66 protein-coding genes (1 of these 66 only partly in view) are annotated in these 57,293 nt (G+C 35.2%); 33 read left to right on the top strand and 33 right to left on the bottom strand.

Translation table 11 applies throughout. The features are described from left to right. Positions 1-14 precede the first annotated feature (14 nt). Positions 15-1,451 (bottom strand): asparagine--tRNA ligase, encoded by a 1,437-nt coding sequence (asnS, locus tag NPX36_RS01920; RefSeq protein WP_257499755.1) that lies wholly within the window; start codon positions 1,449-1,451, stop codon positions 15-17. 132 nt (positions 1,452-1,583) lie between these two features. On the opposite strand from asnS, the gene NPX36_RS01915 reads away from it, so the two are divergent. Genes NPX36_RS01915 through NPX36_RS01905 form a run of 3 tightly spaced genes read left to right on the top strand, consistent with a single transcriptional unit; the run spans position 1,584 to position 2,934 of the window. Beyond that, on the top strand, positions 1,584-1,913 hold the full coding sequence (locus NPX36_RS01915; RefSeq protein ID WP_257499754.1) for a DMT family transporter: 330 nt from the start codon (positions 1,584-1,586) through the stop codon (positions 1,911-1,913). A 4-nt stretch (positions 1,914-1,917) separates the two neighbouring features. Then, positions 1,918-2,418, top strand: a complete 501-nt coding sequence (locus NPX36_RS01910; RefSeq protein WP_257499753.1) for a hypothetical protein — start codon at positions 1,918-1,920, stop codon at positions 2,416-2,418. Positions 2,419-2,439: 21 nt separating this feature from the next. Then, a complete protein-coding gene (locus NPX36_RS01905) occupies positions 2,440-2,934 on the top strand; it encodes a DinB family protein (protein ID WP_257499752.1) in 495 nt (164 codons plus the stop codon). Positions 2,935-3,044: 110 nt separating this feature from the next. Here NPX36_RS01905 and NPX36_RS01900 read toward each other — a convergent pair whose 3' ends face one another. From NPX36_RS01900 to NPX36_RS01885, 4 genes are all read right to left on the bottom strand, one after another. Beyond that, positions 3,045-3,587: a YqiA/YcfP family alpha/beta fold hydrolase gene (locus NPX36_RS01900; RefSeq protein ID WP_257499751.1), complete on the bottom strand. Its 543-nt coding sequence runs from the start codon at positions 3,585-3,587 to the stop codon at positions 3,045-3,047. Next, positions 3,587-4,339: a subclass B1 metallo-beta-lactamase gene (gene bla / locus NPX36_RS01895; RefSeq protein WP_257499750.1), complete on the bottom strand. Its 753-nt coding sequence runs from the start codon at positions 4,337-4,339 to the stop codon at positions 3,587-3,589. Before bla ends, NPX36_RS01900 begins: the two co-directional genes overlap by 1 nt. A gap of 71 nt (positions 4,340-4,410) precedes the next feature. Continuing rightward, complete coding sequence (locus NPX36_RS01890; protein WP_257499749.1) at positions 4,411-4,797, bottom strand: DUF3060 domain-containing protein; 387 nt, start codon at positions 4,795-4,797, stop codon at positions 4,411-4,413. Between the two features lie 48 nt (positions 4,798-4,845). Beyond that, positions 4,846-5,412 (bottom strand): DUF6642 family protein, encoded by a 567-nt coding sequence (locus NPX36_RS01885; protein WP_257499748.1) that lies wholly within the window; start codon positions 5,410-5,412, stop codon positions 4,846-4,848. A 145-nt stretch (positions 5,413-5,557) separates the two neighbouring features. On the opposite strand from NPX36_RS01885, the gene NPX36_RS01880 reads away from it, so the two are divergent. Then, positions 5,558-5,722, top strand: coding sequence for a hypothetical protein (locus NPX36_RS01880; protein ID WP_257499747.1), 165 nt, complete (start codon positions 5,558-5,560; stop codon positions 5,720-5,722). Between the two features lie 127 nt (positions 5,723-5,849). On the opposite strand, the gene frr is transcribed toward NPX36_RS01880, so the two are convergent. The 3 genes from frr to NPX36_RS01865 are packed head-to-tail and all read right to left on the bottom strand — an operon-like array spanning position 5,850 to position 7,977. Further along, positions 5,850-6,413, bottom strand: coding sequence for a ribosome recycling factor (gene frr / locus NPX36_RS01875; RefSeq protein WP_257499746.1), 564 nt, complete (start codon positions 6,411-6,413; stop codon positions 5,850-5,852). Positions 6,414-6,429: 16 nt separating this feature from the next. After that, a complete protein-coding gene (pyrH, locus tag NPX36_RS01870) occupies positions 6,430-7,134 on the bottom strand; it encodes a UMP kinase (protein WP_257499745.1) in 705 nt (234 codons plus the stop codon). A 54-nt stretch (positions 7,135-7,188) separates the two neighbouring features. After that, a complete protein-coding gene (locus NPX36_RS01865; RefSeq protein WP_257499744.1) occupies positions 7,189-7,977 on the bottom strand; it encodes a patatin-like phospholipase family protein in 789 nt (262 codons plus the stop codon). Between the two features lie 48 nt (positions 7,978-8,025). Here NPX36_RS01865 and NPX36_RS01860 point away from each other — a divergent pair, with 48 nt between their 5' ends. Then, the gene (locus NPX36_RS01860) at positions 8,026-8,631 is read left to right on the top strand and encodes a thioredoxin family protein (protein ID WP_257499743.1); all 606 of its coding nucleotides are present in this window, start codon (positions 8,026-8,028) and stop codon (positions 8,629-8,631) included. Positions 8,632-8,640: 9 nt separating this feature from the next. Here the strand turns inward: NPX36_RS01860 and NPX36_RS01855 are convergent, their stop codons facing one another. From NPX36_RS01855 to NPX36_RS01835, 5 genes are all read right to left on the bottom strand, one after another. Then, positions 8,641-8,787 carry a hypothetical protein gene (locus tag NPX36_RS01855; protein ID WP_257499742.1) on the bottom strand — a complete coding sequence of 49 codons (147 nt, stop codon included), beginning with the start codon at positions 8,785-8,787 and terminating at the stop codon, positions 8,641-8,643. Continuing rightward, a complete protein-coding gene (locus NPX36_RS01850) occupies positions 8,771-9,358 on the bottom strand; it encodes a zeta toxin family protein (RefSeq protein WP_257499741.1) in 588 nt (195 codons plus the stop codon). Before NPX36_RS01850 ends, NPX36_RS01855 begins: the two co-directional genes overlap by 17 nt. Before the next feature lie 140 nt (positions 9,359-9,498). After that, positions 9,499-10,080: a hypothetical protein gene (locus tag NPX36_RS01845; RefSeq protein ID WP_257499740.1), complete on the bottom strand. Its 582-nt coding sequence runs from the start codon at positions 10,078-10,080 to the stop codon at positions 9,499-9,501. Positions 10,081-10,082: 2 nt separating this feature from the next. Further along, on the bottom strand, positions 10,083-10,661 hold the full coding sequence (locus NPX36_RS01840) for a CFI-box-CTERM domain-containing protein (protein WP_257499739.1): 579 nt from the start codon (positions 10,659-10,661) through the stop codon (positions 10,083-10,085). Positions 10,662-10,676: 15 nt separating this feature from the next. After that, positions 10,677-11,063 carry a hypothetical protein gene (locus tag NPX36_RS01835; RefSeq protein ID WP_257499738.1) on the bottom strand — a complete coding sequence of 129 codons (387 nt, stop codon included), beginning with the start codon at positions 11,061-11,063 and terminating at the stop codon, positions 10,677-10,679. A gap of 102 nt (positions 11,064-11,165) precedes the next feature. Here NPX36_RS01835 and NPX36_RS01830 point away from each other — a divergent pair, with 102 nt between their 5' ends. Then, entirely contained in the window at positions 11,166-11,537 is a 372-nt protein-coding gene (locus tag NPX36_RS01830) for a helix-turn-helix domain-containing protein (RefSeq protein WP_257499737.1), read from the top strand. A 27-nt stretch (positions 11,538-11,564) separates the two neighbouring features. On the opposite strand, the gene NPX36_RS01825 is transcribed toward NPX36_RS01830, so the two are convergent. Both NPX36_RS01825 and NPX36_RS01820 read right to left on the bottom strand, forming a co-directional pair. Next, positions 11,565-12,428, bottom strand: a complete 864-nt coding sequence (locus tag NPX36_RS01825; protein WP_257499736.1) for a cupin-like domain-containing protein — start codon at positions 12,426-12,428, stop codon at positions 11,565-11,567. Between the two features lie 185 nt (positions 12,429-12,613). Next, the gene (locus tag NPX36_RS01820; protein ID WP_257499735.1) at positions 12,614-13,372 is read right to left on the bottom strand and encodes an isocitrate lyase/PEP mutase family protein; all 759 of its coding nucleotides are present in this window, start codon (positions 13,370-13,372) and stop codon (positions 12,614-12,616) included. Between the two features lie 253 nt (positions 13,373-13,625). Between NPX36_RS01820 and NPX36_RS01815 the strand changes: the two genes are divergently transcribed. After that, positions 13,626-14,045 (top strand): CBS domain-containing protein, encoded by a 420-nt coding sequence (locus NPX36_RS01815; RefSeq protein WP_257499734.1) that lies wholly within the window; start codon positions 13,626-13,628, stop codon positions 14,043-14,045. Positions 14,046-14,086: 41 nt separating this feature from the next. Here the strand turns inward: NPX36_RS01815 and NPX36_RS01810 are convergent, their stop codons facing one another. From NPX36_RS01810 to NPX36_RS01785, 6 genes are all read right to left on the bottom strand, one after another. Continuing rightward, positions 14,087-14,707, bottom strand: a complete 621-nt coding sequence (locus NPX36_RS01810) for a YiiX/YebB-like N1pC/P60 family cysteine hydrolase (RefSeq protein ID WP_257499733.1) — start codon at positions 14,705-14,707, stop codon at positions 14,087-14,089. Between the two features lie 16 nt (positions 14,708-14,723). After that, entirely contained in the window at positions 14,724-15,443 is a 720-nt protein-coding gene (truB, locus tag NPX36_RS01805) for a tRNA pseudouridine(55) synthase TruB (protein ID WP_257499732.1), read from the bottom strand. Next, positions 15,443-16,258 (bottom strand): undecaprenyl-diphosphate phosphatase, encoded by an 816-nt coding sequence (locus NPX36_RS01800; protein ID WP_257499731.1) that lies wholly within the window; start codon positions 16,256-16,258, stop codon positions 15,443-15,445. The genes truB and NPX36_RS01800 overlap by 1 nt, the downstream gene beginning before the upstream one ends. Before the next feature lie 11 nt (positions 16,259-16,269). Next, positions 16,270-16,512, bottom strand: coding sequence for a DUF3098 domain-containing protein (locus NPX36_RS01795; RefSeq protein WP_257499730.1), 243 nt, complete (start codon positions 16,510-16,512; stop codon positions 16,270-16,272). A gap of 3 nt (positions 16,513-16,515) precedes the next feature. Continuing rightward, positions 16,516-17,394: a cell division protein FtsX gene (locus tag NPX36_RS01790; protein ID WP_257499729.1), complete on the bottom strand. Its 879-nt coding sequence runs from the start codon at positions 17,392-17,394 to the stop codon at positions 16,516-16,518. A 345-nt stretch (positions 17,395-17,739) separates the two neighbouring features. After that, positions 17,740-18,021: a hypothetical protein gene (locus NPX36_RS01785; RefSeq protein ID WP_257499728.1), complete on the bottom strand. Its 282-nt coding sequence runs from the start codon at positions 18,019-18,021 to the stop codon at positions 17,740-17,742. A 228-nt stretch (positions 18,022-18,249) separates the two neighbouring features. Here NPX36_RS01785 and NPX36_RS01780 point away from each other — a divergent pair, with 228 nt between their 5' ends. The 3 genes from NPX36_RS01780 to NPX36_RS01770 all read left to right on the top strand — a co-directional run bounded on the left by NPX36_RS01780 (position 18,250) and on the right by NPX36_RS01770 (position 22,537). Further along, a complete protein-coding gene (locus tag NPX36_RS01780; protein ID WP_257499727.1) occupies positions 18,250-21,369 on the top strand; it encodes a leucine--tRNA ligase in 3,120 nt (1,039 codons plus the stop codon). Positions 21,370-21,476: 107 nt separating this feature from the next. After that, the gene (locus tag NPX36_RS01775; RefSeq protein ID WP_257499726.1) at positions 21,477-22,121 is read left to right on the top strand and encodes a hypothetical protein; all 645 of its coding nucleotides are present in this window, start codon (positions 21,477-21,479) and stop codon (positions 22,119-22,121) included. Continuing rightward, on the top strand, positions 22,118-22,537 hold the full coding sequence (locus NPX36_RS01770) for a flotillin family protein (RefSeq protein ID WP_257499725.1): 420 nt from the start codon (positions 22,118-22,120) through the stop codon (positions 22,535-22,537). The genes NPX36_RS01775 and NPX36_RS01770 overlap by 4 nt, the downstream gene beginning before the upstream one ends. Before the next feature lie 50 nt (positions 22,538-22,587). Here the strand turns inward: NPX36_RS01770 and NPX36_RS01765 are convergent, their stop codons facing one another. Further along, on the bottom strand, positions 22,588-22,977 hold the full coding sequence (locus NPX36_RS01765) for an SPOR domain-containing protein (protein ID WP_257499724.1): 390 nt from the start codon (positions 22,975-22,977) through the stop codon (positions 22,588-22,590). 220 nt (positions 22,978-23,197) lie between these two features. Between NPX36_RS01765 and NPX36_RS01760 the strand changes: the two genes are divergently transcribed. From NPX36_RS01760 to NPX36_RS01695, 14 genes are all read left to right on the top strand, one after another. Beyond that, complete coding sequence (locus NPX36_RS01760; RefSeq protein WP_257499723.1) at positions 23,198-24,469, top strand: c-type cytochrome; 1,272 nt, start codon at positions 23,198-23,200, stop codon at positions 24,467-24,469. A gap of 29 nt (positions 24,470-24,498) precedes the next feature. After that, complete coding sequence (locus NPX36_RS01755; protein ID WP_257499722.1) at positions 24,499-27,540, top strand: TAT-variant-translocated molybdopterin oxidoreductase; 3,042 nt, start codon at positions 24,499-24,501, stop codon at positions 27,538-27,540. A gap of 35 nt (positions 27,541-27,575) precedes the next feature. Beyond that, complete coding sequence (nrfD, locus tag NPX36_RS01750) at positions 27,576-28,979, top strand: NrfD/PsrC family molybdoenzyme membrane anchor subunit (protein ID WP_257499721.1); 1,404 nt, start codon at positions 27,576-27,578, stop codon at positions 28,977-28,979. A gap of 6 nt (positions 28,980-28,985) precedes the next feature. Further along, positions 28,986-29,510, top strand: a complete 525-nt coding sequence (locus NPX36_RS01745; protein WP_257499720.1) for a DUF3341 domain-containing protein — start codon at positions 28,986-28,988, stop codon at positions 29,508-29,510. Between the two features lie 8 nt (positions 29,511-29,518). Further along, positions 29,519-30,067, top strand: coding sequence for a c-type cytochrome (locus tag NPX36_RS01740; RefSeq protein WP_257499719.1), 549 nt, complete (start codon positions 29,519-29,521; stop codon positions 30,065-30,067). 27 nt (positions 30,068-30,094) lie between these two features. Further along, complete coding sequence (locus NPX36_RS01735) at positions 30,095-31,570, top strand: quinol:cytochrome C oxidoreductase (protein ID WP_257499718.1); 1,476 nt, start codon at positions 30,095-30,097, stop codon at positions 31,568-31,570. 19 nt (positions 31,571-31,589) lie between these two features. Beyond that, entirely contained in the window at positions 31,590-32,783 is a 1,194-nt protein-coding gene (locus NPX36_RS01730; protein WP_257499717.1) for a cytochrome c oxidase subunit II, read from the top strand. Positions 32,784-32,810: 27 nt separating this feature from the next. Then, complete coding sequence (locus NPX36_RS01725) at positions 32,811-34,616, top strand: cytochrome c oxidase subunit I (RefSeq protein ID WP_257499716.1); 1,806 nt, start codon at positions 32,811-32,813, stop codon at positions 34,614-34,616. 164 nt (positions 34,617-34,780) lie between these two features. Next, entirely contained in the window at positions 34,781-35,524 is a 744-nt protein-coding gene (locus NPX36_RS01720) for a hypothetical protein (protein WP_450091406.1), read from the top strand. Continuing rightward, positions 35,509-36,000 (top strand): hypothetical protein, encoded by a 492-nt coding sequence (locus NPX36_RS01715; protein WP_257499715.1) that lies wholly within the window; start codon positions 35,509-35,511, stop codon positions 35,998-36,000. Before NPX36_RS01720 ends, NPX36_RS01715 begins: the two co-directional genes overlap by 16 nt. A gap of 151 nt (positions 36,001-36,151) precedes the next feature. Further along, complete coding sequence (locus NPX36_RS01710) at positions 36,152-36,973, top strand: RHS repeat-associated core domain-containing protein (protein WP_257499714.1); 822 nt, start codon at positions 36,152-36,154, stop codon at positions 36,971-36,973. 4 nt (positions 36,974-36,977) lie between these two features. Next, complete coding sequence (locus NPX36_RS01705) at positions 36,978-37,568, top strand: hypothetical protein (RefSeq protein ID WP_257499713.1); 591 nt, start codon at positions 36,978-36,980, stop codon at positions 37,566-37,568. A 300-nt stretch (positions 37,569-37,868) separates the two neighbouring features. Continuing rightward, on the top strand, positions 37,869-39,350 hold the full coding sequence (locus tag NPX36_RS01700) for an RHS repeat domain-containing protein (protein WP_257499712.1): 1,482 nt from the start codon (positions 37,869-37,871) through the stop codon (positions 39,348-39,350). A 4-nt stretch (positions 39,351-39,354) separates the two neighbouring features. After that, the gene (locus tag NPX36_RS01695; protein WP_257499711.1) at positions 39,355-39,942 is read left to right on the top strand and encodes a hypothetical protein; all 588 of its coding nucleotides are present in this window, start codon (positions 39,355-39,357) and stop codon (positions 39,940-39,942) included. A gap of 263 nt (positions 39,943-40,205) precedes the next feature. Here the strand turns inward: NPX36_RS01695 and NPX36_RS01690 are convergent, their stop codons facing one another. Both NPX36_RS01690 and NPX36_RS01685 read right to left on the bottom strand, forming a co-directional pair. Further along, positions 40,206-40,835: an IS4 family transposase gene (locus NPX36_RS01690; protein ID WP_257499710.1), complete on the bottom strand. Its 630-nt coding sequence runs from the start codon at positions 40,833-40,835 to the stop codon at positions 40,206-40,208. Between the two features lie 20 nt (positions 40,836-40,855). Then, entirely contained in the window at positions 40,856-41,302 is a 447-nt protein-coding gene (locus NPX36_RS01685; RefSeq protein ID WP_257499709.1) for a DUF4372 domain-containing protein, read from the bottom strand. A gap of 204 nt (positions 41,303-41,506) precedes the next feature. On the opposite strand from NPX36_RS01685, the gene NPX36_RS01680 reads away from it, so the two are divergent. The 3 genes from NPX36_RS01680 to NPX36_RS01670 all read left to right on the top strand — a co-directional run bounded on the left by NPX36_RS01680 (position 41,507) and on the right by NPX36_RS01670 (position 44,141). Continuing rightward, on the top strand, positions 41,507-41,866 hold the full coding sequence (locus tag NPX36_RS01680; RefSeq protein ID WP_257499708.1) for a hypothetical protein: 360 nt from the start codon (positions 41,507-41,509) through the stop codon (positions 41,864-41,866). Continuing rightward, on the top strand, positions 41,859-42,326 hold the full coding sequence (locus NPX36_RS01675) for a hypothetical protein (RefSeq protein WP_257499707.1): 468 nt from the start codon (positions 41,859-41,861) through the stop codon (positions 42,324-42,326). Before NPX36_RS01680 ends, NPX36_RS01675 begins: the two co-directional genes overlap by 8 nt. A gap of 306 nt (positions 42,327-42,632) precedes the next feature. Beyond that, positions 42,633-44,141, top strand: coding sequence for an RHS repeat domain-containing protein (locus NPX36_RS01670; protein ID WP_257499706.1), 1,509 nt, complete (start codon positions 42,633-42,635; stop codon positions 44,139-44,141). Between the two features lie 921 nt (positions 44,142-45,062). Here the strand turns inward: NPX36_RS01670 and NPX36_RS01665 are convergent. From NPX36_RS01665 to msrB, 4 genes are all read right to left on the bottom strand, one after another. Next, positions 45,063-45,878, bottom strand: a complete 816-nt coding sequence (locus NPX36_RS01665; protein WP_257499705.1) for a ferritin-like domain-containing protein — start codon at positions 45,876-45,878, stop codon at positions 45,063-45,065. Between the two features lie 17 nt (positions 45,879-45,895). Next, positions 45,896-46,603, bottom strand: coding sequence for a ferritin-like domain-containing protein (locus NPX36_RS01660; protein WP_257499704.1), 708 nt, complete (start codon positions 46,601-46,603; stop codon positions 45,896-45,898). Positions 46,604-46,613: 10 nt separating this feature from the next. Beyond that, positions 46,614-47,183: a fasciclin domain-containing protein gene (locus NPX36_RS01655; RefSeq protein WP_257499703.1), complete on the bottom strand. Its 570-nt coding sequence runs from the start codon at positions 47,181-47,183 to the stop codon at positions 46,614-46,616. Between the two features lie 120 nt (positions 47,184-47,303). Beyond that, positions 47,304-47,789 carry a peptide-methionine (R)-S-oxide reductase MsrB gene (gene msrB, locus NPX36_RS01650; RefSeq protein WP_257500707.1) on the bottom strand — a complete coding sequence of 162 codons (486 nt, stop codon included), beginning with the start codon at positions 47,787-47,789 and terminating at the stop codon, positions 47,304-47,306. Positions 47,790-47,964: 175 nt separating this feature from the next. Here msrB and NPX36_RS01645 point away from each other — a divergent pair, with 175 nt between their 5' ends. Together NPX36_RS01645 and NPX36_RS01640 are read left to right on the top strand one after the other, a co-directional pair. Next, complete coding sequence (locus NPX36_RS01645) at positions 47,965-48,507, top strand: RNA polymerase sigma factor (protein ID WP_317618272.1); 543 nt, start codon at positions 47,965-47,967, stop codon at positions 48,505-48,507. A gap of 1 nt (position 48,508) precedes the next feature. Beyond that, complete coding sequence (locus tag NPX36_RS01640) at positions 48,509-49,321, top strand: anti-sigma factor (RefSeq protein ID WP_257499702.1); 813 nt, start codon at positions 48,509-48,511, stop codon at positions 49,319-49,321. Positions 49,322-49,331: 10 nt separating this feature from the next. Here the strand turns inward: NPX36_RS01640 and NPX36_RS01635 are convergent, their stop codons facing one another. Next, entirely contained in the window at positions 49,332-49,856 is a 525-nt protein-coding gene (locus NPX36_RS01635; protein ID WP_257499701.1) for a DinB family protein, read from the bottom strand. Positions 49,857-50,289: 433 nt separating this feature from the next. On the opposite strand from NPX36_RS01635, the gene NPX36_RS01630 reads away from it, so the two are divergent. Further along, positions 50,290-51,720 (top strand): alanine/glycine:cation symporter family protein, encoded by a 1,431-nt coding sequence (locus NPX36_RS01630; protein WP_257499700.1) that lies wholly within the window; start codon positions 50,290-50,292, stop codon positions 51,718-51,720. A 152-nt stretch (positions 51,721-51,872) separates the two neighbouring features. Further along, positions 51,873-52,430: a hypothetical protein gene (locus NPX36_RS01625; RefSeq protein WP_257499699.1), complete on the top strand. Its 558-nt coding sequence runs from the start codon at positions 51,873-51,875 to the stop codon at positions 52,428-52,430. A gap of 90 nt (positions 52,431-52,520) precedes the next feature. Here NPX36_RS01625 and NPX36_RS01620 read toward each other — a convergent pair whose 3' ends face one another. After that, positions 52,521-52,796 carry a hypothetical protein gene (locus tag NPX36_RS01620; RefSeq protein WP_257499698.1) on the bottom strand — a complete coding sequence of 92 codons (276 nt, stop codon included), beginning with the start codon at positions 52,794-52,796 and terminating at the stop codon, positions 52,521-52,523. A gap of 600 nt (positions 52,797-53,396) precedes the next feature. Here NPX36_RS01620 and NPX36_RS01615 point away from each other — a divergent pair. Further along, entirely contained in the window at positions 53,397-53,705 is a 309-nt protein-coding gene (locus NPX36_RS01615; protein ID WP_257499697.1) for a hypothetical protein, read from the top strand. A 48-nt stretch (positions 53,706-53,753) separates the two neighbouring features. Here NPX36_RS01615 and NPX36_RS01610 read toward each other — a convergent pair whose 3' ends face one another. From NPX36_RS01610 to NPX36_RS01600, 3 genes are read right to left on the bottom strand one after another with little or no spacing between them, the layout of a single operon-like run. Further along, on the bottom strand, positions 53,754-54,239 hold the full coding sequence (locus NPX36_RS01610) for a CinA family protein (protein WP_257499696.1): 486 nt from the start codon (positions 54,237-54,239) through the stop codon (positions 53,754-53,756). A gap of 21 nt (positions 54,240-54,260) precedes the next feature. Beyond that, the gene (locus NPX36_RS01605; protein ID WP_257499695.1) at positions 54,261-55,145 is read right to left on the bottom strand and encodes an SDR family oxidoreductase; all 885 of its coding nucleotides are present in this window, start codon (positions 55,143-55,145) and stop codon (positions 54,261-54,263) included. An 11-nt stretch (positions 55,146-55,156) separates the two neighbouring features. Beyond that, the gene (locus NPX36_RS01600; protein ID WP_257499694.1) at positions 55,157-56,014 is read right to left on the bottom strand and encodes an SDR family oxidoreductase; all 858 of its coding nucleotides are present in this window, start codon (positions 56,012-56,014) and stop codon (positions 55,157-55,159) included. Between the two features lie 647 nt (positions 56,015-56,661). Between NPX36_RS01600 and NPX36_RS01595 the strand changes: the two genes are divergently transcribed. Next, positions 56,662-57,293, top strand: the 5' portion of a protein-coding gene (locus NPX36_RS01595) for a KGG domain-containing protein (RefSeq protein WP_257499693.1). 73 nt of this gene lie beyond the right edge of the window; only the first 632 of its 705 coding nucleotides appear in the window; it begins with the start codon at positions 56,662-56,664; its stop codon lies off the right edge, out of view.

The raw sequence follows: 57,293 nt of genomic DNA, 5'->3' as shown, positions 1-57,293 counted from the left end.
ACGTTTTTTATGATTTAAAACTCTGCGTTTTGCGGTGTTCTTGGGAATGGAATCACGTCGCGAATATTAGTCATACCAGTTACGAACAATACCAAACGTTCAAAACCTAAACCAAACCCAGAGTGCACTGCCGATCCAAATTTGCGGGTATCCAGATACCACCACAATTCTTCTTCGGGAATGTTTAGTGCCTGCATTTTTTCTACCAACACCTCATAGCGTTCTTCACGTTGTGATCCGCCTACAATTTCACCAATGCCAGGGAATAAAATATCCATTGCGCGAACGGTTTTTCCGTCTTCATTCAAACGCATGTAAAAAGCTTTGATTTTAGCTGGATAATCAAACAAAATCACCGGACATTTAAAGTGTTTTTCAACCAAGAAACGTTCGTGTTCGCTTTGTAAATCGGCTCCCCATTCGTCAATAATGTATTGGAATTTTTTGTTTTTATTGGGTTTCGATGCTTTTAAAATATCAATTGCTTCGGTATAAGAAACGCGTTTAAAATTATTCTCTAAAACAAATTGTAGTTTTTCAATTAAACGCATTTCAGAGCGTTCTGCCTGTGGTTTCGATTTTTCTTCTTCAATCAATCGGGTTTCCAACAATTTTAAATCGTCTTCGCACTTTTCCAAAGTGTATTTAATCACAAATTTGATGAAATCTTCCGCCAAATCCATGTTGTCGTCTAAATTGTTAAATGCAACCTCTGGTTCAATCATCCAAAACTCAGCCAAATGGCGCGATGTGTTCGAGTTTTCCGCGCGAAAAGTGGGTCCAAATGTATAAACTTGCCCCAAAGCCATGGCGTATGTTTCTGCTTCGAGCTGTCCAGAAACAGTTAAATTGGTGTGTTTTCCAAAAAAGTCTTCTTTATAATTGATGCTTCCGTCTTCATTTCTTGGAGCAGAACCGTCTAATGGCAACGAGGTTACTTGAAACATTTCACCCGCACCTTCTGCATCTGAACCCGTAACAATCGGAGTGTTCACATAGAAAAAACCATTGTCTTGAAAATATTTGTGCACCGCATAAGAAAGCGTGCTGCGCACTCGCATAATGGCACCAAACATATTGGTACGAATACGCAAATGAGCATTTTCACGTAAAAATTCTAACGAGTGTTTTTTAGGTTGTATAGGATATTTTTCAGCATCTGAATCGCCTAAAATCTCCATTGTATGTGCTTGAATTTCGTATTTCTGACCTTTGCCTTGGCTTTCAACCAACGTACCTTTTACGCTAATGGCCGCACCAGTTGTAATGCGTTTAATGATTTCTTCGGGAAATGCATCTAATTCTAAAACGCACTGAATGTTGTGAATGGTTGAACCGTCGTTCAAAGCAATGAATTGGTTGTTTCTAAAACTGCGAACCCAACCTTTTGCCACCACTTCTTGTAAAAGACTTGAACCTGCTAAAAGATCTTTAATCTTGGTATGTTTCATTATATTTTGCTATAAATAGGTGTCAATTGTTATAGGGTGCAAAAATACAATTTTTTTTCATTGTTTGAACGGATAAATTTTAGCCCTTTTCTTAGCCGAATTCTCTATCTTTGATTGCTAAAGATTTTAAAAATGAACTGGATTTTATTGATTATTGGCGGTTTGTTCGAAGTTGCTTTTACTTATTGTATTGGCAGGGCACATACAGCTGCCGGAACAGAAAAATATGCGTGGTATTTAGGTTTTTTGATAAGTGTTTCTATTAGTATGGCATTGCTTATAAAAGCCAGTAAAACCTTGCCTTTGGGTACAGCTTATGCGGTGTGGAGTGGGATAGGAGCTGTGGGCTCGGTAACCATGGGGATTTTGTTTTTTAAGGAACCAGCCGATTTTTGGCGTATGTTTTTTATTTTTACATTGATTGGATCGATTGTAGGATTAAAAATGGTTTCGGCACATTAAAAAAATGAAAATTATAATAGCTTTCTGTTTTATAATATCTTTTTCTTCTTGTAAAAGAGAAGAAAAGGTAGTGCTGCAAAGCGAATTCGTTTTTGCTTATTCAGGAATGCAAAATTTAAGTGTATTTAAGTTTACAAAGGATACGGTATTTGTTTCACATAATTATCCATCAAGAATTAAAGGTTTTTTTTATTTGATGAATAATGATGAAAAAACTAAAATCAATGGTTTTATAAATACTGTTAAGCATATTGATTACAAAAAAGAATATATAAATGAATATGTTATAGATGGTTTAGATTATCAATTTGAATTTTTAGAGCATAAAAAACGAATTTACGTTCAGAATTTCGAATCTGATGAGACAAAAACGCTTAGCGATTTTGCAAACTATTTGATTAAACTAAGTAATAGAAAAAAACAAATCGAACATTCTAACTTAAAAATTGATTTTGGAAATACAGCAATATTTTTTAGAGATTCGGAACCTTGTTTATTTGAGTGAGCAATTAAAACAAAAAATATAATGAGCATTAAAAAAGCAATACTGATTGAACTAGAACGCGAAAAAGAAAACACCAAGCGCATCATCAGTAGATTAAAAAACGAACATTTTAGTTATAAACCACATGAAAAATCTAATACTTTAGGTGTATTGGCAAATCATATTGTGGAGTTGCACAATTGGGTAGATTTTGTGCTTACTAAAGATACATTTGATTTTCATACTGATTATCAACAACCCAAACTATCATCCGTAGAGGAATTGTTGCAAACATTAGAAGCAGATTTTCTGAAAAACAAGGCAATTATTGAACAAATGGATGAAACCGTTGTTTTTGAAAATTGGACGTTGAAAGCAGGTGATCATGTAATTGTTTCGTTGCCCAAAACAGGTGCGTTGCGTTTCTTGGTTACCAATCATTTGGTGCATCATCGCGGACAGTTAACGGTTTATATGCGTTTGTTAGACATCCCGGTTCCTGGGGTTTATGGACCATCGGCAGATGATAAAGCCTAAAGGTTTTGCTACATAAAAGCCTATTAAAATTTTACCAGATAGAAGCATAGAAAATTTTTAAATTCATCTGTATTCTATACATAAAAAACTATGTTTCTATGTGGTTTCCATTAAATCACTTCATTAACAGAATCAATCAAGCGTAATAGTTCTGCAGTATCTAAATCACTCAAAGTGTGATTCCATTCGCCTACAATAATTTTGTTTAATTCAAATAAACGTTCGTAGGTATAATGATAATCTAAAATTTCGTCGTTTTTTCCTAAAAGAATCAATCCGTTGGCTAAATCTGCCGGTGGATTTTTCAATTGATTTGCCAGCAACATAGGAAAAAGATAATTGTCTGTTTTTCGTTGTTCTACGTTCAACAAAGGATTTATCAATACAAATGATAGTTCTTTATCTGCAAATTGTTCTAAAAGTTGATAGGTGAAATTTCCCCCTGTTGACGATCCAATCAAACAAACCGGTTCGTTCCAATTAATTTGGTTAACAAGTTGCCATGTAAGTTGTTCCAAAATATCCGACTGCTGTTCATTCCATTCCAATGCAATTGCTGTTGCATTATTTGCCCATGCATGTGCCTGAATTTTTTTGAACTTGATGCTGTTTGCGCCTGTGGTACCAAAACCGTGAATGTAAACGTACTGCATTATTTCTGTGTGAATAATTTTATGGTGTAATCAATTAAGTTGCTGTTTCCAACGGCACCATGCCCCGGAATTACTATTTCGGCATCGGTAATCGTGCTTTTTAATTTGGTTGCTGTTGTTGCCCAAGCAGCTTCATTGGCATCGGCTAAATTTCCTTTTGTAGCGTTTAATTCTTTAATCAAGCAGCCGCCAAACAGCGCTTTTTCATGTGGATAATAAGCTACAATATTGTCTTTTGTATGCCCTTCACCAAAAAAATAAAGTGTTACAAGGTGCTTTCCTACTGCTATTTGTTCTTGATTTGTAAACGATTTTAAAGGAAAAGGAAGTTGTTTTTCTTTTGCAATTTCGATTGTTTTTTCGTTTCCGATTGATGAAATTCGGTATTTATGAAATGCATGTAATCCACCCAAACAATCATCGTGAAAATGCGTGGGAACAATTGCATTGATTTTACTTTTTAAGTTTTTTTGAATCCATTGAATCAATTCTTCTGAAATTTCATCGTTTACGGGTGTATCAATAACCACCGTTTCGTTATTGTTGTAAACAATCATTCCGTTGCAGGGAACATTGCCAAAACTTTCGGTTTGCAAAAACGAAGTGTGCTGATACACATTCGGAGAAACTTGTGTAATGACTAATGTTTCGGACTGATAAACTTTTTTGCTTTCTAATTTTTTCTTTTGTGTAGAACAACTTAAAGTTATTATCGAAATCACAGAAAGCAAAAATAATTGAATGATTTTCATGGAATGTAGATTTCATTCAAAAGTACAAAATAAAAAATCCGTTTTTTAATCTTAAAACGGATTTTGATACTTTATATTTTCGTTATTTTGTTGTTTACGCCTGCGACCGAAGTTTTGGCTTTGCCATCTGCTGCCGATGACTTTTTGTAGTTTACTTTATTACCCGTACCTTCAATTTGTATGGTTTTCACATCGTCAACCGTTACTACGTTATCCACACCTTCAATTTTAATCAAATCACATGCGCCAATAATGGTGATTTTGTTATTGGTTCCTTCAATACGAATGGTTTCATCGCCAGTTACTTCAACCGTTTTGGTTACGCCCACACCTTCAATAATAATTTCTTTTTGGTGTTTTTCAGTTTTTATAGAAAGAGTGTTTGGTATCATAGCAGATGTAGTCAAGGAAGCAATTCCTAAGCCAATAACCGCAATTATTTTTAAATGCTTTTTCATAAAAAATTATTTTTATTAAAGGTACAATTTTAATGCCAATTTTTCAAATTAATAATACAAGTGAAACCCTAAATTGGTGCACAAAGCGTAATGTTTCTGAAAAAGTTCTTCTACGAGTTCGGTTACATCGGTAAAATGAATGTGCAGCGCCAAGAAGTGATAATCGAGCAAAATACTGCTTGTGAAGTTTTGATGTTGATAACCCGAGATGGCTTTTGCACCCGTGACATCTAAAAAATATTGAGCCGTTTCGCTGTCTAAATTTAAGGTTTTAGAGTTGGCAAAATGCAGAATTTTACCTTTTAATTTCCCTTCAAAAAGTTCGGCAATTTCTTCTAAAGTATAAAGATAATCGTTTACGATGATTTCATTTTCTGTACCACCGCAAATAAAATACAATAAATCATAATCTTTAAAATTGCGGTCTTCATAAAGCAATACGTTTAGGCTGTTCTCAAAATCATCTATACTGTCAACAGCCTTATACACATTTACTATATGATGATTTTGAACCAATTGCTCCAACAGTGGAAAAACGGCACTTTCAGCAGTGTCATTTACAGCAGAAACACATTCTAGACAAAAAACTTTCGATTGCTCGTTGGGTAAATACATTACTATTTTTTATCAAAGATATTGTTTCGGTTGCTTATAAAAAAGCAGCATTATAAGGCTTTTGTTTTTTTTAGGAATATTTAATATACTATTTAAACATCTTTAACGTTTTAACGATTAGGTTTGCAATAATCAAATTTCATTTATGAAAGAACTGTTACTTTTCTTTTTACTTTCGATACCTGCTTTTGCACAGAAATCTTTTTTTGTAAAAGATGCTTCTACCAATAAACCCATTGCATATACAAGTATTTTAAGCTACATCGTAATTAAAAATCATTGGGAAGATAAACTCCATATTTTTACTTGAGCATATTGATAAGGAAGCTTATCCTTTGATTATGTGCGAACTTACCCTAACAAACTAGAACCAACACAAGTACTTTTGATAGCAATTAATTTAGCAGAAAAGCCACTCGATTTGAGTGGCTTTTTACTTATACTTTCATGATTTCTGCTTCTTTCTCAGCGTAGATTTCATCGATTTTTTTAATATACGAATCGGTTAATTTTTGAATGCGGTCTTCGGCATCTTTACAAATATCTTCAGAAGTGCCTTCTTTTTCTTGTTTCTTTATATCGGTATTGGCGTCTTTACGCGCATTGCGAATGGATATTTTAGCATCTTCAGCCTCGGTTTTAGCTTGTTTAGCCAAATCTTTACGGCGTTCCTCGGTTAAAGCAGGAATGTTAATAATAATCATATCGCCGTTGTTCATTGGGTTCAATCCTAAATTGGCAATCATAATTGCTTTTTCAATAGGTTGCAACATGTTTTTTTCCCAAGGTGTCACGGTCAACGTTCGTGGATCAGGCACATTGATATTGGCTACCTGTGATAATGCTGTTGCCGATCCGTAATAATCTACAAAAACAGCACCCAACATTTGCGGGTTTGCTTTTCCGGCACGAATGTTTAACAAAGCTTTGTTTAAATGCTCAATAGAACCGTTCATTGATTCTTTTGCTTCGTCTATTATAAAATTAATTTCATCTGTCATAACTGATCTCTTTTTATTAGTAAACTGTTGTGCCAATGTTTTCACCCTGACACACTTTTAATAAATTACTTTCTTTGTTCATGTCAAAAACCACAATTGGCAAATGGTTTTCTTGGCTCAAGGTAAATGCGGTTGTATCCATCACATTCAATCCTTTTTCCAAAACATCGGCAAACGAAATGTTTTCGTATTTCGTTGCAGACGGATCTTTTTCCGGATCGGCAGTATAGACACCATCAACGCGTGTTCCTTTTAAAATTACATCGGCACCCACTTCAATTCCTCTTAAAACGGCAGCAGTATCGGTGGTGAAATACGGATTTCCGGTTCCTGCACCAAAAATTACAATTCTGCCTTTTTCTAAATGGCGCACCGCTCTGCGTTTGATATAAGGTTCTGCAATTGCTTCAATTTTTAATGCAGTTTGCAAACGGGTAAGCATTCCTGCATCTTCCAAAGCGCCTTGCAATGCCATTCCGTTAATTACCGTTGCCAGCATTCCCATATAATCGCCTTGTACGCGATCCATACCTTTGCTTGCTCCGGCAACACCTCTAAAAATGTTTCCCCCGCCAATTACAATGGCTACTTCCACACCTAAATTAACGATTTTTTTTATTTCTTGGGCATATTCTGCCAAGCGATTTGGGTCGATACCGTATTGATTGTCGCCCATTAAAGCTTCACCACTTAATTTTAGAAGTATTCTTTTGTATTTCATACTGAAGGAAAATTTATTTGCAAATATATTATTTTTGCTATTGTTTAAAAAAGCTTACGGCAATTTATCTTTTATTTTTTCAAAGTCTGCTTTAGCATTTTCGTATCCGATATCAAAAATTTCATCCATACGTTTTTTTGAAGTTTCAAAGGTGCTGTAATTGGCCAATTCATCGGGCTGAATATGCCAATCACACAGCTCGTTTTGCGGAAAAGTATTTTGCATCATCATGATTTCAAACGCTCGCAATGCCACCGATTTTATCGAGCTGAATTTTGTGGATTGTTGTGGCAAATAGGGGTTTACGTTGCTACCAATTAAAAAATCGCAGCGCCCCTGAATGGTGTTTACCGGATAATTGTTTAAAATGCCGCCGTCGCTGTAAATTTTATTGTTTACCACCACCGGTGAAAATACACCTGGAAACGCACTTGATGCCAATATGGCCGAAACAATTTTGGTGTTTTTATGAAAGATTTTAAGTTTGCCGCGCTCCATTTCGGTAGCAGAGATGTATAATTCCACATCCAATTCTTTTATGGTTTTGTTGCCAAATTCTTTTTCAAGGTATCTTCCAAATTGATCGGCATCCAAAAATCCGGCTTTTCTAAAAGATAAATGCGTCCAGCTGAACAAACTCACCGATTTAAAGAATGAAAGGATATCCTTTGGCTTCATTCCATTGGCATACAAACCACCCACAATTGACCCAGCGCTTGTTCCTGAGATAATTTCCGGAAAAATTTCCTGTTCGTTTAAAAATTGTAATACGCCGGCATGGGCAATGCCTTTGTGTCCACCGCCAGAAAGTGCTAACCCAAAAATTGTTGAGGTGTTGTTCATTGTGTTTTGTAACGTTTAAATCGTTATTTTTGCATAAAAATACAAATAATGAAGGCGATATACCAAAAAGCCCTTGCAAATTCGCTGGCGTATAACGATTATTTAACGTTAATTGATGAAAAAATTGCCCAAGAAGCATCAACAGGGCATGAACAAAACCAAATGCTTACCGATTTTACAAAACTGAATCGCGCCCGAATGAAGCGTTTGGATAAAACCCAGCAAATTCTTCCCGAACTGGAAATTATTACAAAACAAATCACCGAAAAACAGGTTTGGCTTGTACTTACCGAAAGTTGGTGTGGTGATGCGGCTCAAAATGTTCCAGTGTTAAAAAAACTTGCCGAAATGAATCCGCAGATTGATTTGCGAATGGCTTTGCGTGACGACAACGATGAATTAATGCAAAAATACTTGACAAATGGCGGAAAGTCAATCCCGAAATTGATTGCCGTTTCTGCTGATTTAGAGAAGGAATTATTCACTTGGGGACCACGACCAGCAGCGGCACAAGTGGAAGTGAAACGATTGTTAGATGAAAACGGAGGGTTCAACGAAAAAGTGAAAGAAGGTATTCAAATTTGGTACAACCACGACAAAGGAATTTCAATGCAACAAGAGCTGATAGATCTATTAAAAAACGCAACTAATTAAGCTGCGTTTTTATGGTCTTATCTTAACAATTTTGTTGTCACGAATAATAACAACTTCACTGTTTTTTTGTCTTTTAAAATCAAGCATTTTTTCGTAGGCTGTTTCTAAGCCTTTTAAAATTTTATTTTTTCTTACTTCTTTAGCATCTTTCGTCATATATGTTTTTTAAAGAATTAAATTTATCTAAATTATGAATTATAATGTTTTCTGCAAAATTTTTTTCAGCAATTAAAACAGGTTTTCCGTCTGAATTGTCAAAAATTAAAGTTTGTTCTACCATATCAATATAAATTTCAAAAAGATTTTTGATACCGTTAAGATATCTTCTTTCAATTACACTTTCAGGTATACTATGTCCACCTTCTCTAACCCGTACTTTTACGCGTTCTTTAGCGAGGTCTGAATTTTTTAGCCAAAAGAAAAGAAGCGTTACGCTATAGCCATTTGCTTTAGCTTTATTAACTTTATGTTTGTATGTTTTTGAAGCTAATGTTGTTTCAAATGCAAAGTTTTCTTGATTTTGAAATAATTCGTCAATTCTGTTAAGCATAATTCTTCCTGATTCAAAAGCTACCTTTTCAGGTTGAAAAGGCGATAATCCTTTCGCTATTTCATCAGCATTTACAAATTCTTTACAATCTAAAATTTCAGGTAAAATAGTAAATGAAGCTGTGGTTTTCCCTGCTCCATTACAACCTGCTATTATGTATAGATTTTTTTCATTCATAAATCAAAGTTACATTTTTTTTACGCAAACTGGTATTAAAGATTTCTATGCAGAATGAACTGATGGAAATTTTGTAACAGAGAATCTCTGTAAATTTTACAGGGATTCTTTTATTTTTTTAAAACGAAAATGTAATAAGATTAAATTGTTTTAAAAATAAAACTTTTAGATGCTGTCGAAATTTCAGATTTTTTTAAACTTTGATTATACCATTTCTTTTGAAATTTTAATGCTAAATAATTATTTTCAATAGTACCTTCAAAACCTATATACTGGAAAGGTAAATCATCTAAATCTCCAAAGTATTCATTTTTAGAAGCAAAATAAATGTTTATTCGATTTTTGTCTGAAATTTCGTATTTCCCGAATTCACCGCTTAAATTTTCCATTGGATTTGGAAGACATCCTTCAAAATGTTTTATTATCTCGTTTTTAATATCATTTCTGACAGGTGTGTTGATAGAATCAATTATTCCTGCATATCCGTTTTTAAAAAAGATTAATACACAGGCTATATCTTGTTCTACTTCACAAGTATAAAGTTTATTAAATTCCATTTTATTAGGAATTATTGTTTTTTTGTAAGAGGTTATCGAGTGATATTCATCTTCTTTATTTGTTTTTAAATCATTCTTAAAATCATTTGGGTAAATAATCTTATCAAATATGCCAAACATAAATAGAATGATAAAAATTATAACTATTATAATAAAGGTTGTCATTATTATCTTTTTATGATTCTTACTAAAGGGTTTAAAATAAGTTGTTTAATGATTGAATTGATTATTTTTTTATTTTTTAATTTTTGTGAAATTTTAGGAGAATATCTGTAATAATAACGTATGAAGAGTTTGCCCCATTTATTTTTGGATAAACGGTAATCTCTGAATCTTCTTAATTCTTCAACTTCGTGTGCGTTTATATTACCATAACACACCGTTGCAATATAACAGTTAGAAGATGATTCGTCGTCATTCCTAATTGTTTTTTGAATGTTTTTCCCTTTTGTATAACAATCCTTGCATATATTATATATTATCCGGTCATTTATTAAATGATTTGTAAAAGAGTAATTTGAATTATATGTATCATTTCCACATTTCCAACAAATTTTATCGTGGATATATCCGCTTCTTTTTAGAAAGAAAAATGCTTTTTGATCAAAACTTATACCTCCTCCAAACATAGATTTGGGGTCTGTCCCTACAAACCACTGGTGTCCATTTTTATGTTTAAAACCATGTTTATTTAGTACTTCACATAGTTTCTCTACTTCAAATCTTAACTTCTCGATGTTTGCCATTTTATAGTCATATTATTATTGCTCACTTAAAATTGCTTCAATTTCATGCATTTTAATTCCAATATCTTCAATTAACATATTGCACATTAAAGTTATTTTTTTTATTGCAGTTTGTGGAGAAGTATTTGCAACGCTATGAAATGCTCTCACAACAAATTTTTTGTTATCGTAAGATAAATTTCTTAACTCTCTAAAAAGCAATTGGTCATCAGGTACTTGTATTGTTTTTAATTTGTTTTGATATTCATTCATTGTTATTTGAAGTAAGCCAGCATTGAATTCAATAGCAAATCCTTCTTCCATATCAATGTCATTGTCATCTTCCATTGCTATATAAACCATACCTAGTATAATAATTACTTTTTCTCGTGTAGTAAGAGATTTTGAATGATAATTCTCCATAAATTTCTGTTTTTATTATTTTCCAAATCTCACAAAAATTAACAACTTAAAATTTCGTTTTTAGGGTGTTTTATTTACTTTTACGGAAATTAAGTTTCGGTTATGGATAAGTTTACAGAAATAGAAGAGGTAGAAAAAGTAATCTCGAAAATAAAGGAATCACGTAAAGAAAAAGGTTATTCGCACGATGTTATGGCGGTTGAATTAGGTATTAGTCCGTCTGCTTACAATAAAATTGAGCGCATGGAATCTAAACTAACTTTAGAACGTTTTTTGCAAATTAAGAAAATTCTAGATAAAGATTATTCCGATTTTTTTGATATTAAAACAGATAGAATTTTTAATCAAACCGTTAATGATCAAGCCTACGGAAATATTGAACATTACTATCAAGACAATAAAGATGTTTATGAAAAACTAATACATGCAAAAGATGAGCAAATAGCTTTATTAAAAAGTTTAATAAAACAATAAACGCAGCCAATTAAGCTGCGTTTTTGTTTATTTCAACAAAGCATTTGTTCGTCTAATAGCTTCGGCATCTTTATAATCTAACCATTCTTGGCCTTTGCGTTTTCGCATAAAATTATCATACAAACGGTTAAAAGTTACATTTTTTAAGCCCGCAAATAAGTTTTTTGGTCTGCCGGCTAAACTTCGTAAACTCAATGAAAATCCGGGTGTTTGGTATTTCATGTAATGCCACCAACCTTCGGGCATGTAAAGCATTTCGCCGTGTTGCAATTGGGTAATGTACGGATTCACTTTTTTAAGCGCCGGAAATCGTTCAAAATCGGGATTGTCAAAATCGATGTCCTCATGGCAAATCCACGAATAGGGCAAGCGGTACATGTATTTTGTTTCTTTTGGATCTACCAATACACATTGTTTTTTTCCATTGAAATGAAAATGAAAAATATTTGGTAAATCAATATCATAATGCATAAAAACCTTTGCATCTTCACCACCAAAAAACACCATCGGCAAACTTTTTATCAAACGTAAACCTAAATCGGGCCACCGCATATCGTCTTTCATTTGTGGTGCATCTTTCATAAGATTATAAAGAAAAATACGTAAATCGGTTGGGCCTTTCTCAAGAATGTCAATGTATTCAGCCATTGTCATTTTAAAATCGGGTTCGTTTACTTTTTTGGTGTAATCGGTTTTTCTACTGTCGTAAAGCGGCACTATTTTATCGCCGGCAATTTCTCTAATAAAATCTAAATTCCATTTTTTAAAAGCAGGCCAATCTTCAATTTGATTGGTAATAACAACTGGTTTTTGTTTTTTATAATAGTTCTCTATAAACTCTTTTTTCGTAAGTTTTGTTACGCGCTCAATTTCTATATAATTAAAACTCATACTTAAATTTTAGCTAAATCTTCTAAAGGTATAAAAGTAGTGAATTTAACCATTTGTTGCTTTTTATTGTACTTTTTTTTAACAATAAATCCTTAACTTTTTGGGTTAAGGATTTCGATGAGTTATTACAACAATTGCACAGATAGTTATGTTGAAAATTCAATAAAAAACCTATGCATTTGTGTTTATTTTAAGGATTTAGCTTTCATTAAAGCATCAAAAGCATTGTTAGTAGCTTCGGTTATTTTTGCATGAATTCCATTGCCATAGCTCACACGGTGTACGCCCAAGGCTGCAAATTCTTCATACGTTTTCAATCCTTCTTTCATAAACACATTTAAAGGTAATTTGGTAGCATTTAAAACCGCTTTAATATCTTCATCGGTGTTAATCAATGGTACAAAAAATCCATCGGCACCGGCGGATTCATAAGCTTCGATGCGTTTCAAAGTTTCGGCGATGGCATCGGAATGTTTGGTTGTATAGGTATCAATACGTGCATTGATATAAATATCTTTTCCTTTTGATTGAAGATGCGATTTTATGGCTTTGATCTTATGGGTTAAAACAGAAATATCGCCTAAAGATCGGTCTTTTCCATTGGTTAAGCCGTCTTCCAGATTGATTCCTAAAACGCCTGCATCAACCAATTTTTCAACATTTTTGGCAACCTGCTGCGGATCATCTGAATATCCCGATTCAAAATCTGCGGAAACCAACAATGATGTAGATTTCGCAATTTTTTCAACCATAAAAAACATTTCTTCGAATGAGACGTTTTCACCATCTTCGTATCCTAAAATATTTGCAATAGCGTGGCTTGATGTTCCAATTATTTGAAAACCGGCTTTTTCGGCAGCCTTACTGCTAATGGCATCCCACGTATTGGCTATTAATAAGGGTTGATTTTGGTGGTGTAACGATTTAAAATTTTCTAAACTCATAGCTTTATAATTTTCTTGTTCATTATAAAATTACGGTTTTTTCAATCGATATAAAAAGGAGTTTACAAATCAAAACAGTTTTTTAACGTTTGTTTTTTGGTTTTCTTTTAATTAGGGTGGAAGATAACACGCTGCCGTGCTACATAAATTTACGAAAAAAATAGGTGAATTGCTATGCTATTTGTCAGTATTTTTTTGATAGATACGCAATAGTTTTGTACAAAAGATAAATGAATTTTTAAATAACACAATTATGAAACAAAGAGTTCCTGTGTCACAAATTATGACCAAAAATCTAGAAACTTTAACGGTAAACCAAACACTTTACGATGCTGAAAAAATGTTTAAAAAGCATGGAATTCGTCATATTCCGGTGGTTGAAGGTAAAAAGATTGTTGGTGTATTGAGCTATTCAGACTTGTTGAAAATCAGTTATGCCGATGTGACAGAAACGGAAGATGCCGTGGAAACAGTAGTTTATGATATGTTTACCATTGCGCAAGTTATGGCAAAAACACCATTAACTGTTTCGGCTGATACAACCGTGAAAGAAGTGGTTGAAATTTTGGCCAAAGAAACTTTTCACTCATTGCCAGTAGTTGAAAACGATGAAGAGTTGGTAGGAATTGTAACTACAACCGATTTGCTTAATTATTTTTTAGAGCAATATTAAAAAAGGAAAGGTCTGGAGAAAATTCAGACCTTTTTTCAATGTTACATTTCAAGTATTTTCAATCTTATTTTTTTATCAAGGCTCATACCGCCTGGATTACAGCCGGGTTTCCCTTCGGGAATTTCGATATTTCGGTTTTTAAAATGTTCCACCCAAACCGGGAAAAAGTTGTTTGATGAGGGCTCTTTGTACGTCATTGGAAACAATTTAAAAAACGGTTTGTTGTTATTGGCATATTTAAACGCGTCATAAATTAATTCCGAGCAATAATATTTGCCGTTATTGTACAAAAAATCATCATCGTATGGAACGCCTAATTGTGCTTCGCAAAATTCAATGGCTTTTGCAGTATAATAGCGGTGTTTTTTCTTTAAACTACCCACGTAAACCGGCTTTTTTGTATAAGCTAAAAAATCTTTAAGAGGTGTTTTTACAACGGCGTTTCCAATGGCTTCATATACATAAAATTCATTTTTTGCAGTAGCAACAACCAATCCCATGTGGTTAAAATCGTTGTTTTTGTAACCTTGTGTAACCGCATTAATGGCATCGCACATACCGCCACAATTTATGTTGATAAACAACAAATCACCACTTTTTAAATCGGTTTTTTGAGCGAAAATAGATATGGAAAAAAGTAAAAATAAGATTGTGTTTTTCATAAAGCAAAAAAGAAGCTTATTCGGCTTCTTTAAAATTAGGGTTGTATATTTTTTCAAAGGCTAAAGGTTCAATGGCATCCGCAACAGAAAAATCGCCTATTTTGGTTCTTCGCAAAGCAGTTAAATGACCGCCAGAATTTAAAGCTTTTCCAAAATCAAAAGCTAAAGAGCGAATATATGTTCCTTTGCTGCAAACCACTCTAAAATCAATTTCGGGTAAATCAATTCGGGTAATTTCAAACTCGGTAATTTCAATAGTTCTCGATTGAATCTCCACTTCTTCGCCTGCACGCGCATGTTCGTACAAACGTTTGCCATCTTTCTTCAATGCCGAAAAAATAGGAGGGAACTGTTCAATTGTTCCAATAAACTGTTTTCGGGTTTCTTCGATTAATTCGTTTGATAGATGATCAATTGGGAAATGTTGATTAATCTCGGTTTCTAAATCATACGAAGGTGTAGTTGCACCAACGGTAATGGTTCCGGTATATTCTTTAATTTGCCCTTGCAATTCCGCAATGCGTTTGGTGAATTTTCCGGTACAAATAATTAAAAGTCCCGATGCTAAAGGGTCTAGCGTGCCTGCATGACCTATTTTGAATTTTTTGGGCAGATCCGCATTTTTAATCAAGGTGTATTTTACCTTATTTACTGCCTGAAAAGAACTCCATGTGAGCGGTTTATCAATCAACAAAACCTGTCCTTCTAGAAAATCTTCTTTTGTTAACTGCTGCATTATTTGGTGTAGAAATAAATTAACAATACAATACCAATAATAATTCGGTACCAACCCCAAAACTTAAAACCATATTTGGTAAGCACCGCAATAAATGTTTTCACAGCAATCAAAGCGGTGATAAATGCCACCACATTGCCTATTAAGAACAAATTAATGTGGTTTTGATCTTGCAAAATCATTTCGTAACCTTTCATTTCAGCAGCCGTTCCTTTGCCCCAAGTTTTTACAAAGATGGAATAAACCGTTACGGCCAACATGGTGGGAACAGCCAAGAAAAATGAAAATTCTGCAGCTGCTTTTCTGCTTAAACCTTGTGTCATTCCACCAATAATTGATGCTGCCGAGCGTGATGTTCCGGGCATCATTGCCAGGCATTGCCAAAAACCAATGGTGATTGCGGTTTTAAAAGTGATTGCTTTTTCGTTGTGAATTTTTGGCGATTTAAACCAGCGATCTACAAAAATCAGAACCACTCCACCCAAAACTAAAACGGTTGAAATGGCAATTTGGTTGCCCAAAACAGCTTCTATTTTTTCATCTAACAAATAACCTAATCCCAAAGCAGGAATAATTGCAAAAGCTAATTTGTAGAAAAAATTAAGGTTGCTAAAATCGAAAAATTTTCTCCAATACAGCACTACTACTGCTAAAATGGCTCCGAATTGAATCGAAACTTGAAACATTTTTAAAAATTCAGACTCTTCCATTCCTAAAAGAGCTGCGGTGAAACCCATGTGGGCGGTAGATGATATAGGCAAATATTCGGTTAATCCTTCAATAATTGCAATGATAATGGCTTGTAATAAATCCATTTAAAAGTTTTTTATGATTTTTTTGATGGCTTTTTGAATATCGAATAAATACAAATTCCAAAACCAATAAATATTACGGCTGGCGCTAAATGAATTCTTCGAGAGCTAAACACCGCTTCGTTAAAAACGTTGGGATCATCGCTGTTTCCTCCGGCCATTAATAAAAATCCCAATGCGATTACTGCTACACCGGCCAATAATACAATATAATTTTGTTTGCCAAATAAAAATGGTTTTTCAGTAGTATGTTCCATAAGTTATAGGTATAAATCGTCTGATTTTAAATTCAAAAAGCGTTGGGTTGCAAAGTAGGTACTGATATAGGTGATGATGATTCCTACAATAAAGACAGCGCCACAAACCAATACAATAGATTGTGCGTCGGCCATTAAGCCTAAAGTTGGTAGTTTTTTATCGGCATAAGCAGTAAGGGCTAAAATACCAATAATTGCCAATACAGATCCAATCATTCCCAATTTTACGCTGGTCCAAATAAAAGGTTTGCGAATGAATGCTTTTGTTGCACCCACCATTTGCATGGTTTTTATAATGAATCGTTTAGAATAAATCGATAATCGCAACGAGCTGTTTATTAATAAAATAGATATAAAAGCAAATACACCGCTGATAATTAACACCCAAAAACTAATCGTACGGATGTTTTTATTTACTAAATCGACCAATTGTGCATCATACACCACTTCGTCCACCAAAGGATTTTCTTTAATACCAATTTCAATATCTTTTATAGAATCTTTTTCTACATAAGCACCATTAAAATGCAAATCAAACGAGTGTTGCAACGGATTGAATCCTAAGAACTTTACAAAATCTTCGCCGATTGTTTTCTGGTGAGCATTTGCAGCAGAATCTTTATGAACAAAAGTGAGGTCTTTAATAAATTTTTGAGAATCGAGTTCCGTTTGATAGGCTGCCAATTGTTCTTCATTCACATCTTCTTTAAAATAGATAGACATGGGGATGTTTTCTTTGAAATTATTGGATATTTTTTCATAATTAATCACAAACATTCCCAGTGAACCCAACAAGAACAATACTAGAAAAATACTTAAAATAACCGAAAAATAAGACGATACTAGTCTTCTCTTTTGATATCTTTCGTACGCTGTAGCCATAAACTTTATTTTTTAATGGGTAAAGATAACAAACTATTTAAATATAAAGCTACCTAAAATTTTGTTAATGCGTAAAAGTGCTTTGTAAAATCCGTAGCACATTATCAAATAAATATCAAAACGTTGATATTCATGTATTTAATTTTTAAACCACAGATGCAGAGATATAATTTTTAGATTAAAGCTACATAATAGTTAAATTTTCACAGATTATTGAATACTTAGCATTCAATAAGTTACATAACTTTTATGTTTTGTTTGGAGTAATACATAAAAATCTGTGCATCTGTGGAATTCTATAAGGTACTACAATAAAAAATCGATGACACGCATCGATTTTAGAAGTTAAATAATTCTGTAAATTCTGTTTACCGGAATGGTAACCCCTTTCTTAAGTACCAAATGTTCGGGAGTAACCGCCCAAACAGTCGTGTTGGTTACCAATTGCTCCTTGTCGTCTTCAAAGAAAATCTCAATCTTTACCTGATCGGTATTTCCCATAGCCATTGCCTTTTCCAAGTCTTGTTTACGTTGAAAAATTTCTTGCGGATCGGTCAATACATCATTTGTTGGAAAAACTAAATGTGCTATATCTTCTTTTGCTATCGATTTGAATGTTGTTGTCATAATTGTTTGTTGTTTCTGTTGTTGTTTCTGTTTTATAAAAGCAAAAATATATTTTTTCTCTAAAAATAAGCAAGTTTTTTTATTTGTGTACTTTTTAGGGTGATTTTTTTCAAATATTTAAGTCATTTTTAAGACTTCAGGAATATACTTTTAGGGTTGTTCAACAAAAATTTAGTTATGTTAATAAATTAAAGTAATTTTGTACCCGTTAAAAAACATCGCTTACAAATGAAATACAATCCAAACGAAATAGAAGCTAAATGGCAGCAATATTGGAGTGAAAACAATACTTTTAAAGCAAGTAATCATTCCGATAAACCAAAATATTATGTGTTAGATATGTTTCCTTATCCATCAGGTGCGGGGTTACACGTGGGGCATCCACTTGGATACATTGCCTCTGATATTTATGCGCGCTACAAACGCCATCAAGGTTTCAATGTGTTGCATCCACAAGGATACGACTCGTTTGGTTTGCCGGCAGAACAATACGCCATTCAAACCGGGCAACACCCGGCGGTTACTACTGAAACAAATATTAAACGTTACCGCGAACAATTAGATAAAATTGGTTTTTCATTTGATTGGAGCCGTGAAGTGCGTACGTCAAACCCAGAATATTACAAGCATACGCAGCATATTTTTATTCAGTTGTTTAATTCGTGGTACAATAAAACTACCAATAAGGCGGAAAGCATCTGCACATTGATTGATTTGTTTTCTAAAGAAGGAAATGCGAATGTAAATGCGGTTTCCGATGAAAATATCGACGTTTTTTCTGCCGACCAATGGAATGCATTTTCTGCCGATGAACAAGAACGTATTTTACTGAAATATAGATTAACGTATTTGGCTGAAACCGAAGTGAACTGGTGCCCTGCATTAGGAACGGTTTTGGCAAATGATGAAATTGTAAACGGCGTTTCAGAACGTGGTGGACATCCGGTGATTCGTAAAAAAATGACCCAATGGAGCATGCGTATTTCTGCTTATGCAGAGCGTTTGTTGCAAGGTTTAGAAACAATTGATTGGAGCGAATCGATCAAAGAAGCACAACGCAATTGGATTGGAAAATCGGTTGGGGCATCAGTAAAGTTTAAAGTTTTAAGTTCAAAGTTTGAAAGTTCTGCCGATAACGTTAAACCTGAAACCTTAAACGAAGAAAACTTTATAGAAGTATTTACAACCCGTCCTGATACCATTTTTGGAGTAAATTTCATGACGTTGGCACCCGAACACGAACTGGTAGCTGCAATTACAACTCCTGAACAAAAAGCGGCGGTTGATGCGTATATCGAAGCAACTTCAAAACGTTCCGAACGGGAGCGTATGGCCGATGTGAAAACCATTTCGGGCGTGTTTACTGGTGCTTATGCAGAACATCCTTTCACCAAAAAACCAGTGGCTATCTGGATTGGCGATTATGTGTTGGCAGGATACGGAACAGGTGCGGTAATGGCAGTTCCGTGTGGCGATGAACGCGATTATGCATTTGCAAAACACTTTGCTGGGCAAAACGGAATGCCTGAAATCATCAATATTTTTAATAAAGATATTTCTGAAGAAGCTTATACTGAAAAAGCGGGTTTTGAACTACAAAACTCCGATTTTTTAAACGGATTGGATTACAAAGCAGCGACTAAAAAAGTGATTGAAGCATTAGAAGAAATAGGGCAGGGGAAAGCCAAAGTAAATTACCGTTTGCGCGATGCTGTTTTTTCGCGTCAGCGTTATTGGGGCGAACCTTTCCCGGTTTATTATGTAAACGGATTGCCTAAAATGATCGATCCGAAGCATTTGCCGATTGAATTACCCGAAGTGGAGAAATACTTACCCACCGAAGACGGGCAGCCGCCATTAGGCAACGCGACGAATTGGGCTTGGGATACGGTAAATAATAAAGTGGTTTCAACCACCGAAATCAATAATGAAACGATATTTCCTTTGGAATTGAACACCATGCCGGGTTGGGCAGGTTCTTCGTGGTATTGGTTGCGCTATATGGATGCTGATAATGATAACGAAATCGCATCAAAAGAAGCTATTGATTACTGGCAAAATGTAGATTTATACATTGGCGGAAGCGAACACGCAACAGGGCATTTACTATATGCACGTTTTTGGAACAAATTTTTGAAAGACAGAGGCTTGGTTCCAACCGAAGAACCGTTCCAAAAATTAATCAACCAAGGAATGATTTTGGGAATGAGTGCTTATACTTATAAAATAAAAAGAGGTTATTTTGATTATAAAGATGAGATAAGTCAACAAGAATACGACGACAGAGACGAGTTGTTTGAAAATCTTTTTGAAGATGAGTTTTCTAATGCTATTATTTCTTCGGATCTTTTAAAAGGTAAAAAGTTGGAAGATGTTATAGATGGAGAAATGTATCGATTATCAGAAATTGTTGATGGATTAAATTTAGATTTGTCTACTTTTATAAATAATGGATTTGATATTGATAAAATAAGATTTTCGACTTATAGAGTTCGTACAAGTTTAGAGTGTGTAAATCTTTCTGATGAATTGAATTTTGAAAAGTTTAATGTTTGGAGCAGAGAAGATATTATAAAAAGACCTATCCAAAACAAAGAAGGAATGATAAAAGTAGAAAGAGAAGTAGAAAAAATGTCTAAATCTTTCTACAACGTTGTAAACCCAGATGATATTTGCGAAGAATACGGTGCGGATACCTTGCGTTTGTACGAAATGTTTTTAGGTCCGTTAGAACAAGCAAAACCTTGGAACACCGCAGGAATTACCGGTGTGTTTGGTTTTCTTAAAAAATTATGGAAGTTGTATGCAGACGATAACGGATTGATTGTTACCAATGATGAACCAACGGCTGAAATGTATAAATCGTTGCATAAAACCATTAAAAAAGTAACCGAAGATATTGAGCATTTCTCTTTTAATACATCGGTGTCGCAGTTTATGATTTGTGTAAACGAATTGCAACAGCAAAAATGCCACCATCGAGCTATTTTAGAACCGTTGGCAATTGTAATTTCGCCTTATGCACCGCACATTGCAGAACATTTGTGGATGTTTTTGAAATTAGGTGGAGTAGTTAGTAACGAAAATTTACCAGAAAATTATGATGGAGTTTCACAACAACCGTTTCCTAAATTCGAAGAGAAATATTTGGTAGAAAGTTCAAAAGAATATCCGGTTTCATTCAACGGAAAAATGCGTTTTAAAATAGAATTACCGTTAGATTTAACCGCAGCACAAATCGAAGAAATCATTATGAACGATGAACGTACACAGGCACAATTGCAAGGCGCAAAACCTAAAAAAGTAATTATCGTTCCTGGTAAAATTATTAATTTGGCTGGTTTTTAATTGATTACCACATATGCACAGATTATTTTATACAAAACCGCTCAATAAACCGAGCGGTTTTATTTTTTGGCTTGCTTTTTGTATTGGCAAAAGAAAAATCTAGCATTATGAAACATTTACTACTTTTAGCAGCCTTTTTATTCGGACACATAACGTTTGCGCAATCGCAACAAAACGATTTGGCGTTTACTGCCAAAGCAACTGTTTTACCTGTTTTTAACAACTACCGTTTAGGTGCCGAAGTTGGTTTAAGATATTATCTTACCGATGTTTTCTCTGTTGGAAACAACTATATCTATACAAACGATAAATTTACACATGGTTTTGGCTATGAAACCGATAATTCATTGGTACATTATTTGGGAATTAACGTGCCGTTGCAATATGATGTGGTTAATGAAGACCAATTTCAAATAGGAATGGGTATCGCACCTGGGCTTTCGTTCAGCACCTTGCGCGATAAAAATCAATTGAAAATAGAAGAGTATTACAATGAAGATACAGGTGTGACAACTGTTATTAAAACACCTGTTCGATTGAACCGTGATGCTTATTTTTTGCTCACTCCCCATATTGATTTTGCTGTGAAGATTGCAAATATCGAAACAAAGAGCCACACTTCGCTTTATGTTACCGGAAATGCCGGCTATCAATTTGCTTTTGGTGCGGGCGATTTTACAAAACCGAGCGATTTTAGAAATTATGTTGTATCTTTAGGTTTCACAATAAAAGGAGCATTAGATAATTTATGAAAAGTACAAAAACATTAGTTGCAATTATTCTTGGAATAGGAATTTTAATTTTGGCTTTAATGGTTGGGTTGCCGGTGTATAATGTATGGCAACAAGAAATGGCTGGAAAAGCCGAAATGGCAAAAGCAGAACAAAACCGAAAAATTTTAATCGAAGAAGCCAAAGCCCGTTTAGAAGCCGAAAAACTGAATGCACAAGCCGAAATTGAACGCGCAAAAGGAATGGCAGAAGCAATGAAGTTGGAAAACGGCACGCTCAACAGCACCTACAACCAGTATTTGTTTATTAGAACATTAGAAAAACTGGCAGATAAAGGCGATTTACCGCAAATTATTTACATGCCTTCAGAAGGATTGGTTCCGGTGATGGATGTAAGCACCCAAAAAGCGCCCAAAACGGTTTTCTCTGAGAATTGATGAAATCGTTTGATGTATAAAAAAAACAGCACCCAAAAAGTGCTGTTTTTTTAATGCTTTAATTTTACTACAAATGCATCGGGATATTTGTAATTGATTTTCTTTAATAGGTTTTCTGCTTCAATTTTATTTTTAAAATTACCAACAACCACTTTAAACTTTGGATTGGCAAAAATAATAGTAGCATCAATTTGCGGATATTCGGTGGTGAATTCCTTATAAACAGCCTCTGCTTCTTCTTTTAAACCATTTTTTAATTGTACAGAATAATTGGTGTACAACGAAAACTGATTGTTTTGACTCATTTTTCGCTCCAAAAGTAAATCAATGGTTTTTTGTTCACTGTTTTCAATTACATTAATTTGTGCAACCGATTTTTGATGAAACAGAAATGTTAAAATAAATATAATAAAAACCTTATAAGTTCTTAAATTCTTCATAATGAGTAAATTTTTGAACAAAATTAAAAAATTATCGCTAAACCATGCTTTAAGTTTTTATTTAGAATTATTATAAATTAAGTTTTGGTATTTATTAGGCTTTATTTACTGCGTCTTATGTTGTATTTTTGTCGGAGTTTATAAATAGGGTATCGTGTGTTCTGTGTGTAAAACATAGAAAAATACATACCAAAATTAGTTGATAATCATTTTTTTAACTATGAAAAAAGTGGGTAGCCATACTTCGTTTTCAAGGATTCTTTTCTTGTGTTTAACATTTGTGTTAACATTTTCTACAGGGTCTTTTGCGCAAGATGCAGCAAAAGGTAAAGAGTTATTTAATGCAAATTGTGCAGCTTGTCATAAGCTTGATGCTAATTCTACCGGACCTGCCTTAAGAGGTGTGGCGGAGCGTCGATCTTCAGATTGGTTGCATAAATGGATTAAAAACAGTTCAGGTTTAATCAAATCTGGTGATGCTGATGCTGTTAAATTATTTAACGAATGGAATAAAGTTCCAATGAACTCGTTTCCGAATTTATCTGATGAAGATATCGATAATATCCTTGCTTATACATCAGAGCCAAAACCAGAACCAACCGTTGCAAAAACACCAGAAAGTGGTGCAGCAGCTAGCGGAGGTGGTGTTTCTGAAATGATTGTTTTAGGGGCGTTGGTTGTTGTGCTTGCAATGTTGGTAGTAATGCTTATCTTGGTAAGACGAGTGTTGAACAAGGTTGCTGATAAAAACAACTTGCTGACTGCAAACGAAACAAAATCGTTGCCAATTTGGAAAGCATTCGTTAAAAATCAGTTCTTAGTAATCACTTCTGTAATTGTGTTGATGTTAGCAGGTGCGTATTTTGCATTTGGTTATATGATGCAAATTGGAGTTGATCAAAACTATGAGCCAATTCAGCCAATTCACTTCTCGCACAAAATACATGCTGGTGAAAACGGTATCGATTGTAAATATTGTCACTCATCTGCAAGGTCTAGTAAACACTCTGGAATTCCTTCAATGAACGTTTGTATGAACTGTCACAAGAATATTTCTGAGTTTACAGGTAGTCCTGATTCTACTTATGTTGATTACAGCAAAGAATTCTATACCGCAGAAATCAAGAAAATATACGATGCAGTAGGATGGGATCCTGCAACGCAATCATACACAGGTAAAGAAAAACCAGTAAAATGGGTTCGTATTCACAATTTACCTGACTTTGTGTACTTTAACCACTCACAACACGTTTCTGTTGCAGGTTTAGAATGTCAAACTTGTCACGGGCCGGTTGAAACAATGGAGATTATGAAGCAACATTCACCTTTAACAATGGGATGGTGTGTGAATTGTCACCGTGAAACAGAAGTAAACGTAAAAGACAACGAATACTACGCTAAGATTCACGAAGAATTATCTAAGAAATATGGTGTTGAGAAATTAACAGCAGCACAGTTAGGTGGTTTAGAGTGTGGTAAATGTCACTATTAATAATAATTTAAGAAGCTAATATATATACAATGGCATCAAACAAAAAATACTGGAAAAGTGTTGAGGAGCTTAACGAGAACAGTTCTATTGTTGAGACGCTAAGAAACAATGAGTTTGTTGAAGAAATTCCAACAGAGGATTTTCTTGGTGACAAAAATACATTGTCTTCTTCATCAACATCTCGTAGAGACTTTTTGAAATATGTTGGGTTTTCTACAGCTGCAGCTTCTTTAGCAGCTTGTGAAGGACCAGTGAAAAAGTCGATTCCTTATGTATTCCAACCAGAAGAAATTATTCCTGGAATTGCAGATTACTATGCAACTACAGTGGCTGATGGTTTTGATTTCGTTAACGTGTTGATTAAAACACGTGAAGGTCGTCCTATTAAGGTAGAGAACAACTTTATGGAGAACGCATTAACAGGTGCAAACGCACGTGTACATGCTTCTGTATTGTCTTTATATGATAGTTTACGCTTAAAGCAACCCAAAATTGAAGATAAAGAAGCTTCATGGTCAGAGGTTGATCAAAAAATAAAAGCAAGCTTAGCAAGTGCAACAGGTCAGATTGTTTTGTTAACAAATACAATGGCTTCGCCTTCTACCGATAAATTAATCGCAGAATTTAAAGCTGCTTATCCAACAGCAAAGCATATTGTGCATGATGCGGTAGGATCTGACGCTGCTTTAGATGCATACCAACAAGCTTATGGCGAACGTGCATTGGCTGATTACAATTTTGGAAAAGCAGATGTAATTGTTTCTGTTGGCGCAGATTTCTTAGGAGATTGGCAAGGTGGCGGATACGATAGCGAATATGCAAAAGGCCGCGTTCCTAAAAACGGAAAAATGTCTAAACACATCCAGATCGAAGCAAATATGTCTTTGGCGGGTGCAAATGCAGACAAACGAATTCCGTTAACAGTTGCAGAACAAAAATTAGCTTTAGTTAAAATATACAACATTGTTACTGGTAACGCTGTTTCAGTTGCAAATACTGCTGCCGATGCAGAAGTTACAAAAGCAGCTCAACAATTAAAAGCCGCAGGTAGTGCTGGTGTATTGGTTTCAGGTTTAGATGATGTAAACGCACAATTATTAGTGTTTGCAATCAACCAAGCATTGAATTCAGCAGCATTTAACCCAGCGCAACCTAAATACATCCGCGGTGGTAACAATAAAGAAGTAGCACAGTTAGTACAAGATATGAATGCAGGTGCGGTACACACTTTAATTATGAGTGGCGTAAACCCTGTTTATTCATTATTCAATGGTGCTGCCTTTGCTGAAGGTTTGAAAAAAGTAAAACTTTCTGCATCGTTCACATTGCGTGAAGACGAAACCGCATCGTTAACAACAATAGCTGCTGCTGCACCACATTATTTAGAATCATGGGGCGATGTTCAAATGCGTAAAGGTCATTATTCCATTACTCAACCAACCATTCGTCCGCTATTTAATACCAAACAATTCCAAGAAGGTTTATTATCTTGGTTAGGCAAAACAGAATCATACTATGATTATTTAAAAGCATCAAGCGCAAGTTTAACCAACGGAAAAACGTGGAATCAAATTGTTCACGATGGTTTTTCTGCAACTGAAGTTACAGGTTCGGTAAGCGCATCTGCTGATTTTGGTGGGGCTGCATCTGCTTTGGCTGCTACTAAGAAGACTGCTGGTGTGGAATTGGTATTGTATTCTAAAACAGGAATGGGAGACGGACAGCAAGCAAACAATCCATGGTTGCAAGAGTTCCCGGATCCAATCACACGCGTGTCTTGGGATAACTATTTAACCGTATCAAAAGCCGATGCAGAAGCTTGGGGAATAGAAAATTATAATGTTGCAAACGGAGGATTAAACGGCTCTTATGTTACTTTAAAAGTAGGCGATGCTGTTTTAGAAAACGTTCCAGCATTTATCCAACCAGGTCAGGCAAAAGGAACTGTAGGTTTAGCGTTTGGTTACGGACGTAAATCTGCTTTAAAAGAAGAAATGCAAGTAGGTGTTAACGCTTACAAACTATACAAAGATTTTAATAATACACAAATTGTTTCTATTGAAAAGGCTACAGGCGATCATGAATTTGCTTGTGTGCAGTTACAAAGAACGTTGATGGGACGTGGTGATATTGTTAAAGACACTACCTTAGAAATCTTTAATACAAAAGATGTAAAAGAGTGGAATGTGAAACCACATGTATCTTTAGACCACCAATCGGTTGAAGCATCAACTGTTGATATTTGGGAATCTTTTGACCGTTCTGTTGGGCATCATTTCAATTTATCAATCGATTTGAACTCTTGTACAGGATGTGGCGCATGTGTTATTGCATGTCATGCGGAAAACAATGTGCCAGTTGTTGGAAAATCAGAAGTAAGACGTTCTCGCGATATGCACTGGTTGCGTATTGATAGATATTATTCTTCTGAAGATACATTTGCACAAGATGTTGATACAAAAAACAGTGCACATGGTTTAATGAATAGTATTGAAACATTTGGTGGATTAGAACACCCAGCAGATAATCCGCAGGTAGTTTTTCAACCAGTAATGTGTCAGCACTGTAACCATGCACCTTGTGAAACAGTTTGTCCGGTAGCGGCAACATCACACGGTCGTCAAGGACAAAACCATATGGCATACAACCGTTGTGTGGGTACGCGTTACTGTGCAAACAACTGTCCGTACAAAGTACGTCGTTTCAACTGGTTCTTATACAACCAAAACAATGCGTTCGATTATCACATGAACGATGATTTAGGACGTATGGTGTTAAACCCAGATGTAAATGTGCGTTCACGTGGGGTAATGGAAAAATGTTCAATGTGTATTCAAATGACACAAGCAACCATCTTAAAAGCAAAACGCGAAGGACGTGCTGTAGAAGCTGGAGAATTTGAAGTGGCTTGTTCGGCGGCTTGTACTTCTGGATCGATGAAATTTGGTGATTTAAACAATAAAGAGTCTGAAGTTGCCCAATTATATGAAGATGAAAGAAGATATCATTTGTTAGAGCATATCGGAACCAAACCAAATGTGTTCTACCACGTAAAAGTTAGAAACGTATAAGTTAGTATTAATTAGAAACATTATAATAAAGGATTATGTCGTCACATTACGAAGCACCCATTAGAAAACCTTTAGTTATTGGTGATAAAACTTATCACGATGTAACGGTAGATGTTGCTAGACCTGTTGAGGGGCGTGCCAATAAACAATGGTGGACTGTTTTCACAATTGCTTTAATAGCATTCCTTTGGGGAGCTGGTTGTATGGTTTATACAATTAGTACAGGTATTGGTACATGGGGATTAAATAAAACCGTAGGATGGGCTTGGGATATCACCAACTTTGTATGGTGGGTAGGTATTGGTCACGCCGGTACGTTGATCTCGGCTGTATTATTATTATTCCGTCAAAAATGGAGAATGGCGATTAACCGTTCTGCAGAAGCAATGACGATTTTCTCGGTTGTTCAAGCAGGTTTATTCCCAATTATCCACATGGGGCGTCCATGGTTGGCATACTGGGTATTGCCAATGCCCAACCAATTCGGTTCGTTATGGGTAAACTTTAACTCGCCGCTATTATGGGACGTATTTGCGATTTCTACTTATTTATCTGTATCATTGGTTTTCTGGTGGACAGGTTTATTGCCAGACTTCGCTATGTTACGCGATAGAGCCGTAACACCATTTGCAAAAAGAATTTATTCAACTTTATCATTCGGATGGTCTGGTCGTGCAAAAGACTGGCAACGTTTTGAAGAAGTTTCATTAGTATTAGCAGGTTTAGCAACACCATTGGTACTTTCGGTACACACCATTGTATCTTTTGACTTTGCTACGTCGGTTATCCCAGGTTGGCACACCACCATTTTACCACCGTATTTCGTTGCGGGTGCAATTTTCTCTGGATTTGCCATGGTTAATACCTTGTTAATCATTATGCGAAAAGTGGTGAGCTTAGAAGAATATATTACCATTCAACATATCGAATTAATGAACATTATTGTAATGATTACAGGTTCGGTTGTTGGTATTGCATATATCACAGAGTTGTGGGTGGCATGGTATTCAGGAGTTGAGTATGAACAATATGCCTTCTTAAACCGTGCAACTGGTCCTTACTGGTGGTCGTATTGGTTAATGATGACGTGCAACGTAATTTCACCGCAAGTAATGTGGTTCAAGAAAATTCGTACATCAATCATGGGGTCGTTCATTATATCGATTGTAGTAAATATTGGTATGTGGTTTGAGCGTTTTGTGATCATCGTAACATCGTTACACCGTGATTACCTTCCATCTTCTTGGACAATGTTCCAACCAACATTTGTAGATGCAGGTATTTATATCGGAACCATAGGATTCTTCTTTGTATTATTCTTATTATATTCTAGAAGTTTCCCTGTAATTGCACAGGCAGAGGTTAAAACCATTTTAAAATCGTCTGGAGACAATCACAAAAGAGATAGAGAGAACGGACACCATTCACATAATCATTAATAAATTATGAGTACAAAAGTTTTACACGTATTATACAATGATGATGATGTTTTAATGGATGCAGTTAAAACAACCAGAGCTGCACATCATCATATCGAAGAGGTTTACACACCTTTTCCTGTACACGGTTTAGATAAAGCCATGGGATTAAAACCTACCCGCTTAGCTATCTGTGCATTTATCTATGGTTTATGTGGTTTATCTTTCGCAACCTACATGATGAATTATATCATGATACAAGATTGGCCGCAAGATATTGGTGGAAAACCTAGTTTTAGTTATATTCAAAATATGCCTTCATTTGTGCCTATTATGTTTGAATTAACAGTTTTCTTCGCAGCCCATTTAATGGTAATTACCTTCTTCCTTAGAAGTAGATTATGGCCATTTAAAAAAGCAGAAAACCCAGACGTAAGAACAACAGACGACCATTTCTTAATGGAAGTTGCTCTACACGGTAGCGAAGAAGAAGCTGTTGAATTCTTTAAAAATACTGGTGCAGTAGAAGTTAAAGTAATCGATAAACATTAGTAGTAAAAATGAAGAATTTATATAAAATAGTTGCGTTGGCAGCAGTTTCAACATTAGCTACATCTTGTTTTAATAAGGAAAAACCAAATTATCAGTTATTTCCTAATATGTACGAGTCTGTAGCATACGAAACGTATTCTGAATCAAACGCATTTAAAAACGGAAAAGAAGGGCAAGTACCAGCAGAAGGATCAATTCCTCGTGGATTTACACCTGAAGAGTATGCAAACACACCCGAAGGTTTAGCTTTGGCAAAAGCCAACTTGAAATCACCTTTAGACTCGATCAGCGAAGGCGATATGCAAAAAGCAAAACAGTTATTCACAATTTATTGTGCAATATGCCACGGTGATGCAGGAGACGGAAAAGGTAATTTAGTTAAAAGAGAAAAATTCCTGGGAGTACCAAGTTATGCTGAGCGTGAGTTAACAGAAGGTGGTGTTTACCACGTAGTAACTTACGGATTAAACTCAATGGGATCACATAAAAACCAATTAACACAACACGAAAGATGGTTGGTTAGTGCTTATGTGTTAAAATTGAAATCGGAATTATAATTGTAAAACTTATTTGAAAGTTTAGATATGTACACATTTTCAGGCAAATTAAAAACCTTTTCTATCATTCTAATGGCTTTGGGTATTGTTGGAATCGTTTACGGATTTCTTACAACGCCAAAAACAATCGGGGAGGTTGAGAAAATTTTAAGCGAGCAACATCACGGAGGTCATGGTTCGCACGATGCACATGCAGCACCGTCACATGACACACACACAGCACATGCAACAACTGCAAGCCATGATGCGCATGAAACAACCGCAACTGCTGCAACAACCGATAGCACCACACACGCTACCGATTCTACTGCAACAGAAGCGGCACACGCTGAAGTAGCACCAACACACGATGCACACGCAGCAAAAGCAGATGCACATGACGCACACGCAGAACACACAAAACATTTAGAACACGTATTGCACCAATTACAAAACAAGCCTTGGGCTGCGGTTTATGTAGGATGTATCTTCTTTATGTTAATAGCATTGGGTATTTTTACCTTTAACCAGATTCAATATGCAGCCTCTGCAGGTTGGTCACCAGTATTGTTCCGTGTAATGGAAGGTTTATCGGCTTATTTATTACCAGGTTCTGTATTGTTTTTCTTATTGCTATTGGCAAGTGCTACTCACATGAACCACCTATTTATATGGATGGATGAGGCTACAGTAGCAGCTGATCCAATCATACAAGGAAAAACAGGTTTCTTGAATATACCATTCTTTTTAATCCGCGCCGTTATTTTCTTAGCTGGTTGGAATATCTTCAGAATGTTATCACGCAGAAATTCATTAGCATTAGACGAATCAGGCGATTTAACTTATTATAAAAAGAACTTTAAATTGGCAGCAGGATACTTAGTATTCTTCATCATCACAGAATCAATCATGTCTTGGGACTGGATCATGTCAATCGATACGCACTGGTACTCTACATTGTTTGGATGGTATGTATTTGCATCGTTCTTCGTAACAGGTATCACTATCATTGCATTGTCAACATTATACCTAAAAAATAAAGGATTATTAGAATACGTAAACACATCACATATTCACGATTTGGCTAAGTTCATGTTCGGTTTATCAATCTTCTGGACATACTTATGGTTCTCTCAGTTTATGTTAATGTGGTATGCAAACATTCCAGAAGAGGTAACGTATTTCATATTCAGAATTGAAGAATACAACTTGCCGTTCTTTGCAATGCTCGCATTAAACTTCTTATTGCCGATATTGTTGTTGATCAACACAGATTTCAAACGATTATCTTGGATCATCGTGATGGCAGGAATTTGTATCATTGTAGGTCACTATTTAGACTTCTTTAATATGATTATGCCAGGAACAGTAGGTGCATCATGGTTTATTGGTGCTGCCGAAATTGGATCTGTTTTATTCTTTGGTGGATTGTTTATCTTTGTTGGATTCTCAGCAATTGCAAAAGCACCATTATTAGTGAAGAATAATCCAATGGTAGAAGAAAGTAAACATTTTCATTATTAATATTTAAAGTAATAAACAAATGACGAGTTTATTAATATTAGTTATTGTAGCTTTATTAGGAATTGCAGTTTGGCAATTAACTAAGATTTTCGACTTAACCCAAAGCAAACAATTTGTTGGCGAAGAATACAAGTCGCAAGTTGCTACTGACAAAGACAACAATATCAACGGATATTTAATGTTTGGTTTTTTGGCATTCATTTACATCTTCACAATTTATAGCTGTGTAAAATGGGGATACATGCCATTATTAGCCAATTCTGCTTCAGAACACGGAAAAGACGTAGATCAACTAATGTGGATTTCATTAGCAGTAATCTTCTTTGTTCAAATAGTAACGCAGTTTTTATTGCACTATTTCGCATTCAAATACCGTGGAAACAAAGATAGAAAAGCAACCTTTTTTGCAGATAACGATAAATTAGAATTCATCTGGACAATTATTCCAGTAATCGTTTTAGCTGGATTGATTCTATACGGATTATATGCTTGGAACAACATTATGCACTACGATGAAGAAGAAGAAGTGTTGTATGTAGAAGTATATGCAAAACAATTTGGTTGGGATATTCGCTATTCAGGAAACGATAATGTGTTAGGAAAAGCAAACGTTCGATTTATTGAAGGTATCAACGCAGTAGGTGTTGATATGGCAGATCCAAACGCACAAGACGATATATTGGCAAAAGAATTGCACTTGCCAGTGGGTAAAAAAGTAGTTTTGAAAATGCGTTCACAAGACGTGTTGCACTCTGCATACTTTCCACATTTCCGTGCACAGATGAACTGTGTTCCAGGAATGGTTACCCAATTTGCAATGACACCAACGGTTACAACAGCAGACATGAGAGATCGTGAAGAAATTGTAGATCGTGTTAATAAAATCAATGAAGCACGCAACAAACACAGCAAAAAGCTTGTTGAAAAAGGCGAGCCAGGTTTAGAGCCTTATGTGTTTGATTATATCTTGTTGTGTAACAAAATATGTGGACGTTCACACTACAACATGCAAGCAAAAGTTGTGGTAGAATCTGAAAATGATTTTAGAAAATGGTTAAGCCAACAACCTACATTAGGAAAACAAGTTGCTGAAGAAAAAGCTGCAGCAGCTGCACCAAAAGTGGAAGCACAACCAGCACCAACAACTGAGCAAGCCGAAGAACCGCAAATTGTAGTAGATACTACTGCAGTAGTTGCTCAAGTAATTAAATAATTTGTTTACCAATATAAAACTATTAGTATGTCAGCAGTAGTAGGACACGAATTAACACACGATCATTCACACGATGATCACCACCATAAAGAAACTTTCGTAACAAAGTATATCTTTAGTCAAGACCACAAAATGATTGCTAAGCAATTCTTGGTAACAGGTATTGTAATGGGAATCATTGGTATTGCCATGTCATTATTATTCCGTATTCAAATCGCTTGGCCAGAAGAATCATTCAAAGTATTCTCTTGGTTGTTAGGAGACGATTTTGCTCCGGGAGGTGTAATGCGAAACGATATTTATCTAGCATTAGTTACCATTCACGGAACCATCATGGTATTCTTTGTATTAACAGCAGGTTTATCAGGTACGTTCTCTAACTTATTAATACCCTTACAGATTGGTGCTCGCGATATGGCATCAGGTTTCATGAACATGTTGTCGTACTGGATCTTTTTCATTGCGTGTATCGTAATGATTGCTTCGTTGTTTATAGAATCAGGACCGGCATCAGCAGGTTGGACAATCTATCCACCTTTATCAGCCGTTCCAGAAGCTATTCCAGGTTCAGGAACAGGTATGACACTTTGGTTGGTATCAATGGCTTTGTTTATTGCACAATCATTAATGGGATCATTAAACTATGTGGTAACCGTTTTAAACTTGCGTACAAAAGGAATGTCTATGACGCGCTTGCCATTAACAATCTGGGCTTTGTGGGTAACAGCTATTATTGGTATCGTATCATTCCCAGTGTTATTATCTGCAGCATTATTGTTGATTATGGATAGAAGCTTTGGTACATCATTCTTCTTGTCTGATATCTATTTAGCAGGTGAAGTATTACACTATCAAGGTGGATCGCCCGTATTATTTGAACACTTATTCTGGTTCTTAGGACACCCAGAAGTATATATCGTAATTTTACCAGCAATGGGAATTACATCAGAAGTAATCTCTGCAAATGCTCGTAAGCCAATCTTTGGTTACCGCGCCATGATTACATCTATCCTTGCAATTGCATTTTTATCAACAATTGTTTGGGGTCACCACATGTTCGTTTCAGGTATGAATCCATTCTTAGGGTCGGTATTTACCTTTACCACCTTACTAATTGCAATTCCATCTGCAGTAAAAGCGTTTAACTATATCACTACACTATGGAAAGGTAACTTACAAATGAACCCTTCTATGTTGTTCTGTATTGGTTTTGTATCAACATTCATCACCGGAGGTTTAACGGGTATTATCTTAGGAGATTCAACCTTAGATATCAACGTACACGATACCTATTTCGTAATTGCACACTTCCACTTAGTAATGGGTATTTCAGCTCTTTACGGAATGTTTGCAGGTATTTATCATTGGTTCCCTAAAATGTATGGCCGCATGATGAATAAAAACCTAGGTTATATTCATTTCTGGGTAACAGTAGTTTGTGCATACGGCGTTTTCTTCCCAATGCACTTTATAGGTATGGCAGGTTTACCGCGCCGTTACTATACCAACTCTGCGTTCCCAATGTTTGATGATATGGTAGATGTAAACATTTTAATCACCATGTTTGCATTAGTAGGAGCAGCCTTCCAATTGGTATTCTTGTTCAACTTCTTCTATAGTATTTTCTATGGTAAAAAAGCACCAAGAAACCCGTGGAGAGCTACCACATTAGAGTGGACCACACCAGTAGAACACATGCACGGAAACTGGCCAGGAGCCATTCCAGAAGTGCACCGTTGGCCTTATGATTATTCAAAACCAGGCTATGAAGAAGATTTTGTTCCACAAACAGTGCCGTTAAGAGATGGCGAAAAAGATGGTGGACATCATTAAAATACTCCAAAAACTCTCGCAATATTGTGAGAGTTTTTTTTATTTTGCGTTTTAAACCCAAAATGTATTATTACGGCGCACGTTATGAAGTTTATGCTGAACAAAGTTGAGGCAACCCAAGAATTAGTATATTTGTATCTGTAGATCCGTTGGCGGAGGAGACAATGACACCTTATCAGTATGTAACCAACAACCCAATTATGTTTATTGACCCTACAGGGATGAAAGGAGAAAGTACAGATGTTACTAAAAATGACGATGGAACTTATAAAGTTGTTGGGGGTAATCTTAATGATAATGATAAAGGGATATATGTTGTGGATAGTAATGGGAAAAGAACTGGTGAAAAGATAGGTGAATCACTAACAATGTATTCTTTTTATAATGCCGATTCTTGGGATGCAGAAGAAGGTAAAAAAATAGGCTGGGTAGGTACTATTGATACTAAATCCAAAGAGTCAGGTAAATTAGCATCAAATTTTATTCAAAAAGCAGAAACAACTTTTATAGGGAGTTACATGTTTAACGCTACAGATGGTAAAAAATTTGATTTTAAAAGAGATAATGACGCCGAGAATAATGATCGAGATTTCCATCACAGAGGCTCCTTATGGAATACAAAAGCTGAAGGCCCAAAAGTTTACGCAACTGCTCGTGATGCGGGCAATTATTCAGCAGGATACATCTCAGCTATAAATGGATTGACTTGGGAACAAGCAAGATGGGGTTTTGATCGCTTAGAGCAATTTAAATCAGGAAATAATGAGGGACCGCAAAGCACACAAGCTCAAAGGGCAGGATTCAATTACGGAGCTTCTGTTCGTCCAATGCTTAACGCACGAAGAGGAAGAGCTATTGAAGCCCAAAAAATAATAATATCAACAAAAGAAAGATGGATGAAATTATGAGAAAGATTATTATTGTTATGGTTATTGTTATTGTATTTATAATTTACTATAAATTAGATTATAACAGATATTTTGTTTTTAATAATGATAAAACTAAGGTGTTTACAATTTGGAAAAGAAATAATCATCATAGTTATCTAATTCCAGGGAAATACATCTCTCCCTTTGTTCCTGATTCAAACTATATTGTTATCAAAAATCAAATAATAAATGTAATTTTTAATCCTAAAGAAGATTCAGTTGATTATATCATAGGATTATATCCGAAAGAAATATTACTAAAAGATAAAAATATAAAAGTTTATAAAAATATAGATTCTATACTCTTTAAATATGGTTATTTGAAAGAAATAAAACCAAATGGGAAGAGAATATATAATAACAAAAAGGATAGTTTAATTGATGATTTAGATTATAAATTAATAGATATTAAAAGGATATATGGCGTGAAAATTTTTGAAAAAGGAGAACTTTAGGTGGGTAGTGTATCAGAAGTGTTGATAAAATTTACAACGCTTACAAACCATATTTAATAACAACAACAGCCCCACGCTGGCGCGGGCATCTTGCCCGTGCAATAAGCAATAAAACCCGAGTCATTATTACGAAACATTACCGTTTGGGGAGATGATTGTAGAGCATAACCAAAGCGCAAATCACCCGTCTGGTGTGGGGTACGATAACAAATTTAAATTCAACGGAAAAGAATTAGACGACGCCACCCAAATGTATTATTACGGCGCACGTTATTATGACCCAAGAATTAGTATATTTGTAAGTGTGGACCCACTGGCGGAACAAACGATGGAACCGTATTTATACACCGGAAACAACCCTATTATGTTTACCGACCCTACGGGGATGAGTAAGGACGGGATTGAGCACGATTATAAGATGAATAGTGAAGGAGATATTACTCTCGTTCGGGAAACTGATGATGATTTTGATAGAATTTTAAAAACAGACAACAAAGGAAATATTGTGAAATATGGAGAAGGGTTTTTAGTTCCTAAATCTAAAAAAGGACAAGAGAAAGTTGCTGTTGATAATATTGCAAAAGGTATATTGAAAGACGGATTAAATTTAGAAAGCAGAGATGGTTTATTTGCTGTTAATGGAGAAGGACAACCAACTTTAAAAGAGTTTAATAAATTTATTTCTGAATTTTCTGATTATATAGGTAAGGAAATTGCTGGTATTAGATTAGGTGAAAAAAATAGTAGTACTGTAACAAAAATAAAAACATACAGATATGAAGGTAACACAAGACATTCGTCAAATATGCCACGAAATTGGTTTAGTCTTTACGGAGATTTTTTAAAAGCTCATTTCCATACACATCCCTATCATAATCATACCCCTTCAGATGATGCTGATATACCTTTAAGAAATAGACATCCAAATTTACCATTTTTTATTATTGCAGGAGGTTATGAGAAACCATATTAAAATATTGATATTAGGTATAGTTTTATACAGTTGTTCTTCTTATAAAAAAGAATTATATAGAGGGAATGGAACTATTGAAAAAGCAAAGGTAAATGCTATAATAGAATTTTCATCTACTTATAAAACTCCAAATTATTATCTTAAAAAGAATAAAGGAAAAATATTCAATGTTTTTTGGGTTTATAATGGTGAACACGATATAGATAAATATATCTTCTCTATTTTTCCCGAGAGCCAAGGATATATATCTTTAGGGATTGAAGATAATTTAGGAGATGTTCCTATTAGTTATTTTCCTAATAGGTATAGGATAGAAAAAGGTAATTTATTTTTATGGAAAGATAATACAACCCCACTTAACAAAGAAATACTAAGCGTAATGGAAGAATATGGTATTTTAGATTCTATTGATATTAAAGTTCAGTTAGGATTATTACCCACAAATTACGAAGACACAAGAATGGTTGTTTTTGATAATAGATACAAAGGAGGATGTCATTATTATATTTGTAAAAATAATATTAATATTTACAAAAAAGTAAAGACAAATATTCCTTTTGGATATTACAAACCGCCAAAATTAAAATGTGAGTAATAACCCCCACTACCGCACGAATCTTTCGTGTGGTGGTATAGCAATAAAAAAACCGATGGCGCGGATTTGCAATCCGTGCCTATAAAAACCAACAGTCTCTTTACAAACGTATTGAGGCTGTATTATTTAAAACACTTTACTGTTGTTGTACATTAAATAGTTTGTGGTAAAAAAGCAAAACGCCAGGCTGTAGCTTGGCGTTTTCCCACCGCATCAGTAACCCATTGTATCGATGCAATCGACGAAATCATTAATAATTCGGCTACAAGCTGTGAAGCATTAATTGCGGTAAACCAATATGTGTGTACACCGATTGATGAAAACAATCCGGGCAATGTTCCTTTAGATCCAACAGATCCTACATTAACACCCGGGCAACAGCAGCAGGCAGACTGTTTAACCGACTTGAATATTTTGGTAGCGCAGTTGGCTGTGCAGATTCAAAATGGGGAAGGATCGGCATTTTTTGAATGGTATCAGTGTATCAATGTATGCATAGAAAGAAACGATATAATTGATAGTTATGGCTGTTGGGAACGTTTTATACATGGCGATGGGGAATGGCCTTCAAATTGTAATATAGTTTTTGAACAATGCGGTTGCGAGGAACAACCTATCATCGGGGAAATTGACCTCTGCCCTGTATTGGCAATGATTTATATAGACACCCATCTGCTACCTGATTTAAGTAATGCTTGCGAGGTGTTAAATTATGTGGAAGAAACCTATAAATGTGTACCTTTACCATCAGATCCAATTGATGAACCTATCACACCAGAGGATGAAGACGACGATTGGGTTGATGGCGGCGGAAACACCGAGGATCCTGGAGAAGATTATGATGAAGAATTACGCAAACCAATTTGGTGGTACCATACCGACCATTTAGGAAGCAGTACCTACCTAACAGACAACTTTGGACGCCCGAGTCATTACTACGAAACGTTACCGTTTGGGGAGATGATTGTAGAGCATAACCAGAGTGCCAACCACCCGTCTGGTGTGGGCTACGACAACAAATTCAAGTTCAACGGAAAAGAATTAGACGACGCCACCCAAATGTATTATTACGGCGCACGTTATTATGACCCAAGAATTAGTATATTTGTAAGTGTGGATCCGCTGGCGGAACAAACGATGGAACCGTATTTATACACCGGAAACAACCCTATTATGTTTACCGACCCTACGGGGATGAGTAAGGACGGGATTGAGCACGATTATAAGATGAATAGTGAAGGAGATATTACTCTCGTTCGGGAAACTGATGATGATTTTGATAGAATTTTAAAAACAGACAACAAAGGAAATATTGTGAAATATGGAGAAGGGTTTTTAGTTCCTAAATCTAAAAAAGGACAAGAGAAAGTTGCTGTTGATAATATTGCAAAAGGTATATTGAAAGACGGATTAAATTTAGAAAGCAGAGATGGTTTATTTGCTGTTAATGGAGAAGGACAACCAACTTTAAAAGAGTTTAATAAATTTATTTCTGAATTTTCTGATTATATAGGTAAGGAAATTGCTGGTATTAGATTAGGTGAAAAAAATAGTAGTACTGTAACAAAAATAAAAACATACAGATATGAAGGTAACACAAGACATTCGTCAAATATGCCACGAAATTGGTTTAGTCTTTACGGAGATTTTTTAAAAGCTCATTTCCATACACATCCCTATCATAATCATACCCCTTCAGATGATGCTGATATACCTTTAAGAAATAGACATCCAAATTTACCATTTTTTATTATTGCAGGAGGTTATGAGAAACCATATTAAAATATTGATATTAGGTATAGTTTTATACAGTTGTTCTTCTTATAAAAAAGAATTATATAGAGGGAATGGAACTATTGAAAAAGCAAAGGTAAATGCTATAATAGAATTTTCATCTACTTATAAAACTCCAAATTATTATCTTAAAAAGAATAAAGGAAAAATATTCAATGTTTTTTGGGTTTATAATGGTGAACATATAGATAAATATATCTTCTCTATTTTTCCCGAGAGCCAAGGATATATATCTTTAGGGATTGAAGATAATTTAGGAGATGTTCCTATTAGTTATTTTCCTAATAGGTATAGGATAGAAAAAGGTAATTTATTTTTATGGAAAGATAATACAACCCCACTTAACAAAGAAATACTAAGCGTAATGGAAGAATATGGTATTTTAGATTCTATTGATATTAAAGTTCAGTTAGGATTATTACCCACAAATTACGAAGACACAAGAATGGTTGTTTTTGATAATAGATACAAAGGAGGATGTCATTATTATATTTGTAAAAATAATATTAATATTTACAAAAAAGTAAAGACAAATATTCCTTTTGGATATTACAAACCGCCAAAATTAAAATGTGAGTAATAACCCCCACTACCGCACGAATCTTTCGTGTGGTGGTATAGCAATAAAAAAACCGATGGCGCGGATTTGCAATCCGTGCCTATAAAAACCAACAGTCTCTTTACAAACGTATTGAGGCTGTATTATTTAAAACACTTTACTGTTGTTGTATGTTTAATAGTTTGTGGCACTAGTGTCCCATTAAAATTGTGACGTATTAAAAATTAAACAAACTTGGCTCATTAAGCCTATTTCGTTCATTGTCATTTTGAAATTTAGTTTTATCAAAAAGGGTCTCTAAGTTTTGTTTTGTCGGTTAATGATATACTCAGTATTTGCAAAATTTCATATGTGGTTCTATCAAGTTGCATATCTTTTTGGACGATTGCAACCAAACAATAAGTACATATTGCGACATAGAGTTGTATGCGAACTGCATTTTCAGTAGTTCCCCAAAACTTTTTAATTCTAAGATGTTGTTTTAACCATTTAAAAAAGAGCTCGACTTGCCAGCGATTTCTATAAAGTTCTGCAACTTGAAGCGCAGAAATTTGCATAGCATTGGTTAAGAAAACAAATTCTCGATTTTGTTGCTCATCCCAATATTTGACCAATCGTAAGTGTTTAGGATAGTATTGTTTGGGATAAAATCCTGTCAATTCAATTGTTGCATCTGAAAGTATGTTTTTAGGCAATCTACGCTTCCATTTAATAGACTTATATTGAAGATTCTTCTTTGTTCTGATAACGAAGAAGGCTCCGATCTGATGAATTTTATACAACATCTTGAAGTTGTTATAAGCGCGGTCAAAGACGTAATACGATTCTGATTCATACGGTATTTCGTTCATTGCTTTAGAGTCATGTTCAGAAGCTGTGGTGATATGGAAAAATGTTGGAATCTGTGTTTCCACATCGTATAATGTATGCACTTTTATCCCTCCTTTTTTCTTTCGGAACTTTGCCACCAGAATACAGAAAGACATAAGTCAATCGTGGTTGAATCAAAAGCATAAACATTCCCTCCGAGTTTGAAGATTTCAGAAATACGTTTCGCTCTGGCTTGGCTTACCAAATAATAGGCATACTCTTCGAAAATGCGGTAGTCTCTATCTTGATTAGCTCTTGCCAAAGAAGATCTTGAAACGTTTTTACCCATTCCTAAATGATAACATTTTGAGTGATGAGCATCAAGAGCGTTTATTAAATCTCTCAAACTTTCGCGATTCGACAATTGCCCAAACATCAAAGCAAGTAACTGATTCCAGCAAGTGAAATGTTTTACGTATTTGTCTCCATTATATTTGGCAACAATACGATTAAATTTACTTCGATTGAAAAACGAAACAAGTTGAGCAAAAACGTATTTATCTTGAAACATATGCTATTGGATTATCTAAATCCAAAACTATAAATTCAAGTCCGTTCGCTAGTAAAACCGATGCAATTAACTAAATTTCAAATATTTCTAAGAACAATTCCAAATTTTAATGGGACAGTAATGAGTTTGTGGTAAAAATTAAAACGCAAATGTGTCGTCTGGTATGGTGTACGACAACAAATTCCAAGAGAGGGAAGTAAAGCAGTGGATCCTAGGTATACAATTGCTTTTTTAACTAGAAATGCTCATGAAGCTGGTCATATTGAACATTTAAAAGATGGTAATTTTAATCATATTAATGAATCAATGGGGGAGTATTTTTTAAATTTCATATTTGGTGCTGATTGGCACGATGGACCTTTTTCTAGAAAAGAAAGACAAGCAAATGTTGGAGAAAGAACATTTGAAGATTTTAATGAATTTGTTAATAAGTATTACGGAGAAAACAAGTTGAAGAAATTACTCGAAAATTCTAAAAATACTGAAGATGATAAAATAAAGAGAATAGATACCTGGTGGAAAAAATATAGAGAAGAACGACCTAAATTAACGGAAGATGATTAAATATATTTATATTGGATTTGTGGGTTTATTTCTGTTAGGATGCAAACGACAAGATCACGAATTGAGTTTCGATATTCAGAAACAAGTTATTTTGAACTGTAATAGTAATCCCATAGATAATTTAACCATAAAAAATGATTCCATAAAAAGTAATAATTTTGCTGTTGAAGCAGGTTTACTGATTTATTGGAGTGGGGAAATAAGTGTAAGAATACCAAATGAGCTAGATTTATCCAATATTCCTTCTGGATATATAATCAGACAAGGAGGACGTATTTATGAAGGTAATAAATATGTTTTTAAGCCTAATAGCAGTTACACAATAAAAAAATTTGGGGGAGGAAGATCTGAGTTCTATTTACGAGTATGGACTGATTCACTAGGAAAAGTTGTTAAAACAACACACCCCAAATGTGGCTTACAAAGTTTGGATAGCGGTGAGGAAATGTATCAAGGTTAGATGTATCAGAAGTGTTGATGAAATTTAAAACGCTTGTAAACCGTATTTATAATTAAAATCCCGATGGCGCGGATTTGCAATCCGTGCTTTTAAACCAACAGCCTCTTTACACACGTATTGAGGCTGTATTATTATAAAAAACTTTACTGCTGTTGCACATTTAATAGTTTGCGGTAAAAAGCAAAACGCCAGGCTGTAGCTTGGTGTTTTCCCACCGCATCAGTAATCCATTGTATCGATGCAATCGACGAAATCATCAATAATTCAGCTACAAGCTGTGAAGCATTAATTGCGGTAAACCAATATGTGTGTACACCGATTGATGAAAACAATCCGGGCAATGTTCCTGTAGATCCAACAGATCCAACATTAACACCCGGGCAACAGCAGCAGGCAGACTGTTTAACCGATTTGAATATTTTGGTAGCACAGTTGGCTGTTCAGATTCAAAATGGGGAAGGATCGGCATTTTTTGAATGGTATCAGTGTATTAATGTATGCATAGAAAGAAACGATATAATTGATAGTTATGGCTGTTGGGAACGTTTTATACATGGCGATGGGGAATGGCCTTCAAATTGTAATGTAGTTTTTGAACAATGCGATTGCGAGGAACAACCTATCATCGGTGAAATTGATCTCTGCCCTGTATTGGCAATGATTTATATAGACACCCATCTGCTACCTGATTTAAGCAATGCCTGTGAGGTGTTAAATTATGTGGAAGAAACCTATAAATGTGTACCTTTACCATCAGATCCAATTGATGAACCTATCACACCAGAGGATGAAGACGACGATTGGGTTGATGGCGGCGGAAACACCGAGGATCCTGGAGAAGATTATGATGAAGAATTACGCAAACCAATTTGGTGGTACCATACCGACCATTTAGGTAGCAGTACCTATTTAACAGACAACTTTGGACGCCCGAGTCACTACTACGAAACGTTACCGTTTGGGGAGATGATTGTAGAGCATAACCAGAGTACGTATAACGGAGGAAAGTATAACAACGCATATAAATTCAACGGAAAAGAATTAGACGATGCTACCCAAATGTATTATTACGACGCTCGTTATTATAATCCAAGAATCAGTATATTTGTAAGTGTGGATCCGCTGGCGGAACAAACAATGACGCCTTATCAGTATGTACATAATAATCCGATTATGTTTACGGATCCTACGGGAATGAGTGCAGAGGAATCTGGTGAAGGGTGTGGTGATGGTAATGAAGATAAAATTACGGTTAATAGACAAGGAATTGTTACGAATGTAGTTGAAAATGACGAAACTAATACGTTTTTTGACGAAGATGGTAATGAGTTGAAATACAATGATGTAAATGATTCACCATTATTAATAAAAGAGTTTAAGAAAGGAGATAGACTTTACAATCTTATATCTAAAGTAGTAGTTTCTAATGTGATGAAAGATGCTGGTGAGATAAAATATAAAGATAGTTTCTTTGGCAAGGTTGCTTTTAGTGCAAAATACCTTAAAGCATCTTATTATGAATATGATTTTTCATTTTCATTTTTTCAGCATCACTTTCGAATTTCAGATATAAGTATGTCAGAATTACTTTGGGGTTCAGGATTTGTAAATTCAGTTCCATTTATAAGATTTCAAGGATCAAATACATTGTATAATGTGCCTGATGCTGGTAACTTTATGTGGGGACATAGAGGCTTTTTAAATGGAGCACCACTAGATTTTTTGTTGGATGCTGCTAATAAAAATGAAGGTGGCAGTGATACTACTGGAGATCAAGCTGCAATAACGGCAGGTTATAAATATAGAACGAAATAAAGTTATGAATAAAAATGCTCAATCAAATATATATTCTATTATTTTAATTGTTTTCTTTGTTTTTGTTTTAAAAAGTAAATTAGTGAAACGATTTTTAGTAGATTCTTTCGGAGATAAATCGATTCTATTTATTATATCTATATCTATATTTATTATTGTTTTTCTAATAAATATATTTTCACTTATTGTTTTTAAAAAAACTAAATATTGGTGTATTAGTTTGGCTATCTTATTATTCTTATTTTTCGTTTTCGTATACTATATTTTTTGGTGATAGTGTGTAGGTTGACTTCAACCTCTACGGCTATTTTAAAAAAAGCTGTCCCAGCTACCGCACGAAACCCGATCGCGCGGATTTGCAATCCGTGCTTTTAAAAACCAACAGCCTCTTTACAAACGTATTGAGGCTGTATTATTATAAAACACTTTACTGCTATTTGTTTTATGCGAAAAAACACACCCCCACGCTGGCGTGGGCATGTTGCCCGTGCATTAATAATAAAAACCAACAGCCTCTTTACACACATATAGAGGCTGTTTTATTATAAAACACTTTACTGTTGTTGTATGTTTAATAGTTTGTGGTAAAAAGCAAAACCCCGATCGCGCGGATTTAACTTCGTTCCGTTCGGCTAAAGCCTCGGGTGCAATCCGTGCCTTTAAATCACAACAGCCTCTTTACACACGTATTGAGGCTGTATTATTATAAAACACTTACTGTTGTTTGTTTTAAACGAAAAAAGACACGCCTAAAAAAGCGTGTCTTTCAGCATTAAAGAGGTGGTATATACAGCACAAAAATAAAACCAACTAAAAAACTGTTACCTCTATTTTTTGTTAAGAGGTAGCCCAACCACCTGCTTTAATCATCAACTTAAAAACTAAAATTATGAACAGAAAGTCCTAAAAAAATGGTGCGTGTTATACAATGAACAAGCCGGCTATCGTGGCTGCATCCGATCCGCTTAGTACCTCATCATAGGCTGCCGATCCAGCTGCTGCACCAAATGCATTGGCGGTGTTAAAACCTGCTTGGGTAATGTTTTCTTCGCCAGCATAAACAGCATTGGTTGCGGCCGGCATATTGCCGCCATTGTCTAATTCAATCCAGCCTTTGTTGTTGCGCATTCGGCGTATTTGCGAGGCATGGCGTGCTTCAACCGAGTGTATTTGTAAAGCAGCTTGCAGTATTTGTTTGTTGCCCATCACATTTCCTGCCTGGCCTTTATAAGCACGTACTCCGGTGTCTTCAAATGCTTGTGCCAAAATTAGAAACTGGTTATAGTCTGTAAAAGGGTTAAAATTGCCACCTGCTGTAAAATCAAAAGTGGGTTTTGCTACCGGAGTTTCGCCCAATGACGTTAATGCTGCTTTTAGAAAAGCTACATGTGCTGTTTCGTGTTTTGCAATTTGCATAAAAACAGTTCGGTCTGCTGATGGTATCAAGCCGCCGGCATCTAACCCCATGCGGTAATATTCATCTTCTAAATATTCTAAGGTGAGTGCCAATTGCAAAGCATCGGTCAATGCACCTGCTGCAAAAGCATTTGGAGCAGTTGTAGCGTTGTTTTTTGCTTGAGCAGTTGTTGTAAACAAACTACCCAAACCCAACGGCAGTGCTGCTATTGCCGCTTTAGTTCCTATGTCGGCCATGCCTGTGAGGGCATCTAATCTTGAAGCTTGTTTTGTGTAGAATTGATCATCTGAAAGCTTGTTTAATATCTTTAGTAAATTCATAATACGTTATCTTTAAATTACTGAATTCCTTGCTCTTTCCATGTGAAAGGCGTTTTAATGAAACCTGCTGCGGTTGGTACAATTTCGCTGGGTTCTTTTGCAAGATCCAATCCGTTTGCGTCAATAACATCATCCCCTGAAAAATCACTAGACCCTGGGTTAATTAAATCTCTAATAGCTGCGGCGTGGCGGGCTTCCACCGAAACAATTTTTCCAGCAATTACCAAATAATCTGCATTCGATATATATTTTCCAGCACCATTATATGCAGCCACTCCTGTATCTTCTAAAGCTTTTGCAGTGGCTAAAACCGAATTTCTATCATTGAAATTCACATTCGGGTAATGAAATTCTAGCATAGGCAACACATTTGTTGTGGCACCACTAATTGCGGCTTTAAAAAAATCTCTGTGGATTACTTCATGGTGATACAAATCGGTAAATAGTTCTTTTTCTTTGCTTGATATTCCTGCATAAAAATTATTTACCACTTTGGTGTAAAAATCAGCTTCGAGCTGTTCCAAGGCATACGCATAATTCAATATACCCACATCGCCCTTGCCTAAATCGAAAACCATATTGGTGTCCATAATAGGTTCGTCTTCGCAGCCCACCAAGGTAAGTCCTGCCAAAGCAAGTGTTACGCCGCTAAGCTTTAGAAAATCTCTTCTGCCGGTATCCAACGTGGTTTGTGCGTTCGATACACTAATAATTTCTTTTTTCATACAATTATATTTAAGGCATTAAAACAGTATCAATTACATGAATCACACCGTTTGATTGGTTAACATCGGCAATGGTTACTTTTGCGTTGTTTCCTTTCACATCGGTTACATATAAATCTTTTCCTTTAGTCCAAAATGTCAATGGTGTGCCGGCAACAGTAGCCATAGTTGCTTTTCCGTTTCCCGCTTTCACAGCATCCCAAACTTGTTTTGCACTGTAATTTCCTGCCAGCACATGATAAGTCAGCACTTTTGTAAGCATGGGTTTGTTTTCTGGTTTTAAAAGCTCTTCCACGGTGCCTTTTGGCAATTTAGCGAATGCTTTGTCGGTTGGTGCAAATACGGTAAAAGGACCATCACCTTGTAAAGTTTCCACTAAGCCAGCAGCTTTTACAGCAGCCACCAATGTTTTGTGGTCTTTTGAATTTACGGCATTTTCAATGATGTTTTTGGATGGATACATAGGTGCACCACCCACCATTACCGTTTGTTCTTTCATCGTTTGGGCAGAAGCTGTTCCGCTAAAAGCACATGTTAAAGCTGCTAAAACAAATGCTGAGATTGTTGATTGAATTTTCATTTCTATTTTTTTTTTTAAGATTAGTAATTTGTTTATATGTTCATTTACGACAGATTTTTTTATTTGGATTTCAGTTGGATGCTTTTTTTTTAATTTTTTTTAAGATAGATGCTACTTTTCTTAAAAAACTCCCAATTTGGTTGATGTTGCGAGTGGTTCAAAATGCAAACTGATCGAGTTCATACAAAAGCGTTTGCCGGTTGGCGGTGGGCCATCATCAAAAAGATGTCCTAAATGCGATCCGCATCGTCCGCAAAGCACCTCGGTGCGTATCATTTGGTGCGATTCATCTTTTTTATACATCACACTTTTTTTGCGCAAAGGCTCATAAAAAGACGGCCACCCGCAAGTTGATGCAAATTTGGCAGTGGATAAAAACAGACCGTTACCGCAAACCGCACAGTAATAAGTGCCCTTTGCATTGTGTTTGTAATAAGCACCTGTAAAAGCACGCTCGGTGGCAGCTTCGCGGGCAACTTGATACAGTTCTTTGGAAAGAATTTTTTTCCAAACGGCATTTGATACTTTTAAAACAGTTGTATCTGTTCGGGAATAATACGGGTTATTTGTTTGGAAAGAATTAGATTGCGAAAAAGCAACTTGCATATTGCAAACAAATAATAAATACACTATTATTTGATAGATTGATTTCATAATTGGTAATTTTTTGTTGATGAATAGATTGATTTTCTTACTGTTTTATAATATGTACGAGATAATTTTTAATTCAGATGTGGTAGTAGCATAAAAATGTGTACTTTTGAAATAAAATAAGAAAGCTATTAAAACTATATATTCAGAAGAAGATCTCGTTGTTTTATTAAAACAGAAAAGCGAAGCGGCATTTAACCATCTATACAGCCATTATTGTGGTGCTTTGTATGGTGTGGTGTTGCGCATTGTATCGTCTAAAGAATATACCGAAGAAGTTATTCAAGATGTTTTTGTGAAAATATGGAATGGCATTGGGCAATATGATGAATCCAAAGGGCGGCTCTACACTTGGATGATTAATATTGCGCGAAATACAGCAATCGATTACTTAAAATCTAAATCATTTCAAAATCAATTAAAAAACCAATCGGTAACAGATGTCGTATATGCTTTAAAAGAAGATACCATAAACACCGCAGATTTTATTGGTTTTGCAAAGGTATTGGATCAATTAGATGCAGATAAAAAAGAACTCATTATATTGGCTTATTATCAAGGATATACACAAGTGGAAATTTCCGAGAAATTAAGCATACCTTTGGGAACTGTAAAAACAAAAATGCGAAGCACCTTATTAAAATTAAAAGAGTTACTTAAAGAATATCAATAAATTGAACACAAAAGAATACATATCGTCTGGAATAATAGAATCGTATATTCTTGGTATTGCTACCAAGGACGAAGCTGCTATTTTAGAGTGTGTGATGAAGAATAATGCAGAGGTTAAAGCCGCTTATTTGGAAGCGCAGAAAACCTTGGAAGATTTCGCAACTGTGCAAGCAATTACACCACCCGAAGACTTAAAAGGAAAAATATGGAGTAAAATACAGCAACAGGCGAACACCCCAACAACCGAACCAGAAGGAAATGTTGCACCCACAAAACCTATTGCAAAAGAGCGCATTCTCGTAAAAGAAAGCAACAGCAGTTGGAAAAATTGGGCAGTTGCAGCATCGGTTCTTTTTTTGATAAGTATTGCAGGAAATGTTTTTTGGTGGGAACACAAAGAGCAACAGCAAAACCAAATAAACGGACTTACGACGCAATTAGCCGAACAAAATAATGCCTTACAGCAAGTGCAAAAAAAGTGGGAAGTGGTGACAAACCCCAATATACAAACCATTACCCTGAACGGCGTAGAACAGCATCCCGATGCAAAAGCCTTGGTGTTTTGGGACAAAGAAACCAAGAATGTGTATCTACATGCAGTAAATTTACCCGAACCTCCAGAAGGTATGCAATACCAATTATGGGCAATTCACAATGGCACACCAATCAGTGCGGGTATGTATCATCCATCGGAAGACACCCAAGTGGTACTTTCAACAATTGGTGCGGCTCAGAACTTTGCCATTACTTTGGAAAAAGCGGGCGGAGTAGCAGCGCCTACTTTGCAAAATATGTATGTTATTGGAGCGGTTTAAAACCAAAAGTTTACGCATCTTTCTCTAACAACTGCTCTTTTATTTGCTTTAGATGATGCAAAGGATGGTAACTCATTAAATAGAACATTTCTCGTATGGTAAGGCGTCCCACCAAAGGATGAGGTAGGGTTAAGGTGTCTAATTCATCTTCAGAAAAGGAAAGTAATAATTCCTGAATATTTTTCACGTTTTTTAAAACAGCAGCCATCAACTCTTTTTTTGTCGAAAAAAACACATACTCATCAGGTATAAATTGTTCGGGTGCTTTACGGCTACTGCTTAAATAGTGCTTAAAAACCGTTTGTTCATCCCAAATAACTCTGTTGATTGTGCCAAATTTATCCAAAATAAAATCTTTCCTTATAAGTACGGTAGAAAAGGGTTGTATGGTAAGTAATAAATGCTGTAGCTGTTGTCCCGCAGACCATTTACCTTCGCTGTGATAATTAAATTCTTGTTCGGTTAATAAATCAATAGCATTTAAAACCATCTCGTGATTGGTGACAAATGTTTGTATTAATTTTTGTTTTTCCATTATTAGTACTTCTTTCAAATAAGTTGTGCTATCCATTAAAACAGCCATTTAACAGCTATCAAAAATCAGACAATTATTTTCATTTCAAATAGAAATTTCATTAAAAATTCGTGTTTTTTGCTAATTGCATCATTTTCAATCATAATATAAACAGATCGAAATCGCAAATACCACTTGCAAAACATATTTACAGTATCAATTTTCCACAATTTGTATATGGAAACAGTATTTATAATGATTTTGTTTGATAATACCTTATTATAAAAACTATTCTTCAAAATAAGGAATCTTTTAAACAATATTTTATAGCTTTGAGTTTTAATGAACCTTTGCAAGTAAATTTTTGTATTAAATGAATGATATTTCTTAATAAATCATTTGTTTTTACGGAAAAAAGCTTTGTAAATAGATAAAAATCAATATAAAAAAATTAATGGAGCGCATCATTTATTGGATTAACGATATAGTTTGGAGTAATGTTTTAATAGCCTTGTGTCTTTTCACAGGATTGTTTTTCAGTATAAAATTACGATTTCCCCAAATACGTTTACTGCGCGAAATGGTTAGATTGTTGTTTGTAAAAGAAAAGTCTTCAGAAGGAATTTCGTCTTTTCAAGCATTTACATTGGCTATTTCAGGGCGAATAGGCACCGGAAACATTGCCGGTGTGGCAACTGCAATTGCAATGGGAGGTCCGGGAGCCATTTTTTGGATGTGGACTATTGCCTTTTTAGGCAGTGCATCGGCAATTATCGAAGCAACACTTTCACAAACCTATAAGGAAGTCAGCAAAGGTGAATTTCGTGGCGGACCGGCTTATTACATCTTAAAAGGTTTAAAAAATAAATATTTAGCAGTGTTGTTTGCAATTGCAACAGTGGTGAGCTGCGGTTTTTTGTTGCCAAGCGTTCAAAGTAATAGTATTGCACTTGCGGTTGAAAAAGCATTTGGCGTAAATACCATAGTAACTGCTGCGGTTGTTTGTGTATTATTGGCTTTAATTATTATCGGCGGAGTTAAGCGAATAAGCAAAGTGGCAGAAATTGTAGTGCCTTTCATGGCAGTTTCTTACATCGTTATGGCGTTGGTCATTATTTCCTTAAACATTTCCGAAGTGCCTGCAATGTTTGCATTGATTTTTAAATCGGCTTTTGGTGTCGATGCCACATTTGGCGGAATGGTTGGTGCTGCAATAAGTTGGGGCGTTCAGCGAGGAATATACAGCAATGAAGCGGGCCAGGGAACTGCTCCGCATGCCGCAGCTGCTGCCGAAGTTTCACATCCGTACAAACAAGGATTGGTACAAGGGTTTTCGGTGTACGTTGATACGCTTTTTGTGTGCACAGCCACTGCTTTAATGATTCTTTTTACCAACCAATACAATGTGTTGAACGATGCATCAGGTTTTGTAGTGGAAAATATTCCGGGCATAGAACCGGGCGCGGCTTTTACTCAAAATGCCATCAGCACACATTTTCCGGTAATCGGAAACGAATTTGTGGCCATAGCCTTAATGTTCTTCGCTTTTACAACCATAATGGCGTATTATTACATCGCCGAATCGAACATTGATTTTCTTTTCAATGGAAAAAAACTAAAAGCCGGAATATGGTTTTTAAGAGGATTAATTCTAGTTTCTACCTATTTAGGTTGTGTGAAATCTGCAAAATTGGCTTGGACATTGGGCGATATAGGGGTAGGGCTCATGGCGTGGATCAATTTAATAGCTATTTTATTACTGCACAAAAAAGCAATGAAGGTAGCCAATGATTATGAATCGCAAAGAAAGCACAACAAAGAGCCTGAGTTTCATGCCGAAACTGCTGGGATTGAAAATGCCGATTTTTGGAAACCTGAACAATAAATGGTTGCTTTTTTTAATTTTTTTTCAAACTTATTGGTATAATTTATGCAATAAAACTAAAGCTTTTAGAACCCAAAAGTTTGTAAAAATCAATAGAACTAACCAAATTTAGGTATTGAAACACTAAAGATACCTGATAATCTATCTATATCATGAAAAATATATTCCAATTGCTTGTTCTTTTAATGCCCGCGTTTTTTTATGCACAACCATTTGAAATCAATGAAAATCCTGAACAATATATGCAGCATATTGTATCGTCTTGGCAGGTGGATCCTCACAAAATTGTGTATATCACCAATGAAACCGATTTAGAAGATTTAGCAACGATAATGCACAACTCGGTGTTGGCTTTCGTGCAAAAAGAGCAATCAACAAGTGCTGAAATTCTCGATGGAAAACGCGAAAAAGATCCCAATGCATGCGGTTTGGCGTTGAATAATTTAGAGTTGCAAAATGTGTATCAACATTTAAAAAATGGAAACGATTACACCTCTATTTCCTTTAAAGAATTAAAAGATAATGAGCCCTATTTTTTTAGTGAAAAACTCACCGCAGTGCTTATCTATTCCAAAAGAATTGATGCGTTTATAGCAGACTATTTCAAGGTTTTAAAAGATTTTGAGCAGAAAAATGTAGATTATGTAATTGTGGTTTTTGATAATGAAATTACCAGTCAAATTCCTGGTGCTATCTCAAATGAGCAGTAAGTTGCTTTAGAAAAAATATTAAAAAACAGCATTTAAAAAAGCGTGTGAAACAAAATTTCGCACGCTTTTTTTATTGATAAGGTTTCGTAATTAGGGCATTGTTCGGTCGGTAGTGGTTTTACCAGCGCCAACAGTGTCAGTACCTCGGTTGATTGTATCAGTGTGATGGTTATCGATAGTGCCTCCCGAAATATCTTGCTCATTCAAAGGATCTGCATTGGGGTCATGATAGCGCTCTTGTTCTGATTCTCCATACAATCCTTGGTCGTCCATATTTCGGTCGTTTCGATCACGGCATGACGCAACAACGCTAAATGATAACAGCAAAATGCCAATAAGGCCATATTTGTAACATACATTTTTCATACTATTTATTTTTTATTCATTTAAATTAATGAGTGATTACTATAAAATGTAATGAAACGGAAAAGTATCAAAAGTAGAGCAAAAAACATACCGCTCCATTTTGTGTGTTGCAACAACGCAATCGGTTTATCAAACAGAAGCATGTTGGGTATTTTTTTTACAAACAATGTATTTTTTATACAGCTATCTTTTTAAAAATGAGTGTGTTATGATTCTGTTTTTGGTTTTATTTGATTTGTTTTTTGTAAACAATTGTGTTTTATTCATTATTTAATTGTTAAAAACGTATGTTTTATTCTTTATTTTAAGCTAAAAAATATCTTTAAAGAAGGTATTGTTCTATTTGATGTTGATGGATACAGCGCAACACAATTGTTAAAAAACAATTGATGGCTTGTATCATTAGTATTTAAAAGGATTGGCGTATGAAATTGATTTCTTCCAGAGCAATTGCTATCGAATGATGTCTGGAACAGTAGTTTGGCATTGGTTCACAAATTGATGTATAGAAAGTGGGAACATCCCAAATAAAATGGAAATGAAATACAGGAAAAGTATCTTTCAAAATTTAATCAACTAATATTTTAACACCTATTAATTATGGAAAATAACAAAACCAACCAGCAACAAGACGGGACAAACAACCAAAATCAAAAAGGTCAGCAAAATCCGCAAAATCAGAATACTCAAAATCAATTCAACGATCCAAACGAGCAGCAGATTGATCCAAACAATAAAGATCCATTTGCACATTCACACGAGGAACATCGAACCAATCAAGATGAAAAAAGATATGATGGTTCTAAAAATCCTGACGGTATGAATACCAATGTTCAAAACAACAAGGATTTTAAAACAAACAAAGTAAACCGCGAAGGTGAAAATAAAGATGAATATTTTCAAGATTAATTAATAATCAACTTTGGTAAGCCTCTCTTCTAATCAAGAGAGGTTTTTTTATTTTTTTGAGAGATAATCCATAATTACTTCAGCCACTTTTGCTAAAGTTTGTTGTACAATTTGATGCGAATTTCCTTCAAAAATTTCTCTGATTTGCACAGATCGATCTTCAAAAATAAAACTCAAAAAAATAGTCCCTACGGGTTTTTCTTCTGTTTCGCTGCCGCCAGCCTTGGTTAATCCGGTAACGGCAACTATAATATCAGCTTTTTTAAACAGCTTTTTTGTACTTAAAGCCATTTCATAAGTCACCGGGCTTGATTCTGGCGTAAAGCTGTCAATTAAATCTTTCGGAATTTTTAAAAGCGTTTGCTTTTCGTCTGCATCATAGCACACAATACTGCCCAAGAAAATAGAACCCGCATAAGGAGTTAAACCAAAAGCAACAGAAAGTGCCCCAACGGTAGCACTTTCTGCAAAAGCAATTTTTAAGTTTTTTTCGGCTATTAAAGCACTGCATTTTAAAATGCTTATTTCAGTCATATAATTTTGCAATATAAATTATTAGTAAGCAATTTTACCACCTGTTGCCGGAATAGTAGCACCGCCAATATAAGAAGCTTCTTTTGTTGCCAAAAACACATAGATTGGAGCAATTTCGCTTGGCTGGCCTGGTCTTTTTAGAGCGGTGTCATCACCAAAATCTTTATAATCAATCAGCGTACTTGGAATAAGAGGTGTCCAAACAGGTCCAGGTGCCACGGCATTCACGCGTATGTCTTTTTTTTGCTCAATAAGCATTTGGTTTAAATTTGCAGTGTAGTTCTGTATGGCAGCTTTGGTAGCAGCATAGGGCAACAGTGTAGGATTTGGTTGGTATGCGTTTACCGATGTGGTGTTGATAATGCTACTGCCTTTGGGCATGTGTGGAATACTTAATTGGCATAAATGAAACATTGCCAACACATTGGTGTTGAAAGTTAATTGCCATTCTTCTGTTGAAATGGCATCGATGGTTTCGCGCCCCATTTGAAATGCGGCATTGTTAATCAACACATCAATCTTTTTAAATTCTTTTATAGTGACTTCAACAAGCATTTGGCAAATTTCTTTTTTGGTGATATCGCCCTTAAACAGCAACGCTTTTCTACCCGCTTTCCGAATCCATTCTGCTGTATCCTTGGCGTCTTCATCTTCCATATCGCTTAGGTAGGAAATCACCACATCCGCACCTTCACGGGCAAATGCAATCGCAGTTGCCTTTCCAATTCCAGAGTCGCCACCAGTTATTACCACACATTTATCCTGCATGCGGTTGTATCCTTCATAAGACTGCTCTCCATGATCGGGTTTCAACTCCATATCTTGTTCCGATGCAGGTGCATTTTGTCTGGGTTCATCAAACGGTGGTTTGGGAAACGATCTAAGTTTGTTTTCTTCTTTTTTCATGCGATTATATTTTAAAGTTTATACATTTTTCCACCGGCATCCAGTGTTTCACCTGCAATTGGATGAGAAGCTGCTGAAGCTACAAAAACATACAATGGGGCAACTTCATAAGGATGCATCGGCGTTACAGAGTGAATATTAGACGGTAAGTTGTTGTATGATGGCAAAACATTGGGCAGTGATTCTGACCATATAAAACCGGTTGTAATTCCATTGATGCGCAATTTTTTTTGTGCCACCGAAAACATTCTGTTCATTTCGTGAGTATAGGTTTTTATGGCTGCTTTTAAAGCCGCATAAAAGATAAGTTGATCGGGCTGCGCATAGGCACACAAAGTGGCAGAGTTTATAATGACACCATCTTTTGCCATAAAATCGGGTGCAATTTTTCCTAAAGTAAAAAGCGATTGAATTTTTAAGGTATCGTTTTTTCGCAATAAATAATGACCACCTTCCGTATCGTTTTTATTGGATATAGAAAAAGTGTTTACCAGGATATCAATGTTTTTTACTTTTTTAGATATGTTTTCAAACAAGCGTTTGCATTTATATTCATCAAACGTAAACGCTTTAAAAAGCCATACCTTTCTTCCCATTTTTTCAATGAGCTTTACAACGCTTTTCAGCTCTTTTTCGTATTGCTGGTGGTTGTAAATAAGTGCCACATCTGCACCTTCTTTTGCAAAAGCAATTGCAACAGCCTTGCCCACACCATTGTAGCTGGCGGTTACTACTGCACATTTGTTAAGTAATTTTTCGGTTCCATTATAGGATTCAGTTGTATATTTTGGGGTAATCTTCATAAATGAATTCATTTCATTTAGAGATGTTGTTGATGAATGATGATTGTTTTGTAACTCGTTTTTCATGGTGAGATATTTAATTTGTATTTTATTGCTAATTAGACAAATTCTATACTATACTTTCTGTAAGCACTCAGAGGTATATTTTTTTTAAGCCTTATTCGTGTAACACATTGTTAACAAACAATTATTTTAAAAATCAAAATCTTTATTAAGAGCAAATGAGGTGTTGCAATGAAATGGTCTTATTTGTTGAAGTTGTGGAAATTTCCCCCTTTTTGTGTAGATAGTATTCAAAAAAAGCAACATTAATAGCATGAATGTGCTATATGATTTTTAATTTTTCAATCATTATTAAATTGATTTTTATTCTTTTTATTGGCTTTTTTTTTGAAATAATTGATGTTATTTTAATTTTTTTATTATTTATTTTTAATAAATTATATGTTGTGTTGTTTTTAGAGTGAATGTGCTTTATGATAAAAATTTAAATACAATCAATCAGTAGCCACAAACGGTAAATTCTATCAAAATGTTAAAATATTTAAAACAACTCCCAATAGCAACCCTGCTTGAAATCTCCTTGAAAACAGTCCCATTTTAATAGGTACAGAAATAATTTCCGTATAAAAAATTAGGAATATCTATTGTTTGATAATTAGTACAAGTATGCCGGCGCTTGTAAAATGTATTAACTTTTTATACCAATAATTATGAATTCAAGATATAACAGACGAAGAGGAAGTTCTTCACGCAATTCTCAAGACACACATGATAATATGAGTGCAATCCACGAAGAAATTTATCAATTAGGCTACGAACACGGCTATGAAGATGGCTCAGAAGACGAAGACTATGATGATGATTTTTCAGATTATGAAGATGATTTCAATCAAGGACAAATGAATGATTGGGATGATGATGATTATGACGATGAAGACTACGACGATGAGGATTATGACGACGATGACTACGACGATGATGACTACTTCGAAGATGAACATCCAAGAGATTCTCAAGGACGATTTTCATCAAAAGGAAGATCAAGCAATCGATCAAGTAGTGGTCGAGGCAGCTCTAGAAGCGGTCGTGGATCTTCTTCTAACCGAGGAAACAGCTCATCAAACTCAGGGCGTTCAAGTTCTAACTCACGTTCAGGAAGTGGTCGTTCTAACAGAAGTTCTTCATCTAATTCAGGACGTGGTAGTTCCAACTCAAGTCGAAGCAATTCAGGATCAAGCCGTGGAAGTTCATCTAACAGAAGCAACTCGGGTCGTGGATCAAATAACAGTTCAGGCGATACTTCGAAACGCGGATTTGCATCAATGAGCAAAGCACAGCGATC

Source organism: Paenimyroides aestuarii, assembly GCF_024628805.1.
In the GTDB taxonomy this organism is placed as follows: domain Bacteria; phylum Bacteroidota; class Bacteroidia; order Flavobacteriales; family Flavobacteriaceae; genus Flavobacterium; species Flavobacterium aestuarii_A.
This window is presented reverse-complemented; position numbering and strand designations above follow the sequence as displayed.

Coding starts and splice junctions, on each gene's coding strand:
- asnS (WP_257499755.1), bottom strand. CDS start 1,451: ATGAAACATACCAAGATTAAAGATCTTTTAGCAGGTTCAAGTCTTTTA.
- NPX36_RS01915 (WP_257499754.1), top strand. CDS start 1,584: ATGAACTGGATTTTATTGATTATTGGCGGTTTGTTCGAAGTTGCTTTT.
- NPX36_RS01910 (WP_257499753.1), top strand. CDS start 1,918: ATGAAAATTATAATAGCTTTCTGTTTTATAATATCTTTTTCTTCTTGT.
- NPX36_RS01905 (WP_257499752.1), top strand. CDS start 2,440: ATGAGCATTAAAAAAGCAATACTGATTGAACTAGAACGCGAAAAAGAA.
- NPX36_RS01900 (WP_257499751.1), bottom strand. CDS start 3,587: ATGCAGTACGTTTACATTCACGGTTTTGGTACCACAGGCGCAAACAGC.
- bla (WP_257499750.1), bottom strand. CDS start 4,339: ATGAAAATCATTCAATTATTTTTGCTTTCTGTGATTTCGATAATAACT.
- NPX36_RS01890 (WP_257499749.1), bottom strand. CDS start 4,797: ATGAAAAAGCATTTAAAAATAATTGCGGTTATTGGCTTAGGAATTGCT.
- NPX36_RS01885 (WP_257499748.1), bottom strand. CDS start 5,412: ATGTATTTACCCAACGAGCAATCGAAAGTTTTTTGTCTAGAATGTGTT.
- NPX36_RS01880 (WP_257499747.1), top strand. CDS start 5,558: ATGAAAGAACTGTTACTTTTCTTTTTACTTTCGATACCTGCTTTTGCA.
- frr (WP_257499746.1), bottom strand. CDS start 6,413: ATGACAGATGAAATTAATTTTATAATAGACGAAGCAAAAGAATCAATG.
- pyrH (WP_257499745.1), bottom strand. CDS start 7,134: ATGAAATACAAAAGAATACTTCTAAAATTAAGTGGTGAAGCTTTAATG.
- NPX36_RS01865 (WP_257499744.1), bottom strand. CDS start 7,977: ATGAACAACACCTCAACAATTTTTGGGTTAGCACTTTCTGGCGGTGGA.
- NPX36_RS01860 (WP_257499743.1), top strand. CDS start 8,026: ATGAAGGCGATATACCAAAAAGCCCTTGCAAATTCGCTGGCGTATAAC.
- NPX36_RS01855 (WP_257499742.1), bottom strand. CDS start 8,787: ATGACGAAAGATGCTAAAGAAGTAAGAAAAAATAAAATTTTAAAAGGC.
- NPX36_RS01850 (WP_257499741.1), bottom strand. CDS start 9,358: ATGAATGAAAAAAATCTATACATAATAGCAGGTTGTAATGGAGCAGGG.
- NPX36_RS01845 (WP_257499740.1), bottom strand. CDS start 10,080: ATGACAACCTTTATTATAATAGTTATAATTTTTATCATTCTATTTATG.
- NPX36_RS01840 (WP_257499739.1), bottom strand. CDS start 10,661: ATGGCAAACATCGAGAAGTTAAGATTTGAAGTAGAGAAACTATGTGAA.
- NPX36_RS01835 (WP_257499738.1), bottom strand. CDS start 11,063: ATGGAGAATTATCATTCAAAATCTCTTACTACACGAGAAAAAGTAATT.
- NPX36_RS01830 (WP_257499737.1), top strand. CDS start 11,166: ATGGATAAGTTTACAGAAATAGAAGAGGTAGAAAAAGTAATCTCGAAA.
- NPX36_RS01825 (WP_257499736.1), bottom strand. CDS start 12,428: ATGAGTTTTAATTATATAGAAATTGAGCGCGTAACAAAACTTACGAAA.
- NPX36_RS01820 (WP_257499735.1), bottom strand. CDS start 13,372: ATGAGTTTAGAAAATTTTAAATCGTTACACCACCAAAATCAACCCTTA.
- NPX36_RS01815 (WP_257499734.1), top strand. CDS start 13,626: ATGAAACAAAGAGTTCCTGTGTCACAAATTATGACCAAAAATCTAGAA.
- NPX36_RS01810 (WP_257499733.1), bottom strand. CDS start 14,707: ATGAAAAACACAATCTTATTTTTACTTTTTTCCATATCTATTTTCGCT.
- truB (WP_257499732.1), bottom strand. CDS start 15,443: ATGCAGCAGTTAACAAAAGAAGATTTTCTAGAAGGACAGGTTTTGTTG.
- NPX36_RS01800 (WP_257499731.1), bottom strand. CDS start 16,258: ATGGATTTATTACAAGCCATTATCATTGCAATTATTGAAGGATTAACC.
- NPX36_RS01795 (WP_257499730.1), bottom strand. CDS start 16,512: ATGGAACATACTACTGAAAAACCATTTTTATTTGGCAAACAAAATTAT.
- NPX36_RS01790 (WP_257499729.1), bottom strand. CDS start 17,394: ATGGCTACAGCGTACGAAAGATATCAAAAGAGAAGACTAGTATCGTCT.
- NPX36_RS01785 (WP_257499728.1), bottom strand. CDS start 18,021: ATGACAACAACATTCAAATCGATAGCAAAAGAAGATATAGCACATTTA.
- NPX36_RS01780 (WP_257499727.1), top strand. CDS start 18,250: ATGAAATACAATCCAAACGAAATAGAAGCTAAATGGCAGCAATATTGG.
- NPX36_RS01775 (WP_257499726.1), top strand. CDS start 21,477: ATGAAACATTTACTACTTTTAGCAGCCTTTTTATTCGGACACATAACG.
- NPX36_RS01770 (WP_257499725.1), top strand. CDS start 22,118: ATGAAAAGTACAAAAACATTAGTTGCAATTATTCTTGGAATAGGAATT.
- NPX36_RS01765 (WP_257499724.1), bottom strand. CDS start 22,977: ATGAAGAATTTAAGAACTTATAAGGTTTTTATTATATTTATTTTAACA.
- NPX36_RS01760 (WP_257499723.1), top strand. CDS start 23,198: ATGAAAAAAGTGGGTAGCCATACTTCGTTTTCAAGGATTCTTTTCTTG.
- NPX36_RS01755 (WP_257499722.1), top strand. CDS start 24,499: ATGGCATCAAACAAAAAATACTGGAAAAGTGTTGAGGAGCTTAACGAG.
- nrfD (WP_257499721.1), top strand. CDS start 27,576: ATGTCGTCACATTACGAAGCACCCATTAGAAAACCTTTAGTTATTGGT.
- NPX36_RS01745 (WP_257499720.1), top strand. CDS start 28,986: ATGAGTACAAAAGTTTTACACGTATTATACAATGATGATGATGTTTTA.
- NPX36_RS01740 (WP_257499719.1), top strand. CDS start 29,519: ATGAAGAATTTATATAAAATAGTTGCGTTGGCAGCAGTTTCAACATTA.
- NPX36_RS01735 (WP_257499718.1), top strand. CDS start 30,095: ATGTACACATTTTCAGGCAAATTAAAAACCTTTTCTATCATTCTAATG.
- NPX36_RS01730 (WP_257499717.1), top strand. CDS start 31,590: ATGACGAGTTTATTAATATTAGTTATTGTAGCTTTATTAGGAATTGCA.
- NPX36_RS01725 (WP_257499716.1), top strand. CDS start 32,811: ATGTCAGCAGTAGTAGGACACGAATTAACACACGATCATTCACACGAT.
- NPX36_RS01720 (WP_450091406.1), top strand. CDS start 34,781: ATGACACCTTATCAGTATGTAACCAACAACCCAATTATGTTTATTGAC.
- NPX36_RS01715 (WP_257499715.1), top strand. CDS start 35,509: ATGGATGAAATTATGAGAAAGATTATTATTGTTATGGTTATTGTTATT.
- NPX36_RS01710 (WP_257499714.1), top strand. CDS start 36,152: ATGATTGTAGAGCATAACCAAAGCGCAAATCACCCGTCTGGTGTGGGG.
- NPX36_RS01685 (WP_257499709.1), bottom strand. CDS start 41,302: ATGTTTCAAGATAAATACGTTTTTGCTCAACTTGTTTCGTTTTTCAAT.
- NPX36_RS01675 (WP_257499707.1), top strand. CDS start 41,859: ATGATTAAATATATTTATATTGGATTTGTGGGTTTATTTCTGTTAGGA.
- NPX36_RS01665 (WP_257499705.1), bottom strand. CDS start 45,878: ATGAATTTACTAAAGATATTAAACAAGCTTTCAGATGATCAATTCTAC.
- NPX36_RS01660 (WP_257499704.1), bottom strand. CDS start 46,603: ATGAAAAAAGAAATTATTAGTGTATCGAACGCACAAACCACGTTGGAT.
- NPX36_RS01655 (WP_257499703.1), bottom strand. CDS start 47,183: ATGAAAATTCAATCAACAATCTCAGCATTTGTTTTAGCAGCTTTAACA.
- msrB (WP_257500707.1), bottom strand. CDS start 47,789: ATGCAAGTTGCTTTTTCGCAATCTAATTCTTTCCAAACAAATAACCCG.
- NPX36_RS01635 (WP_257499701.1), bottom strand. CDS start 49,856: ATGGAAAAACAAAAATTAATACAAACATTTGTCACCAATCACGAGATG.
- NPX36_RS01630 (WP_257499700.1), top strand. CDS start 50,290: ATGGAGCGCATCATTTATTGGATTAACGATATAGTTTGGAGTAATGTT.
- NPX36_RS01625 (WP_257499699.1), top strand. CDS start 51,873: ATGAAAAATATATTCCAATTGCTTGTTCTTTTAATGCCCGCGTTTTTT.
- NPX36_RS01620 (WP_257499698.1), bottom strand. CDS start 52,796: ATGAAAAATGTATGTTACAAATATGGCCTTATTGGCATTTTGCTGTTA.
- NPX36_RS01615 (WP_257499697.1), top strand. CDS start 53,397: ATGGAAAATAACAAAACCAACCAGCAACAAGACGGGACAAACAACCAA.
- NPX36_RS01610 (WP_257499696.1), bottom strand. CDS start 54,239: ATGACTGAAATAAGCATTTTAAAATGCAGTGCTTTAATAGCCGAAAAA.
- NPX36_RS01605 (WP_257499695.1), bottom strand. CDS start 55,145: ATGAAAAAAGAAGAAAACAAACTTAGATCGTTTCCCAAACCACCGTTT.
- NPX36_RS01600 (WP_257499694.1), bottom strand. CDS start 56,014: ATGAAAAACGAGTTACAAAACAATCATCATTCATCAACAACATCTCTA.